General features: G+C 65.5%; 48 protein-coding genes (2 of these 48 cut by a window edge). 20 read left to right on the forward strand and 28 right to left on the reverse strand.

Annotation, left to right across the window (positions count from 1 at the left end; translation table 11 throughout):
- The 7 genes from argE to BAMB_RS28315 all read right to left on the reverse strand — a co-directional run.
- Nucleotides 1-316, reverse strand: partial view of an acetylornithine deacetylase gene (argE, locus tag BAMB_RS28285; protein WP_011660573.1) — the 5' portion only. Its footprint begins 848 nt before the window's first position; only the first 316 of its 1,164 coding nucleotides appear in the window; it begins with the start codon at nucleotides 314-316; its stop codon lies beyond the left edge, outside the window.
- On the reverse strand, nucleotides 309-986 hold the full coding sequence (locus BAMB_RS28290; protein WP_011660574.1) for a DUF1028 domain-containing protein: 678 nt from the start codon (nucleotides 984-986) through the stop codon (nucleotides 309-311). Before BAMB_RS28290 ends, argE begins: the two co-directional genes overlap by 8 nt.
- A gap of 8 nt (nucleotides 987-994) precedes the next feature.
- Nucleotides 995-1,432: a RidA family protein gene (locus tag BAMB_RS28295; protein ID WP_011660575.1), complete on the reverse strand. Its 438-nt coding sequence runs from the start codon at nucleotides 1,430-1,432 to the stop codon at nucleotides 995-997.
- A 119-nt stretch (nucleotides 1,433-1,551) separates the two neighbouring features.
- A complete protein-coding gene (locus BAMB_RS28300; RefSeq protein WP_041491748.1) occupies nucleotides 1,552-2,898 on the reverse strand; it encodes a flavin-containing monooxygenase in 1,347 nt (448 codons plus the stop codon).
- Nucleotides 2,899-3,126: 228 nt separating this feature from the next.
- The gene (locus BAMB_RS28305) at nucleotides 3,127-3,525 is read right to left on the reverse strand and encodes a PIN domain-containing protein (protein ID WP_006753130.1); all 399 of its coding nucleotides are present in this window, start codon (nucleotides 3,523-3,525) and stop codon (nucleotides 3,127-3,129) included.
- Nucleotides 3,522-3,767 (reverse strand): AbrB/MazE/SpoVT family DNA-binding domain-containing protein, encoded by a 246-nt coding sequence (locus tag BAMB_RS28310; protein ID WP_006753129.1) that lies wholly within the window; start codon nucleotides 3,765-3,767, stop codon nucleotides 3,522-3,524. The genes BAMB_RS28305 and BAMB_RS28310 overlap by 4 nt, the downstream gene beginning before the upstream one ends.
- A gap of 150 nt (nucleotides 3,768-3,917) precedes the next feature.
- Nucleotides 3,918-5,177, reverse strand: coding sequence for an SEL1-like repeat protein (locus BAMB_RS28315; protein WP_227739214.1), 1,260 nt, complete (start codon nucleotides 5,175-5,177; stop codon nucleotides 3,918-3,920).
- A 312-nt stretch (nucleotides 5,178-5,489) separates the two neighbouring features.
- On the opposite strand from BAMB_RS28315, the gene BAMB_RS35625 reads away from it, so the two are divergent.
- The 4 genes from BAMB_RS35625 (at nucleotide 5,490) to BAMB_RS28330 (ending at nucleotide 7,996) form a co-directional block, all read left to right on the forward strand.
- Entirely contained in the window at nucleotides 5,490-5,645 is a 156-nt protein-coding gene (locus tag BAMB_RS35625; RefSeq protein ID WP_006753127.1) for a hypothetical protein, read from the forward strand.
- A gap of 209 nt (nucleotides 5,646-5,854) precedes the next feature.
- Nucleotides 5,855-6,868 carry a tryptophan--tRNA ligase gene (gene trpS, locus BAMB_RS28320; RefSeq protein WP_011660578.1) on the forward strand — a complete coding sequence of 338 codons (1,014 nt, stop codon included), beginning with the start codon at nucleotides 5,855-5,857 and terminating at the stop codon, nucleotides 6,866-6,868.
- A gap of 349 nt (nucleotides 6,869-7,217) precedes the next feature.
- On the forward strand, nucleotides 7,218-7,646 hold the full coding sequence (locus tag BAMB_RS28325) for an STM2901 family protein (protein ID WP_041491749.1): 429 nt from the start codon (nucleotides 7,218-7,220) through the stop codon (nucleotides 7,644-7,646).
- The gene (locus BAMB_RS28330) at nucleotides 7,646-7,996 is read left to right on the forward strand and encodes a DUF1493 family protein (RefSeq protein ID WP_011660580.1); all 351 of its coding nucleotides are present in this window, start codon (nucleotides 7,646-7,648) and stop codon (nucleotides 7,994-7,996) included. Before BAMB_RS28325 ends, BAMB_RS28330 begins: the two co-directional genes overlap by 1 nt.
- 57 nt (nucleotides 7,997-8,053) lie before the next feature.
- On the opposite strand, the gene BAMB_RS28335 is transcribed toward BAMB_RS28330, so the two are convergent.
- From BAMB_RS28335 to BAMB_RS28345, 3 genes are all read right to left on the reverse strand, one after another.
- On the reverse strand, nucleotides 8,054-8,974 hold the full coding sequence (locus BAMB_RS28335) for a bestrophin family protein (protein WP_011660581.1): 921 nt from the start codon (nucleotides 8,972-8,974) through the stop codon (nucleotides 8,054-8,056).
- A gap of 100 nt (nucleotides 8,975-9,074) precedes the next feature.
- Nucleotides 9,075-10,082 (reverse strand): cytochrome d ubiquinol oxidase subunit II, encoded by a 1,008-nt coding sequence (cydB, locus tag BAMB_RS28340; RefSeq protein ID WP_011660582.1) that lies wholly within the window; start codon nucleotides 10,080-10,082, stop codon nucleotides 9,075-9,077.
- A 3-nt stretch (nucleotides 10,083-10,085) separates the two neighbouring features.
- Nucleotides 10,086-11,486 (reverse strand): cytochrome ubiquinol oxidase subunit I, encoded by a 1,401-nt coding sequence (locus BAMB_RS28345; protein ID WP_011660583.1) that lies wholly within the window; start codon nucleotides 11,484-11,486, stop codon nucleotides 10,086-10,088.
- Nucleotides 11,487-11,904: 418 nt separating this feature from the next.
- On the opposite strand from BAMB_RS28345, the gene fdhD reads away from it, so the two are divergent.
- The 5 genes from fdhD to moaD all read left to right on the forward strand — a co-directional run bounded on the left by fdhD (nucleotide 11,905) and on the right by moaD (nucleotide 16,242).
- Nucleotides 11,905-12,777, forward strand: a complete 873-nt coding sequence (fdhD, locus tag BAMB_RS28350; protein WP_011660584.1) for a formate dehydrogenase accessory sulfurtransferase FdhD — start codon at nucleotides 11,905-11,907, stop codon at nucleotides 12,775-12,777.
- Complete coding sequence (locus tag BAMB_RS28355) at nucleotides 12,774-13,988, forward strand: molybdopterin molybdotransferase MoeA (RefSeq protein WP_011660585.1); 1,215 nt, start codon at nucleotides 12,774-12,776, stop codon at nucleotides 13,986-13,988. Before fdhD ends, BAMB_RS28355 begins: the two co-directional genes overlap by 4 nt.
- A gap of 196 nt (nucleotides 13,989-14,184) precedes the next feature.
- Nucleotides 14,185-15,303, forward strand: coding sequence for a GTP 3',8-cyclase MoaA (gene moaA / locus BAMB_RS28360; RefSeq protein ID WP_011660586.1), 1,119 nt, complete (start codon nucleotides 14,185-14,187; stop codon nucleotides 15,301-15,303).
- A gap of 47 nt (nucleotides 15,304-15,350) precedes the next feature.
- Nucleotides 15,351-15,914, forward strand: coding sequence for a molybdenum cofactor biosynthesis protein MoaE (locus BAMB_RS28365; protein ID WP_011660587.1), 564 nt, complete (start codon nucleotides 15,351-15,353; stop codon nucleotides 15,912-15,914).
- Nucleotides 15,915-15,984: 70 nt separating this feature from the next.
- Nucleotides 15,985-16,242: a molybdopterin converting factor subunit 1 gene (moaD, locus tag BAMB_RS28370; RefSeq protein ID WP_011660588.1), complete on the forward strand. Its 258-nt coding sequence runs from the start codon at nucleotides 15,985-15,987 to the stop codon at nucleotides 16,240-16,242.
- 64 nt (nucleotides 16,243-16,306) lie between these two features.
- Here moaD and BAMB_RS28375 read toward each other — a convergent pair whose 3' ends face one another.
- Entirely contained in the window at nucleotides 16,307-16,969 is a 663-nt protein-coding gene (locus BAMB_RS28375) for a glutathione S-transferase family protein (protein ID WP_011660589.1), read from the reverse strand.
- A 597-nt stretch (nucleotides 16,970-17,566) separates the two neighbouring features.
- On the opposite strand from BAMB_RS28375, the gene acnB reads away from it, so the two are divergent.
- Nucleotides 17,567-20,152 (forward strand): bifunctional aconitate hydratase 2/2-methylisocitrate dehydratase, encoded by a 2,586-nt coding sequence (acnB, locus tag BAMB_RS28380; RefSeq protein WP_011660590.1) that lies wholly within the window; start codon nucleotides 17,567-17,569, stop codon nucleotides 20,150-20,152.
- 125 nt (nucleotides 20,153-20,277) lie between these two features.
- Here the strand turns inward: acnB and BAMB_RS28385 are convergent, their stop codons facing one another.
- Complete coding sequence (locus BAMB_RS28385; RefSeq protein WP_011660591.1) at nucleotides 20,278-21,201, reverse strand: LysR family transcriptional regulator; 924 nt, start codon at nucleotides 21,199-21,201, stop codon at nucleotides 20,278-20,280.
- Between the two features lie 67 nt (nucleotides 21,202-21,268).
- Here BAMB_RS28385 and BAMB_RS28390 point away from each other — a divergent pair, with 67 nt between their 5' ends.
- Together BAMB_RS28390 and BAMB_RS28395 are read left to right on the forward strand one after the other, a co-directional pair.
- Nucleotides 21,269-21,886: a LysE family translocator gene (locus BAMB_RS28390; protein ID WP_011660592.1), complete on the forward strand. Its 618-nt coding sequence runs from the start codon at nucleotides 21,269-21,271 to the stop codon at nucleotides 21,884-21,886.
- 151 nt (nucleotides 21,887-22,037) lie between these two features.
- Complete coding sequence (locus tag BAMB_RS28395) at nucleotides 22,038-23,162, forward strand: aminotransferase (RefSeq protein ID WP_011660593.1); 1,125 nt, start codon at nucleotides 22,038-22,040, stop codon at nucleotides 23,160-23,162.
- Between the two features lie 37 nt (nucleotides 23,163-23,199).
- Here the strand turns inward: BAMB_RS28395 and BAMB_RS28400 are convergent, their stop codons facing one another.
- Nucleotides 23,200-24,627 (reverse strand): aminotransferase-like domain-containing protein, encoded by a 1,428-nt coding sequence (locus tag BAMB_RS28400; RefSeq protein ID WP_011660594.1) that lies wholly within the window; start codon nucleotides 24,625-24,627, stop codon nucleotides 23,200-23,202.
- A 551-nt stretch (nucleotides 24,628-25,178) separates the two neighbouring features.
- Between BAMB_RS28400 and BAMB_RS28405 the strand changes: the two genes are divergently transcribed.
- The 5 genes from BAMB_RS28405 to BAMB_RS28425 all read left to right on the forward strand — a co-directional run bounded on the left by BAMB_RS28405 (nucleotide 25,179) and on the right by BAMB_RS28425 (nucleotide 37,650).
- Nucleotides 25,179-27,353, forward strand: coding sequence for a DUF4132 domain-containing protein (locus BAMB_RS28405; RefSeq protein WP_041491750.1), 2,175 nt, complete (start codon nucleotides 25,179-25,181; stop codon nucleotides 27,351-27,353).
- A 150-nt stretch (nucleotides 27,354-27,503) separates the two neighbouring features.
- Nucleotides 27,504-29,327, forward strand: coding sequence for an AAA family ATPase (locus BAMB_RS28410; protein ID WP_011660596.1), 1,824 nt, complete (start codon nucleotides 27,504-27,506; stop codon nucleotides 29,325-29,327).
- A gap of 3 nt (nucleotides 29,328-29,330) precedes the next feature.
- On the forward strand, nucleotides 29,331-29,975 hold the full coding sequence (locus BAMB_RS28415; RefSeq protein WP_011660597.1) for a 4Fe-4S single cluster domain-containing protein: 645 nt from the start codon (nucleotides 29,331-29,333) through the stop codon (nucleotides 29,973-29,975).
- Between the two features lie 17 nt (nucleotides 29,976-29,992).
- Nucleotides 29,993-36,307 carry an AAA domain-containing protein gene (locus BAMB_RS28420; RefSeq protein ID WP_011660598.1) on the forward strand — a complete coding sequence of 2,105 codons (6,315 nt, stop codon included), beginning with the start codon at nucleotides 29,993-29,995 and terminating at the stop codon, nucleotides 36,305-36,307.
- Nucleotides 36,304-37,650, forward strand: a complete 1,347-nt coding sequence (locus BAMB_RS28425; protein ID WP_011660599.1) for a hypothetical protein — start codon at nucleotides 36,304-36,306, stop codon at nucleotides 37,648-37,650. Before BAMB_RS28420 ends, BAMB_RS28425 begins: the two co-directional genes overlap by 4 nt.
- Nucleotides 37,651-37,720: 70 nt before the next feature.
- On the opposite strand, the gene BAMB_RS34610 is transcribed toward BAMB_RS28425, so the two are convergent.
- From BAMB_RS34610 to BAMB_RS28470, 10 genes are all read right to left on the reverse strand, one after another.
- On the reverse strand, nucleotides 37,721-38,455 hold the full coding sequence (locus BAMB_RS34610) for a lysozyme inhibitor LprI family protein (RefSeq protein WP_082089707.1): 735 nt from the start codon (nucleotides 38,453-38,455) through the stop codon (nucleotides 37,721-37,723).
- Between the two features lie 426 nt (nucleotides 38,456-38,881).
- Nucleotides 38,882-39,793: a hypothetical protein gene (locus BAMB_RS28430; RefSeq protein WP_011660601.1), complete on the reverse strand. Its 912-nt coding sequence runs from the start codon at nucleotides 39,791-39,793 to the stop codon at nucleotides 38,882-38,884.
- Between the two features lie 59 nt (nucleotides 39,794-39,852).
- A complete protein-coding gene (locus BAMB_RS28435) occupies nucleotides 39,853-40,176 on the reverse strand; it encodes a TfoX/Sxy family protein (RefSeq protein ID WP_041491751.1) in 324 nt (107 codons plus the stop codon).
- Nucleotides 40,177-40,254: 78 nt separating this feature from the next.
- Nucleotides 40,255-41,991, reverse strand: a complete 1,737-nt coding sequence (locus tag BAMB_RS28440; protein ID WP_011660603.1) for a site-specific integrase — start codon at nucleotides 41,989-41,991, stop codon at nucleotides 40,255-40,257.
- A 99-nt stretch (nucleotides 41,992-42,090) separates the two neighbouring features.
- On the reverse strand, nucleotides 42,091-43,356 hold the full coding sequence (locus BAMB_RS28445) for an MFS transporter (RefSeq protein WP_011660604.1): 1,266 nt from the start codon (nucleotides 43,354-43,356) through the stop codon (nucleotides 42,091-42,093).
- 15 nt (nucleotides 43,357-43,371) lie between these two features.
- The gene (locus BAMB_RS28450; protein WP_011660605.1) at nucleotides 43,372-44,160 is read right to left on the reverse strand and encodes a peptidylprolyl isomerase; all 789 of its coding nucleotides are present in this window, start codon (nucleotides 44,158-44,160) and stop codon (nucleotides 43,372-43,374) included.
- A 9-nt stretch (nucleotides 44,161-44,169) separates the two neighbouring features.
- A complete protein-coding gene (gene narI, locus BAMB_RS28455; protein ID WP_011660606.1) occupies nucleotides 44,170-44,853 on the reverse strand; it encodes a respiratory nitrate reductase subunit gamma in 684 nt (227 codons plus the stop codon).
- 24 nt (nucleotides 44,854-44,877) lie between these two features.
- Nucleotides 44,878-45,579 carry a nitrate reductase molybdenum cofactor assembly chaperone gene (gene narJ / locus BAMB_RS28460; protein WP_011660607.1) on the reverse strand — a complete coding sequence of 234 codons (702 nt, stop codon included), beginning with the start codon at nucleotides 45,577-45,579 and terminating at the stop codon, nucleotides 44,878-44,880.
- Nucleotides 45,576-47,111, reverse strand: coding sequence for a nitrate reductase subunit beta (gene narH, locus BAMB_RS28465; RefSeq protein ID WP_011660608.1), 1,536 nt, complete (start codon nucleotides 47,109-47,111; stop codon nucleotides 45,576-45,578). The genes narJ and narH overlap by 4 nt, the downstream gene beginning before the upstream one ends.
- On the reverse strand, nucleotides 47,108-50,878 hold the full coding sequence (locus tag BAMB_RS28470) for a nitrate reductase subunit alpha (protein ID WP_041491752.1): 3,771 nt from the start codon (nucleotides 50,876-50,878) through the stop codon (nucleotides 47,108-47,110). Before BAMB_RS28470 ends, narH begins: the two co-directional genes overlap by 4 nt.
- Before the next feature lie 427 nt (nucleotides 50,879-51,305).
- On the opposite strand from BAMB_RS28470, the gene BAMB_RS28475 reads away from it, so the two are divergent.
- Nucleotides 51,306-52,496, forward strand: a complete 1,191-nt coding sequence (locus BAMB_RS28475; protein ID WP_011660610.1) for a tetratricopeptide repeat protein — start codon at nucleotides 51,306-51,308, stop codon at nucleotides 52,494-52,496.
- Nucleotides 52,497-52,602: 106 nt separating this feature from the next.
- On the opposite strand, the gene BAMB_RS28480 is transcribed toward BAMB_RS28475, so the two are convergent.
- Together BAMB_RS28480 and BAMB_RS28485 are read right to left on the reverse strand one after the other, a co-directional pair.
- Entirely contained in the window at nucleotides 52,603-52,794 is a 192-nt protein-coding gene (locus BAMB_RS28480) for a DUF2964 family protein (protein ID WP_011660611.1), read from the reverse strand.
- Nucleotides 52,795-52,808: 14 nt separating this feature from the next.
- On the reverse strand, nucleotides 52,809-53,288 hold the full coding sequence (locus BAMB_RS28485) for a universal stress protein (protein WP_011660612.1): 480 nt from the start codon (nucleotides 53,286-53,288) through the stop codon (nucleotides 52,809-52,811).
- Nucleotides 53,289-53,552: 264 nt separating this feature from the next.
- Here BAMB_RS28485 and BAMB_RS28490 point away from each other — a divergent pair, with 264 nt between their 5' ends.
- Together BAMB_RS28490 and BAMB_RS28495 are read left to right on the forward strand one after the other, a co-directional pair.
- Nucleotides 53,553-54,314, forward strand: a complete 762-nt coding sequence (locus BAMB_RS28490) for a 2-keto-4-pentenoate hydratase (protein WP_011660613.1) — start codon at nucleotides 53,553-53,555, stop codon at nucleotides 54,312-54,314.
- 281 nt (nucleotides 54,315-54,595) lie between these two features.
- The gene (locus BAMB_RS28495; RefSeq protein WP_011660615.1) at nucleotides 54,596-56,008 is read left to right on the forward strand and encodes a hypothetical protein; all 1,413 of its coding nucleotides are present in this window, start codon (nucleotides 54,596-54,598) and stop codon (nucleotides 56,006-56,008) included.
- 45 nt (nucleotides 56,009-56,053) lie between these two features.
- On the opposite strand, the gene BAMB_RS28500 is transcribed toward BAMB_RS28495, so the two are convergent.
- The 3 genes from BAMB_RS28500 to BAMB_RS28510 all read right to left on the reverse strand — a co-directional run.
- Entirely contained in the window at nucleotides 56,054-57,106 is a 1,053-nt protein-coding gene (locus tag BAMB_RS28500) for a helix-turn-helix transcriptional regulator (RefSeq protein ID WP_011660616.1), read from the reverse strand.
- Nucleotides 57,107-57,253: 147 nt separating this feature from the next.
- Nucleotides 57,254-57,580, reverse strand: a complete 327-nt coding sequence (locus BAMB_RS28505; protein WP_011660617.1) for a hypothetical protein — start codon at nucleotides 57,578-57,580, stop codon at nucleotides 57,254-57,256.
- 31 nt (nucleotides 57,581-57,611) lie between these two features.
- A protein-coding gene (locus tag BAMB_RS28510; protein ID WP_011660618.1) for a hypothetical protein crosses the window boundary here: on the reverse strand, nucleotides 57,612-57,671 show its end. 1,446 nt of this gene lie beyond the right edge of the window; only the last 60 of its 1,506 coding nucleotides appear in the window; its start codon lies off the right edge, out of view; it ends in the stop codon at nucleotides 57,612-57,614.

Genomic DNA, 57,671 nt, shown 5'->3' on the forward strand with positions numbered 1-57,671 from the left:
TCATGTCGGCCGTGCCGCGCCCGTACAGCCGGCCGTCGCGCTCGGTCAGCCGGAATGGCTCGACCGTCCACGCCTGTCCGTCGACCGGCACCACGTCGGTATGGCCCGACAGCGCGATGCCGCCGCGATCGCGCGGCCCGATCGTCGCGTACAGGCTCGCCTTCGTGCGCTCCGCGTTGTAGAACAGCTCGCTCGAAACACCGAAGCCGTCGAGGTAGTCGCGGATGAAATCGATCATCGCGAGGTTCGAATCGCGGCTGACCGTCGCGAAGCCGATCAGCCGCGCGAGCAATGCGCGGCTCGACGTGTCACTCATCGCCGGGCACTCCGTAGCTCGGCGCGGCGGTCGGGTTCAGCGCGCGCGTCTGGTAATCCTGCATCTGCGGGCGATAGGCCTGCCACAGTGTGTCCAGCTGCCCGATCGGATCGGCGTCGGCCCAGTCGACGCGCAGGTCGACGATCGGCCAGGTCACGTCGCCGGCCACCTTCAGCGCGGCCGAATGCACCGGCCCCGCCTCGCCGCCCGCCGCCATCGCCGCGTGCATCGCGGCCAGCAGGCGATCGGCCAGCAGCCCGGGCGCCTGCTCGAACGCGCGCGCCATCGCCTCGATCACGGCCGGCGCGGACAGCAGATTGCCGGCTGCCACGCATTGCTCGCCCCGCACCGCATGGTGCGTGCCGAGCGCCTCCTTTCCGGTGAAGCACGCCGTCTGCCCTTGCCCGTCGATCACCGTGACCTGCCGGTACTGGCTCCAGCCGTTCGCGCTGAGCGCGCGGTCGAGCGCGGCGGCGGGCGCGAGCTGCTGGTGCTCGATCAGGTCGAGAATCTGCGGGCCGAGCGCCGGCAGCGTGATGTTCTGCGTCGCGACCGCGCCGACGCCCGCCCGCACCCACGGGCAGCGCGCCCCCACCGCGATGCTCGACGAGCTGATCGCGATTCCGAGCTGGCCCGTTTCCGGGCAGCGCCCGACGATGGAGAAAGTCATGTCGCCTCCTATGCGCGGTTCGGCTGCCAGTTGTCCGGGATCACCGCGATCACGTCGATCTCCATCAGCCACTGCGGCTGGCCGAGCGCCGAGACGACGAGCCCCGTCGAGATCGGATAGACGCCCTTCAGCCACTTACCGACTTCCTGGTACACCGGCTCGCGATAGCGCGGGTCGATCAGGTAGGTCGTCGTCTTCACGATATGCGTGATGTCGCTGCCGGCTTCCTCGAGCAGTTGCTTCACGTTCTTCATCGCCTGCTCGGCCTGGGCGCGCGGATCGCCGAGGCCGACCAGGTTGCCGTCAAAATCGGTGCCGACCTGGCCGCGCACGTAGACGGTGTTGCCGGCGCGCACAGCCTGGCACAGGTCGTTGTCGAGCGTCTGATTCGGGTAGGTATCCTTCGTATTGAACATGCGGATACGGGTATGGGTAGGCTGGCTCATCGAGGTCCTTCGAAGGTCGGTGTGTGCACCCGTCGCGCGGGAAACGGTCACGATCGCGGTGCGGCGGGTGCTGATGGGTGTTCGTGGGTGCGGGTCGCAGCGAGGATGCCGAATCCGTATCAGCCGATCGCGTCGACCAGCGGGCGGGCATCGGCCTGCGCGGTGCGTGCCGTGTCGCCGTGCCCGGTGCGCGTTTGCGCGCGGCGTTGCGACGCGTCGTGATAGTCGAGGTACTTGCGCTGCGTGACGATGTGGTCGGCGATGTGTTTCGCGTCGTGCCACACGCCCCAGATGAAGCTGGAGCCGCGTCGCGACAGCCACGGCAGGCCGAGGAAATAGATGCCCGGCTCCTTCGACACGCCGCGCTGGTGCTGCGGCTTGCCGTTCGCGGCGAACGCGTCGACGTTCAGCCAGCTGTAGTCGAGCGCGTAGCCCGTCGCCCAGACGATCGACGTGACGCCTGCGGCGGCCAGGTCGAGTGCGAGGATCGGCTGCGTGACGCAGTCCGGATTCGGCAGGATGCGGCGTGCTTCCGGTTCCTCGGGCAGGTCGAGGCCGTTGCGCGCCGCATAGGCGTCGGCCGCGTCGAGCAGCGACAGGTAGTTCTCGTCACCGCGAGCGAGATTGCTCGCGAGATCGCTTTCGAACGTCGCGACGCCGCCGTCGAATGCCTTCGTCAGCCCCACGAGCGTCACGCCCTGGTGCGCGAGGGCGCGGAAATCGACCGTGTGGCCGCCGCGCGCGCCGCTCACCGCGATCGTCACGTGTTCGCGGCCGGGCGTCGCGACTTCCTTGTCCCATTCGCCGAGCACGCCGAGCCACCAGCAGAAGTCGCGGCCGCGATAGGCGCGCGGCGGACGATCGTGCGGGCCGACCGACAGGTAGACCTGCCGGCCCGCGCGCTGCAGTTCGTCGGCGATCTGCACGCCCGACGAACCCGCGCCGACCACCAGCACCGCGCCGTCCGGCAATTGCGCCGGGTTGCGATAGTCGGCGGAATGGATCTGCACGAGGCCGGCATCGTCCGGCGCGATCGGCGGAATGACAGGACGCTGGAACGGCCCCGTCGCGACGACCACGCGGTTCGCCTCGATCGTGCCGTCCGACGTTTCGACGATGAAGCCCGGCTTGCCTGTGTTGCGCACGACGTTTTTCACTTCGACGCCGGTGCGGATCGGCGCGCTGAACTTGCGCGCGTAGGCTTCGAAGTAGTCGGCGACCTGGTCTTTCGTTGCGAACGCATCGGGATCGAGGCCATCGAATTCGAGCCCCGGAAAGCGGTCGTGCCACGCGGGGCCGTTCGCGACCAGCGAATCCCAGCGCCCGGTGCGCCAGCGCTCGGCGATGCGGTCGCGCTCCAGCACGAGATGCGGCACGCCGAGCTTGCCCAGGTGCTCGCTCATGGCCACGCCGGCCTGGCCGGCACCGACGACCAGCGTATCGATTGAGGTTGTTTCCACTGCCACGGCTGTCTCCTTGAAGTGCGGCTCGCTGCGATGCTCGGGTCGTCGCGCGAGGGGGAATGGAGACATTCTGCTGACAGGCTGCCTAAGGCGAAACGATCATTTTTGTCGTTGTTGACGAGAAAAAAGCTGGGGGTGGTGAGGCGGGGTTGGAATGACGAGCGAACAGCCTCCGGGGGCGCGTGTGTCCGAAGTGGCCTCGCGCCTCTATGATCTTGTGCTTTTGCATGATTACTTGATCAACTGCATCCCTGCGACCTTCGACGCTGTCACATCGAAAGTAGCCGTGTACTCGCTGCCGGCTACATGCCCTGAACGCTCGATCAGGCAGTCCGCGAAATCCGCCTTCGCGGATGCAGCGAAAACGCGAAGTGCCTTTCGCACCGTGTCCGCGCCTTCAACCATCAACTCCTTGGTGCCGATCATCGAGTCGATGATGTCCTTCATCTGCTCTCGCTCAACGCCGTAGCAGCGCCCGAGCACCCAAACGACCTCGACCAATGCGACCTGCGAAACGTACCCCGGCGATTCGGCCGACAGGGACTCCATCAATGCCGTCGCCTTCTTCGACTGAACGACGTCGTCCTGGGCAAAGTAGCGGACCAGCACGTTCGTATCCAGTCCGATCATCGCGCGGATGCTCCCTGCTCGGCGATGGCCCGATTCATGTCTTCGATCGACACCGGTTTGGCGGGCTTCTTCACGATGCCCTTGAGCGACGCGAGCGAACGCGTGGCCGGGTAGATCTCATACCGGCCGGTCGTCTCGTTGAAACTGAATTCAATCCGGTCTCCCGACGCAAGGCCAAGCTGATTGCGGACGTCCACAGGGATCGTGACCTGGCCCTTGGAAGTGATAGTTGCTGCTGTCATGGTGATTCCTCCGATATTCCTTACTTTAAGGTAAGGCGAACCGAAAAGCAAGGATGGTGCATGTCCCGCGGATGGGGAAGGCATCACGCTGTGCGACATTGGCGTGGCTGTACCACTGATTGAACGTCGCGGCCCGAGGATGGTTCTCTGTCATGCTGGCCTGCCAGATGCCCCGTCACCGGGCACGCGCGTGTGCCCCGGAGGCACTGTGACGTGCGGCTTCTCCGGCAACATGTAGCCATCGGGCACATGCGCACGACCGGTACGCAGCGAGACCGGATGCATGGCGGGTTTGGAAGGCGGCACGGGCACCGATATCACAGCCTTAGCCGCATCGATCAACGTCTTCTTGTCGCCATTCCACTTCGGCAGTCTGGCCGGCGGCAGCGGCAATACCTTGTCCAGGTTCGGCAGACGAAGGTCCGGATCGCGCTCGAGACGGTCGGCGAGAATGATGTAGCGCTCGGCACGGGCGCGATCCTTTGCGTTACCGGCCACCGGATCACCATCATCGAACGCGCCGAACAAATACGCTGCACTCCTAGCGCTGCCGTACTTCACCCCGTCATGCAGAATTCTGAGGGCGCGTTCGCTGTCTTCGCCTAGCGACTTGTCGGACCCAACGAGTGTTGTCCCGAGCGCATACGCTGCATCTCCATTCCCCTGCGCAAATCCACACTCGAGCATCTGAAGCGCAATCTTGCGATTACCCCAGAATCCCGCTTTGGGATCGTCATACACGGCATCCATCTTGCCGCCCAGATATGCCATCGCATTCGGGTTGCCCATATCGGCAGCAAGTTGCCGGAACCCATACGCGCGGCTCGCGTCCTGCTTCACGCCCGTCCCGTTCATGTAATACGTGCCCATCAGGTCATAGGCCGCAGGTACGCCGAGTTTCATTGCCTGCTCGACAATCTGCACGGCACGTTCCGAATCTCGATCCACGCCATCGCCCTGAGCGTACGCATTCGCCAGATTCAACATCGCCTTCCAGTGCTTGCGCTCGGCGGCCTTCGTCCATAGATCGACAGCGCCCTTGTAGTCGCGCTGGTTCGGCCACAGCAGCGAACTGGTGAGCGCCATCGCTTGCCGGTTCCATCGATCCGCGTCCTGATCGGTCGGCGGAACGACGTCGGCTTCATGCTTGCACTCGAATGCGGCGCGATGAGGGTTGAAGGCAGTCAGCGACATGTTGCGGGGCAGCGCATCGTTGCGCGAGCAGGCCGCACACCCGACGAGCAGAAAAACGCAAGCCCATCGGATCAAGCCGATACGGTCGCCGGCGATCGGATGCAATTGAGTTCGCACGATATCGAATACCTGAAAAATGAACGGACTGCTGGCGTGCGCACCAGGGATGCGGATACAAAAGCCCGGACGGCAAGCCCTTGTTCCGGGTAATTTCACCGCCCCTCGGCAATGGCGCCGAACCGAAAAAGCACCTCGCCAACGCTGCGCCGATTTTAGGCGATGACCCTTGATCCGACCATCACGCGACAATTGTTGACTGTCCTCCCGCGCCCGAACTGGTACGATGCGCGTCGCGTCTGCGATGCGCCCAGGGACGCCTGATCGTTCCCTTTTTCGATCCCCCGCGCGCGCCTCTTGCCGCGCCGAATCGCAGGCCCGGCCTCTCGTTGAACCCCGTAGCATCTCGGCGCCGCCCCACCCGGCGCCGTTGCAGCAACCGTTGGAGTGGCGCACGTCGCGCCTGCAAGCATGAAGAAACTGAAGCAGCACATCATGACCCTGAGCGGCAAAGACCGAACGCCGATGGTACGCGCAGGCGCGCTGCTGTTGATGGCCGGCCTGCTGTACCTGCTGTGGCCATCCGCCGAAACCGCCTACCTCGCGATGGAGTCGGTGATCCGCTGACGCGCACGGCGACCCGGGCCCTGCGCTATACTCGCGCCATGGAAATCAAACCTGCCTCGCCGAACGTGCATCGCTGGTGGCGCGCCTGACCCAGGCGGCCCGTTTCCTTTTGCATGTCCCGAACGTGATGCCGCCAGCCATGGCGGCATTGTCGTTTCTGCGCCTACGTCATGGCTGGTGGCTTCGATAACCCGGAGCCAACCCGTACCATGACGCACCCGACCCGTCCGACCATCCTCACCGGCGACCGCACGACCGGCCCGCTGCATCTCGGCCACTACATCGGCTCGCTGCGCGCGCGCGTGCAGATGCAGCACGAGGCGACGCAGTTCCTGCTGCTCGCCGACACGCAGGCGCTGACCGACAACATGGGCCGCCGCCAGCGCGTCACCGAGAACGTGATCGAGGTCGCGCTCGACTACCTGGCCGTCGGCATCGACCCGGCGATCTCGACGATCGTCGTCCAGTCGCAGGTGCCCGAGCTCGCCGAGCTGTCGCAATACCTGCTGAACCTCGTCACGGTCGCGCGCCTCGAGCGCAACCCGACCATCAAGGAAGAGATCCGCCTGCGCGGCTTCGAGCGCGACATCCCGGCCGGCTTCCTGACCTACCCCGTCAGCCAGGCCGCCGACATCACCGCGTTCAAGGCGACGCACGTGCCCGTCGGCGACGACCAGTTGCCGATGATCGAGCAAACCAACGAACTCGTGCGCCGCTTCAACGCAACGGTCGACAAGCCGGTGCTGGTCGAATGCGAGGCCGTGCTCTCGGCGGTCACGCGGCTGCCCGGCATCGACGGCAAGGCGAAGATGAGCAAGTCGCTCGGCAACGCGATCACGCTCGGCTCGACGCCCGACGAGATCGCGCAGGCCGTGAAGGACATGTACACCGACCCGAACCACCTGCGCGTCAGCGACCCCGGCCAGGTCGAGGGCAACGTCGTGTTCACGTTCCTCGACGCATTCGAACCCGACGTGTCGAAGGTCGACGAACTGAAGGCGCACTATCGCCGCGGCGGCCTCGGCGACAGCGTCGTGAAGCGCGTGCTGAACGAGCGGCTGCAGGCGCTGATCGAGCCGATCCGTGCGCGTCGCCGCGAATTCGAGGCGGACAAGGCCGAGGTGATGGCGATCCTGAAGCGCGGCACGCTGCATGCGCGCGAGGTGGCCGGCGCGACGCTGGCGGAGGTGAAAGGCGCGATGGGGCTCACGTATTTCGATTGAGCGGTGACGGCGGCGGGCATCGCCGTCGTGCGACATGTGCTTCCAAAACGAGCGCCGGCACGGGACGCGACCGGCGACAATTTGAAACATTTTGCGCCGGCCGTCCTTTCAACGAGAATGGCCGATTTCGCTGGCACCACAGTGCCGTTCGCGCGCCACCATGCAGCACGCGTCAGCGATCCTGTCGCTCTCGGGCGGCTCGTGTCCCGGCGCCCACGCCACAGGGAGCGTTCCTGCGAAATTGACCCGCAAAGAGGACTTCATTAACTTGAGCCGCCATCGATAACTACGGCGAACGGGGGCGTTACAGCACGTGCGGTTCGCTTCGCCGGCATTCCGAGGGCGCCAAATGAATACCTATCGCTACCAGGACCAGCACAACCTGAGTCCGATCGAACTGTTCTTCCTGATTGCCGTAGATGAAACCAGCAAACAAGCAGGTATAGACGATCTGGAAGCAATTATCCTGATTCTGTCTGGTCTACCGATTCTTCCCACCCGAGCCAAGCCGCTCGGCGCGACTCAAGGTACATCCGTTGCATCAGTCATGTCCCGGTCGATATTTCGGTATGAATTCAGGCACAAGGTATTACCGACCGTCACATTGAATAGCATCAAGCGGTTGCGGATAATTCTGACACACCGACTTGCGGTGTTTGTGGGACGGACAATACCTGGAGTCGGTTGGGTGCTGCTTGCCAAGGACACCTTCCATATTGTCCGGAACACCGTTTACCAGTACAACCAGATCGCGAAACCGGAGGACAGGATTCTGTAATGGACGACCGCCACATTTGGGAAGCGCTGGAAGCATTCGTGCGCCAGGAAGCTGCGGTATCGAGCAAGCGCCAGATTACCGTGGACACGTCGCTCACCGACGATCTCGGACAAACCGGAGACGACGCCGACATCTTCATGGAGCGATTCTTCGCCCGTTTCGAGGTCGAACGTGGCGACTACGATTTCGGGCGTTACTTCCTGATGGAAGGCGAGGGGTTCCTGTATCACGTGGTCCGCAAGTTCATCCTCAGGAAACCCCATACGTTCAAACGTGACGCATTGACCGTCGGCATGCTGTGCAAGGCGGTATCGCTAGGCGTGTGGGACTCGGCGGCGATCAAAAGCTGATACGCCCGCACCGTCATCGACAAATGCACGACCGATCTCGATTCGTTCGCGCGCCGCTTACGTAATCTGGTACGTCGACGCCGGCACGAATTCCTCCGGCATCGCGCGATCCCCAAGCTCCAGCACCGACCGTTCGATCGTGCGCGCCATCGCGTCGAGCGCCAGCGCGTTCGGCGCGAGCCCGAACGGCTCGGCCACCTCGTTCGCGATCGCTTCGAGCGCGATCAGCGTGTACGAAATGAATACGCAGATCAGCGGCGTGAAGAACTCCGTCGAATCGACGAGACCGAACGGCAGCAGCACACAGTAAGCATAGACAGTGCGATGCAGCAGCACGCTGTATGAAAACGGAATCGGCGTGGTGAGGATCCGCTCGCAGCCGCCCACCGCCCGGCCCAGCTCGACCAGTTGCGCATCGAACATCCAGCACGTCGTGTCGCCGCCAGGCGCGCGGCCCAGCGCCCGGACGATCCCGCCGCGCAGTTCATCGAGAATCGCGACGGGCTGGTAGCACTTGTGCGCGAACGCGGCGGCACGCTCGGCGCCGAGGATGCGTTGCAGGTCCTGCGTCGCATCGGTATGACGCAGCTGATGTTTCAGCGCATACGTGAACGCGATCAGCAGATCGGCGAGCCGGTTGCGCTCCGCGTCGCCGACGCTGTCGGGCAGGTAGCGGTGCAATTGCGACGTGACGGTGCGCGCCGCGATCAGCAGGTTGCCCCACAGAAGCCGCGCCTCCTTGAAGCGCTCGAAGCTCGCGTTGTTGCGAAACGCGAGGAAGATCGCGAGCGCGAGCCCGAACAGCGTGAACGGCGCGGTGTTCAGCGGAATCTTCTCGCCGAAGATGCGCCCGTTCGTGAAGACCGCCAGCGTGCTGACGATTGCCATGAACACGAGTTGCGGAATGATCGACTGCAGCACGGAGCCGTTCCATACGAACAGCATCCTGAGCCAGTTTTGTCGTGGTCTGACGATCATGGTGTGGTCTCGACTGCCAGGGAAATACGTGATGCCGGCGCCCGATGTGCGACGGCCCGCGCGTGGCGGGCCGCTATCGGAGCGATACCGGGTGCATCGCTCAGTGATAGCCGATGTCGCCCTCGCGCACCTTGCCGCGGAACACGCGGTACTGCAGCGCGTTGTACACGAGAATGACCGGCAGCACGATCACCGTGCCGATGAGCGCGAACAGCTGGCTCGAATGGCTCGACGACGCCTCCCAGATCGTCAGCGACGGCGGCACGATGTTCGGCCAGATGCTGATCACGAGCCCGGTGTAGCCGAGGAACACGAGCGCGAGCGTCAGCAGGAACGGCGTCGCCTCGTGCTGGCGCTTCACTGTATGAAAGATGCCCCACACGCACGCGGCGACGAGGATCGGCACCGGCAGGAACCAGCCGAGGTAGCCGCTGCCGAACCAGCGGTGCGCGACCGCCGGCAGCCCGATCACGGTCCACAGGCTGACCACGCCCATCACGGCGAGCAGCACGCCCGCGAGCGGCTTCATCAGCACACGCATCTTGCGCTGCAGTTCGCCATCGACTTTCAGGATCAGCCAGCCGCAGCCGAGCGTCGCATAGGTGACGAGCACGCCGATCCCGCAGAACAGGCTGAACGGCGACAGCCAGTCGAACGGCCCGCCTGCGAACTGGTGGTCCACGATCCGGATGCCCTGCAGCAGCGAACCGAGCACGATCCCCTGGCAGAACGCGGCAAGCGCGGAACCGCCGATGAACGCGAGATCCCACAGGTGCTGCGTGCGGTTCGCCTTCGCGCGCAACTCGAACGCGGCGCCGCGGAAGATCAGCCCGACCACCATCAGGATCAGCGGCAGGTAGTTCGCCGGCAGCAACGTCGAGTAGACGACCGGGAACGCGCCGTACAGGCCCGCGCCGCCGAGCACGAGAAAGGTCTCGTTGCCGTCCCACACCGGCGCGACGGTGTCGAGCATCACCTGCCGCTCGGCCTTCGCATCGAAGAACGGAAACAGCAGCCCGATGCCGAGATCGAAGCCGTCCAGCATCACGTAGATGAACACGCCGAGGCCGATGATCGCGGCCCACACGACAGGAAGATCGATCTGCATGGCTTACTCCGCTTCGTTGACGTTCAGCGGCGTGGACAGCGCGCTCTTGCGCAGCCCCGGATGCCGGTGCAGCTCGATATACCCGGCGTGTGCGGCCGGCCCGCGCTTCATCAGGTTCAACATGTAATAGATCCCCGTTCCGAATACCAGGAAATACACGACCACGAAGACCAGCAGCGACACGCCGACCTGCTGCGCGGTAAGCGGGGAGACCGAATCGACGGTGCGCAGCACGCCGTACACGGTCCACGGCTGCCGCCCGACCTCGGTCGTGATCCAGCCGGCCAGCAGCGCGATGATGCCCGACGGCCCCATGCACACGACGAACCACTGGAACCAGCGGGTTTCATACAGGCGCCCGCCCTTTCTCAGCAGCAGCCCGAGCAGCGCGGTGAGCAGCATCAGCATCCCGAGGCCGGCCATGATCCGGAACGTCCAGAAAATGATCGGCGAATACGGGCGGTCCTGCGGCGCGAATTCCTTCAGCCCGCGGATCTCGCCGTCCCAGCTGTGCGTGAGGATCAGGCTGCCGAGGTGCGGCACCTGGATCGCATAGCGCGTCGTTTCTGCCTGCATGTCGGGCAGGCCGACAAGATTCAGCGCGGTGCCGCCCTTCTCCGTTTCCCACAGCCCCTCGATCGCCGCGATCTTCGCCGGCTGGTATTCGCGCGTGTTCAGCCCGTGCGCGTCGCCGACGACGATCTGAATCGGCGCGAGCAGCAGCAGCATCCATAGCGCCATCGAGAAGCTGCGCTTCACGGGCTCGTCGCGACGCCCCTTGAGCAGATGCCACGCGCCGCACGCGGCAACGATGAAGCCCGCGACGATGAACGCCGCGATCGTCATGTGCACGAGGCGATACGGGAACGACGGGTTGAAGATGATCTTGAACCAGTCGACCGGCACGACGAGGCCGTTCTCGATCTTGTAGCCCTGCGGCGTCTGCATGAAGCTGTTCGACGCGAGAATCCAGAACGTCGAGATCAGCGTGCCGACCGCGACCATCAGCGTCGCGAAGAAGTGCGCGCGCGGGCTGACGCGCTGCCAGCCGAACAGCATCACGCCGAGGAAGCCGGCTTCGAGGAAGAAGGCCGTCAGGACTTCGTAAGTGAGCAGCGGGCCGGTGATGTTGCCCGCGACGCGCGAGAAGCCCGCCCAGTTCGTGCCGAACTCGTAGGCCATCACGACGCCGGAGACGACGCCCATCCCGAAGCCGATCGCGAAGATCTTCGACCAGAACTGGAACATCGATTTATAGGCGGCGTCGCCGGTGACGAGATAGCGCCATTCCAGCACCGCCAGAAAGCTCGCCATGCCGATGCTGATCGCCGGAAACACAATGTGGAACGACACCGTGAACGCGAATTGCAATCGTGCGAGATGGAACGCATCGAAGATTTCCATGACCGTAATTTGCTCGTGGTTGTGAGGACGTCAGCTCGAAGCAGGAAATCGCGCGACGGCTTCGCGACGGCACGCGCCAACCTGGAACGGATCGCGGTGCACGGCAACGAAGCGTGAATGACGATATCGCGTTTCGGACGATACTCGCAATCGCGCGAACGTGCGCTGAAACTGTGCTTTCCCCCGGTCCAAAGATGTGTGTACGGAAAACCCGTTTCGGGGCCGGGCGGCCGTCAGCTGTACTGCTTTGCGCACCGCGACGCTGTGCATTCGCGCCCGGGCCGAACGCCCGTACCATCGGCTGGAAGCCTGCCCGTGGCGAGCCGGCGCGACGCCGTGCACCGCCCTTTGCAGAATCCGTTTCCGTCGCCCGGCGCCCGCGCCGGCCGATTCCCGATTCCCCCCTGGAGAAACCCGCATGGAGCCCAGCGACCGCCCCGACGATCCGGCCGGCAGCCGCGCGTGTCATGTGACGCGTCACCGTGCCGGCGACGCGCTGGGCGCCGTCGATCGCGTCGTCGACGAGACGCCGGTTGCCCTCGTGTTCAACGGCATCGCGCACACGGTGATGATGGCGACGCCGATCGACCTCGACGCGTTCGGCCTCGGCTTCGCGCTGAGTGAAGGGATCGTCGAGCGCGCGTCCGATGTCTTCGACATCGAAACCGAATGCCGGCCCGGCAGCGCCGAAGTGCGGCTCACCGTGTCGCAGCAGGCGTTCATGGCGCTGAAGGTGCACCGGCGCGCGCTGGCCGGCCGCACCGGCTGCGGCATCTGCGGGATCGAAAGCATCGCGCAGCTCGACCTGCATCCGCCCCGCATCGCGGCCGCGGGCGCGGCGGCCGGCATCGGCGCCGACGCCGTCGCTCGCGCCGCCCGCGCGTTGCCGACGCGGCAGCCGCTGATGCGCGCGACCGGCGGCATCCATGCGGCCGCGTGGTGCGAGCGCGACGGCACCGTGCTGGAAGTCTTCGAGGACGTCGGCCGCCACAATGCGCTCGACAAGCTGATCGGCCGGCTCGCGCGGCGCCGCGCCGACCTGCGTGCGGGCTTCGTGTTCCTGTCGAGCCGCGCAAGCTACGAGCTCGTGCGCAAGGCGGCACGCGTCGGCATCCCGATGATCGCGACGATCTCCGCGCCGACGTCGCTCGCGATCGACGTCGCCCGCGAGGCCGGCGTGCGGCTGCTCGGCTTCTGCCGCAACGACGGCTTCGTCGAATACGTGTCGCCCGACGCGCTCCCGTTACCCGAACCCACGCGTGCGCAACCGCATGCGCTCACCGCTCGATGACACCCCTGACCGATTTCGATACCGCCCAACGGCATTTCGCCGGCGCGTTCGCACCGCCGCCTGCGGCCGTCTCCATTCCGGTCGCGCAAGCGGCCGGCCACGTGCTCGCCACGCCGCTCGCCGCCGTGCTCGACCAGCCGCCCGCCGACCAGAGCGCGATGGACGGCTACGCGCTCCGGCACGCGGACCTCGCGCACGGCGAGCCGTTGCGCGTCGCGCAGCGCTGCTATGCGGGCGACGCGCCGTCGCCGCTGGCCCCGCGCACGGCCGCGCGGATCTTCACCGGCAGCCTGATTCCGCCCGGCGCCGACACCGTCGTGATGCAGGAGCACGCGCACGAGCAGGACGGCTGGGTCGCGTTCGACGCGCCGCAGCGCGCCGGATCGCATATCCGCCGCCGCGGCGAGGAAGTGCGCGCGGGCGACCTGCTGATGCCGGCCGGCGTCCGGCTCGGCGCGATGCACGTCGGCGTCGCGGCCGCGCAGGGTTGCGCGCACATCGATGTGCGGCCGCCGCTGCGGGTCGGCATCCTCACGACCGGCGACGAGCTCGTCCCGTGCGGCCAGCCACGCGCGCCGCAGCAGATCTACAACAGCAACGCGCCGATGCTCGCCGCGCTGGTGGCGGGAACCGGTGCCATCGTCGCGGCGAGCGAGCATGCCGCCGACACCGCGGCCGCCGTCGATCAGGCGCTGCGCACGATGGCCGCGCGCTGCGATGTGGTCGTCTGCGTCGGCGGCGCATCGGTCGGCGACAAGGACCTGCTGCGCCCCGCGCTGACCGCGCTCGGCGCGGCGTTCGTGGTCTCCGGCGTGCGGATGAAACCCGGCAAGCCCGTCGCGCTCGCGCGCCTCGACGAACGGCCCGTCGTGCTGCTGCCGGGCAATCCGGGCGCCGCGATGACCGCGTTCGCGCTGTTCGTCGCGCCGCTGATCCGGCGCCTGGAGGGGCGCGACGATTGCGTGCCGGCCGTGCCGTCGCTGCCGATCGATATCGACGTCGAGCCGGATGCGCAGCGCGAACGCTTCGTGCGCGTGCGCCGCACCATCGACGCCCACGGCGCACCCGTGCTCGACACGCTGCGGCAGCAAGGCGCCGGCACGCTGCAATCGCTCGTGCAGGCGACGGGACTCGCGCGGCTGCCTGCCGGTCGACGCATCGCGCGCGGCGACGCGGTGCCGTATTACGATTTCGCACACTGGCTCGCGTGAACATGAGCATGAGCATGCATGCGATGCCCGCCTTTCGTGCATGCAGGATCGCGAACTGTATTCCTGCATTTCGGGCGGGATTGTGCCTCTGCCGGAAAAGTCCGGCGGACTATCCTCACGATGACGCTCGTCACGACCTGTGCGCCGATACGTCGGCGCATACGCGGCCGCTCGGCGACGCCGTTCCGCTCACTTCATGCAGGCCGACGAACCGATCGTGAATGCCATCGTTTCCGCGCCGGCCGCCGCCGCCTCCGGCGGCGCATCGCCCGGCGCCTTCTCCCGCCCGCTCGACACGCTCGCGCGGCCGCTGCGCGATCTGCGGCTGTCCGTCATCGACCAGTGCAATTTCCGCTGCGGCTACTGCATGCCGCGCGACAGCTTCGGGCCCGACTATGCGTTCATGCCGTCGTCCGAGCGGCTGTCGTTCGCGCAACTCGAGAAGATCGCCCGCGCGTTCATCTCGCTCGGCGTCGAAAAGATCCGACTCACCGGCGGCGAGCCGCTGCTGCGCCGCAACCTCGAGGCGCTGATCGAACGGCTCGCGACCCTGACCACTCTCGACGGCAAACCCGTCGAAATCGCGCTGACGACCAACGGTTCGCTGCTCGCCGCCAAGGCACGCTCGCTGCGCGATGCGGGCCTGTCGCGCGTGACGGTGAGCCTCGACGCGATCGACGATGCCGTGTTCCGCCGGATGAGCGATGCCGATGTGCCCGTCGCGCGCGTGCTGGCCGGCATCGAGGCCGCGCAGGCGGCCGGGCTCGCGCCGGTGAAGGTCAACGCGGTGATCGAGCGCGGCGTGAACGACGACCAGATCCTGCCGCTCGTGCGTCACTTCCGGCATAGCGGCGTGGCCGTGCGCTTCATCGAATACATGGACGTCGGCGGCGCGAGCGCGTGGTCCGGCGACAAGGTCGTGCCGGCCACGCGGATGCGCGAGCTGATCGAAGCAAGCTATCCGCTCGTGCTCGTCGGCGAACCCGGGCACGACGCCACCGCGATCCGCTGCCGGCACATCGACGGCGCGGGCGAGGTCGGCTTCATCGCGAGCGTGTCGCATCCGTTCTGCGGCACGTGCTCGCGCGCCCGCGTGTCGGCCGACGGCCAGCTCTATACGTGCCTGTTCGCCACGCAGGGCACCGACCTGCGGCCGTGGCTCGACGACAACGCATCGACCGGCCAGCTCGCCGACGCCGTGCGCGCGCGCTGGATGCAGCGCGACGATCGCTATTCCGAGCGGCGCGCGACGCTTGCGGCGCGGCCGTCGGGCAAGACCTATCCGACCGTGCGCATGTCGCTCGTCGGCGGCTGACGGCTGCCGCGCGAAGCGGCGCGCACCGCTTACAGGAGAACCCCGTCATGACGAGTTTCACCGAATCCCGTGGCGCGCCACCCGACGATCCGTCGCGTGACGACAGCCATCCCGAGCCAGCCGCGCTGCACACCGAACCGCCGCCGGCGATTGCCGCCGGCTTCGAGGTGCGGGTGCAATACGCGGCGATCGACGCCGGCGCAGAGATCGCGCCGATCATTCGCAATCCGAATGTTGGCGCGGTCGTGAATTTCCTCGGCGTCGTGCGCAACGAAGGCGACGTCGACGACGTGATCGCGCTCGAAGTCGAGCACTATCCGACGATGACCGAGCAGGCGCTATGGAGCATCGTCGAGGAAGCCGGCGCACGCTGGCAGCTCGAAGCGGTCAGGATCGTGCATCGCGTCGGGCGGATTCCGCTCGGCCAGCCGGTCGTGATCGTCGTGGTCGCCGCCGCGCATCGCGCATCGGCGTTCGATGCGTGCGAGTTCATCATGGACTTCGTGAAGACGCACGCGCCGTTCTGGAAGAAGGAGATCCGGCACGACGGCGTGTCCGGCTGGGTCGAGCCGAAGGCGCATGACGACCAGGCGATGCGGCGATGGGGATGAACGTGCCGGCCATGCCTTTTCCGATTTCGACGATTTCGCCGATTTCACTGATTTCGCCCGGGACATCGCCATGAAACTGACGATCAAATACTTTGCGAGCATTCGCGAACAGTTGCATACCGACGAGGAAGTCGTCGAGATCGATGCGGACGAGCTCACCGTCGACGCGCTGCGCCGCACGCTCGCCGCACGCGACGCGCGTAGCGGAGAAGCGCTGCGAATGGATCGGCCGGTGCGGGCGGCCGTGAATCTCGAGATGGTGACGGGCGGGTTCGTCGTGCGCGAGGATAGCGAGGTGGCGTTCTTTCCGCCGGTGACGGGCGGATGATCCGTTCGCATCGAGCGGCGATCGTCGCTCGGCCGATCGTCACCGCGCGATGCGAAACCGATCGCTAATCGAGTCCGCGAAGAAAGTCCGGAACCGGATGATCGATCGAAGCGAGATAACCCGCCATCGCGCCGGCCACTTTCCGCACAGCTGGACGCGCGGTCATCCGTTCGCGCCACGCGAGCAGGTTCGGCGTCTCGGCCGTCATCGGCGCGCCCTTGCGCGCACCGAACAACTGCGCCATATAGAACGCGATGTCCGCATAGGAATAGGTTTCAGCCAGATATTCCCGGTCCGCCAGCACGCTTTCCATGCGCCGATAGTATTGCCGCGCTGCGTCGCGCGCGGCCTGCGCGTCGGGATGCTCAGGCGTTGCTTCGAGACCCATCAGCCGGATGACGTGCGGAAAATAGATCTCGTCGCTGCAATGCTCCAGCTGACGCGCAACGGCGCGCGCCTTCGGCTGCACCGGCCATAACGCGGGATCGGGCTTCAGGTCCTCGAGATATTCGAAGATCTGCGTGGAATCGAAAATCTCCAGCTCGCCGTCGATCAGCACCGGCACCTGACGCTTCGGGTTGGTGCGCAGGACGTCCGGATGCTTCGGGTCGTAGCCGCGCTGCTGGCTGAACGGCGCCAGCACACGCTCGAACGCGATGCCCTTCTCGTGCGCCGCGATCTCGACCTTCGCGCCGAACATGCTCAGCGGACCGGTGATGATTTTCATCTGTCGCTCCTCCATGGGTTTTCACGTCGTGACGGTCACGGTGATGCTTCCTGCGGGTCGGCGCCATTCATTCGGCGAGACGCCAGCGCATCTTCGGTGAGACTCACGCCGAAGCGTCGCGTAAGAGCCTTCGTCAACGCGTCGGCGCTGCCGTGACCATGCCGGCGGCTGATATCGTGCATCGATTTTTCATCCAGCGCGAGCGATCGGCGAACGGTCGGGGAGATCGTATTCGCATCTTCGAGCGACCGCTACCGATCTGACACGACGCCCAGCACCGGTTCAGTGCACTGAACGATGCGCCAAACGTGGAAGCCGCAGCCTTGCGCAGATGCAAGTGGGGACCGACTCCGCGTCTGCCCCGGAATGAATGCCTTCGCGGTTCGCGGCCCGCTCGGCTTCCGCTCAACCGCCGCTCGCCGCGACCCGCCAACGGGAAGCCTCAAACCCCAACTCTTATATAAGACATAAGACATTTGACGCCTGACCCGATTGCGATTAGAATCCCGTCGAAAGCAGTGAAGCAGTGTCCGGAACAGCAGCCTCGGCGTGCCTGGAAAGCCCTTCCCCTGAAACGCAATCTCAGCAGGTCCCCCCATGCTTGAAAACTTTCGTGCTCACGTGGCCGCCCGCGCCGCGCTCGGTATCCCCCCTCTGCCGCTGACGGCCCAGCAAACCGCCGAGCTGGTGGAACTGCTGGCGAACCCGCCCGCAGGCGAAGAGCAGACGCTGCTCGACCTGATCACCTACCGCGTCCCCGCCGGCGTCGACGAAGCCGCCCGCGTGAAGGCCGGCTTCCTGGCCGCCGTCGCGAAGGGCGAGACGGCCTGCCCGCTGATCTCGCGCGAGCGCGCGACCGAACTGCTCGGCACGATGCTCGGCGGCTACAACATCCAGCCGCTGATCGAGCTGCTGTCGGACGACGCCGTCGCGGCCGTCGCGGCCGACGCGCTGAAGAAAACCCTGCTGATGTTCGACCAGTTCCATGACGTGAAGGAACTCGCCGACAAGGGCAACGCCCACGCGAAGGCCGTGCTGCAGAGCTGGGCCGACGCCGAATGGTTCACGAGCCGTCCGGAAGTGCCGGAAAGCCTGACCATCACCGTGTTCAAGGTCACGGGCGAAACCAACACCGACGACCTGTCGCCGGCGCCGGACGCCACCACCCGCCCGGACATCCCGATGCACGCGCTCGCGATGCTGAAGAACGCGCGCCCCGGCATCACGCCGGAAGAAGACGGCAAGCGCGGCCCGGTCAAGTTCATCGAATCGCTGAAGGAAAAGGGTCATCTGGTCGCCTACGTCGGCGACGTGGTCGGCACCGGCTCCTCGCGCAAGTCGGCCACCAACTCGGTGCTGTGGTTCACCGGCGAAGACATCCCGTTCGTCCCGAACAAGCGTTTCGGCGGCGTGTGCCTCGGCGGCAAGATCGCCCCGATCTTCTACAACACGATGGAAGACGCCGGCGCGCTGCCGATCGAACTCGACGTGTCGCAGATGGAAATGGGCGACGTGGTCGAACTGCGCCCGTACGAAGGCAAGGCGCTGAAGGACGGCAACGTGATCGCCGAATTCCAGGTCAAGTCCGACGTGCTGTTCGACGAAGTGCGCGCCGGCGGCCGCATTCCGCTGATCATCGGCCGCGGCCTGACCGCGAAGGCGCGTGAAGCGCTGGGCCTCGCGCCGTCGACGCTGTTCCGCCTGCCGCACCAGCCGGCCGACAGCGGCAAGGGCTTCTCGCTCGCGCAGAAGATGGTCGGCCGCGCATGCGGTCTGCCGGAAGGCCAGGGCGTGCGTCCGGGAACGTACTGCGAACCGAAGATGACCTCGGTCGGCTCGCAGGACACCACGGGCCCGATGACCCGCGACGAACTGAAGGATCTGGCGTGCCTCGGCTTCTCGGCCGACCTCGTGATGCAGTCGTTCTGCCACACCGCCGCCTATCCGAAGCCGGTGGACGTGAAGACGCACCAGACGCTGCCGAACTTCATCAGCACGCGTGGCGGCATCGCGCTGCGCCCGGGCGACGGCGTGATCCACTCGTGGCTGAACCGCATGCTGCTGCCCGACACCGTCGGCACCGGCGGCGACTCGCACACGCGCTTCCCGATCGGCATCAGCTTCCCGGCAGGCTCGGGCCTGGTCGCGTTCGCGGCCGCCACCGGCACGATGCCGCTGGACATGCCGGAATCGGTGCTGGTCCGCTTCAAGGGCAAGATGCAGCCGGGCGTCACGCTGCGTGACCTGGTCAACGCGATTCCGCTGTACGCGATCAAGCAGGGCATGCTGACGGTCGCCAAGCAAGGCAAGAAGAACATCTTCTCGGGCCGCATTCTCGAGATCGAAGGCCTGCCCGACCTGAAGGTCGAGCAAGCGTTCGAGCTGTCGGATGCGTCGGCCGAGCGTTCGGCGGCCGGTTGCTCGGTGCACCTGAACAAGGAACCGATCATCGAATACCTGAACAGCAACATCACGCTGCTCAAGTGGATGATCGCGCAGGGCTATCAGGATCCGCGCAGCCTGCAGCGCCGTATCGCGGCGATGGAGCAGTGGCTGGCCGACCCGCAACTGCTGTCGCCGGATGCCGACGCCGAATACGCGGCCGTCATCGAGATCGACCTGGCCGACATCCACGAGCCGATCGTTGCGTGCCCGAACGACCCGGACGACGTGAAGACGCTGTCCGACGTCGCAGGCGCCAAGATCGACGAAGTGTTCATCGGCTCGTGCATGACCAACATCGGTCACTTCCGTGCCGCGTCGAAGCTGCTGGAAGGCAAGCGCGACATCCCGGTCAAGCTGTGGGTCGCCCCGCCGACCAAGATGGACCAGAAGCAGTTGACGGAAGAAGGTCACTACGGCGTGTTCGGCACGGCCGGCGCCCGCACCGAAATGCCGGGCTGCTCGCTGTGCATGGGCAACCAGGCACAGGTGCGCGAAGGCGCGACGGTGATGTCGACGTCGACCCGCAACTTCCCGAACCGCCTGGGCAAGAACACGAACGTGTACCTCGGCTCGGCGGAACTGGCGGCGATCTGTTCGCGTCTGGGCCGGATCCCGACCAAGGAAGAGTACATGGCCGACATGGGCGTGCTCACCGCGGACGGCGACAAGATCTACAAGTACATGAACTTCGACCAGATCGAAGACTTCAAGGAAGTCGCCGACACCGTGCAGATCTAAGCATGCGGTCGAGCTGCGGCGGGTTGTGCCCGCCGTAGCGACACGCAATGGCGCCGCGGGCTGAATGCCTGCGGCGCCATTTTTTTTGAAGGTCGCCGACGTCGTGCAGCGACTCGGCTCACGCGTCAGGCCATCGTCCTCAGCCAGTCGAGCAGCGCCGACTGCGCACTTCCGTCCTTCACCGGCTCCGGCGTCAGCAGGCAATAGTGCGAGCCGTCTTGGACGAAACCCATCGGCGCGACCAGCACCTCGCTTTCGAGATCGTCGCGAACGAGATGCCACGGACCGATCGCAACACCCAGCCCCGCGACGGCCGCCTGAAGGCTGAAATAGAAATGGTCGAACATCTGGCCGCGCCCGCTGCCCGCCGGTTGATGCGCGGCCGCCGCCCATTCCTTCCATGCGTCCGGCCGCGTGCGCGTATGCAGTCGCGGCGCGCCCCGCTTCAACGCGCGGTCATCGCGTCCGCCGGAAAACCACGTATCGACGCGATCCGGCCGGCACACCGGCCCCACCCTTTCCGTAAACAGTCGCTCGGCGTGATACCCCGCAGGCCACGCAAAATCGTTGCGGCGGATCGCGATATCGATGCCGTGATCGAACGAGAACGGGCCGCCCGCCGCGGCGAGATGGATATCGACGCGCGGGTAGGTCGCCTGGAAGTCCGGCCAGCGCGGAATCAGCCAGCGCATCAGCAGCGTGGGTTCGCACGACAGCACCCAACGCTGCGCACGGGCCGCGTCGGTCCGTAACTCATGCGCGGCCTGCCTCATCAGATGCAGGCCGTCATGGACGGCCTGCGCCAGCTTGCGGCCCGCGTCGGTCAGGAACACGCGACGACTGCGCCGCTCGAACAACGCCACACCCAGGTCGTCTTCGAGCAGACGCACCGCGCGACTGACGGCGCCGTGCGTCAAATGCAGTTCGTCGGCGGCACGGCTGAAATGCTCGTGGCGCGCCGCCGCCTCGAAGCAGCGCAGCGCCATCAGCGACGGCAGCGCGGCACGGACGTTCTGTGATCCAAACTCACCATCGTGGTCAGAAATCATCGCTTTTCCCGGCGAATCGTGATCCCTAATATTGGCGCATCACGAAGAAAACCGAAAGGACGATGCAATGACGGAATGGATAGTCGTAGTCACTATCACTGTGCTGGCCGTGATCAGCCCGGGGCCGGATTTCGCGATGGTCACGCGCAACAGCCTGATGCTGTCGCGCCGTTCGGGCTTGCTCACCGCATGGGGGATCGCGCTCGGCGTGACGGTTCATGTGAGCTATACGCTGCTCGGCGTGGGCCTGCTGGTCCGCCAATCGCTGTGGCTCTTCAACGCCGTCAAGCTCGTCGGCGCGATCTATCTGATCTACCTCGGCGTGAGGATGCTCGCGGCGAAGCCCGCCGACGGTCGGCCCACGACGCAGGTCGCGCCGCTGTCCGATCGGGCGGCGCTGCGCACCGGCTTCCTGACCAACGCGCTGAATCCGAAAACCACCGTGTTCATCGTCAGCCTGTTCATGCAGGCCGTCCGGCCCGACACGCCGTTGCACGTGCAGATCGGCTATGGGCTGTTCGTCGCGCTGGCGCACGCGGGCTGGTTCAGTCTGGTCGCGGTCTGCTTCTCCGCCGATGCTGTCCGCGATCGTTTGTTGTCGTTACGTCACTGGATCGACCGCACCTTCGGTGTTCTGCTCGTCGGCTTCGGGATCATGCTGGCCGTTGCGCGCGGCGGACGTTGAGCGGCACGCAATCGACTTGATCGATGCGCGCGGCTGCCTCGGGTCATGCCTTCCATAAAATGTGGATTTTTAGTCTACTCTGGACATTCTGTTTTGAAAGGCAGATACTTGGCAGGATCGCTTTCCAGGCCAACCGGACAAAGGAACGACCATGAAGATCAAGGAATTCGGCGTCGAACGCTGGATGGATCTGTACGAGAACCGCTGTACGTACAACCTCGCGGAAACGTGCGTCGAATCGCTGACCGTCGATCAGCTGCTGACGATGACCGGCAGGCAGGACACGCTGCTCGACGCGCTGCGGCCGATGAAGCTCACGTATGGCGCGATCGAAGGCACGCTGCGCCTGCGCGAAGCGATCGCGTCGACCTACGCGCGCCAGTCGGCCGCGAACGTGATCGTCACGCACGGCGCGATCGGCGGCAACGCACTCATCTACGAAACGCTGGTCGAGCCGGGCGATACGGTCGTGTCGGTGTTGCCGACCTACCAGCAGCACTACTCGATTCCGGAAAGCTACGGCGCGAACGTGAAGGTGCTGAAGCTGCGCGAGGAAAACGCGTTCCTGCCCGATCTCGACGCACTCGCATCCCTCGTCGACGACAAGACGCGCCTGATCGCGATCAACAACCCGAACAATCCGACCGGCTCGCTGATGGACGAAGCGCTGCTCGGCAAGATCGTCGAGATCGCGAAACGCTGCGGCGCGTACGTGCTGTGCGACGAGGTCTATCGCGGCACCGACCAGGCCGGCAGCGGCTACAGCGCATCGATCGCCGACCTGTACGAACGCGGAATCAGCACGGCGAGCATGTCGAAGACGTACTCGCTCGCCGGGCTGCGTCTCGGCTGGATCGCCGGGCCGGTCGAGCTGATCCACGCGGTGAGCGTCCATCGCGACTACAACACGATCAGCGTCGGGATGATCGACGACTATCTCGCGACGCTCGCGCTCGAGCACCGCGACGTGATCCTGAAGCGCAGTCACGACATCGTGCGCACCAACCTCGCGATTCTCGATGCATGGGTCGAACGCGAGCCGGCGATTTCCTGGGTCAAGCCGAAGTCGGGCACGACGGCGCTGCTCAAGTATGCGTTCGACATGCCGTCGCGCGCGTTCTGCACGGAGCTGATCGAGGCAACCGGCGTGATGTTCACGCCGGGCAGCGCGCTCGACATGGAAGGCTATGTGCGGATCGGTTACGCCAACAGCCGGACGGTGCTCGAGCAAGGGCTCGCGCGCGTGTCGGAGTATTTACGCGCGAAAGCCGGCTGAGCGAAGGCGGTGCGTGCGACGCGCACCGCCCTTCGCTTCACGACTGCATGCACGATACCGCGAGCTTCCCGACCGCGATCACCGCCTGCTCGATCTCCGGCGACCACGGGCTGCTGTAGTTCAGCCGGATGAAGTTCCGGTAGTTGTCCGTGATCGAGAACATGTAGCCGGGCCCGATCGTGATGCCCTGCTCCAGCGCGAGCTGGTACAGGCGCATCGCGTCGACCTGTGCCGGCAGCTCGACCCACAGCACATATCCACCCGCCGGGCTCGAAATACGCGAGCCTTCCGGGAAGAACCGCGACACCATCGCGCGCATCAGGTTCGCCTGCTGCGCATACGCCTTGCGCAAGCGCCGCAGATGATGCTCGTAGCCGTCGCGCTCGAGAAACTCGGCGATCGCGAGCTGCGGCAGCGACGGCGTCGCCAGCGTGTTCAGGAACTTCAGCTTCTCGACCTGATCCCGATAGCGCCCCGGCAACGCCCAGCCGATCCGGTAGGCGGCCGTCAGGCTCTTCGAGAACGATGAGCAGTGCAACACGATCCCGGTGCGGTCGTAGGACTTCAGCGCGCTCGGATGCGACTCGCCGAAATACAGTTCGTTGTACACACCATTCTCGATGATCGGCATGTCGGCTTTCGTTGCGAATTCAACCAGTTCGCGCTTGCGCTCGTCGGGCATCTGGAAGCCGAGCGGGTTCTGGAAATTCGGCATCACCATGCACGCGGCGATCGGCTGCGACTTTGCAATGGCCGCCAGCGCCGCGATGTCGATCCCGTACTCCGGGTGCGTCGCGACCTCGATCGCCTTCATCCCCATCCGCTCGATCGCGTGCAGCATCGCGTAGAACGTCGGCGACTCCACAGCGATCGTGTCGCCCGGTTTCGCAACCGCCTGCAGGCACAGATTGATCGCCTCAGTCGCGCCGACCGTCACGATGATCTCGTTCGGATCGACCGACATCCCGTTTTCCAGATAGCGTCGCGCGATCTGCCGGATCAGGCGCGGATGGCCGGGCGGCAGCCCGTCCGTCACGCCCCACAGCGACTTGTCGCGGCCGGCTGCATACGCATAGCGGTTCAGTTTCTCGAACGGAAACAGGCTCGGGTCCGGATACGGCGAGCCGAGCGGGACGGCGTCGTCGGTGCCGATCGAGCGCAGTGTCGACAGCACGAGCCGGCTCATGTCGACCGACGACGAGATCGCGATCGGCTTCGACGGCCGCAGCTCACGCACCGGCGCGTGGTTGTCGTCACGACGCAGGTTCACGAAATAGCCCGACTGCGGCCGGCTTTCCAGCAGCCCGCGGCTTTCGAGCAGCAGATATGCATGCAGCACGGTCGTGATGCTGATCCGGTGCTGCTGGCTCGCCTGCCGTACCGACGGAATCCGGTCGCCGTGCCGGTACACGCCCTGGCGAATCAGGCGCTCGATGTCGTCCGCGAGTTTTTCGTAGAGCTTCATCGCGCGCTCCCCGCCGGCCTGCGCATGCGCGCCGCCGTCCCGTGCGCGTCCGATACGCGCGTGTTCTGCCCGCCGACCGGGCTGTCGTTCTGCCTGATTGCTCCCTCCGGTTTTGCCTTTTCCATCGCAGTGGCTCGCTTTTGAAAATGCGCCGGGAGGTTCCGTTACAACGGGATCCGCGGCACTGTGCACTTGATGGATGAATCTTAAGAGCAGAACAGTTGGTGGCGGGTACACACATCGAACACGGGAACAAGAGTACAGTTCGGGGCGCATCGCGCAGCGCGGGGCAACTGTACGTCTTATGAAATGGCCGAATGGCCGGAGAACTCGCGCGGGGCGCGGCCGGATTGCCCGGCACGCCCGCCGCGCGGGCGTTCGTCGGCTATCGCAATTGGGGTGCAATACTGTGCGCCCGCTCGGTTTCATTGCCGGAGTCAGACCATGCACTATCCAATCGACCAGACAGCCAGGCCGGGCGACGGAGCCCGCGCCGCCGGGCAAGTACCGAAATGGCGCCAGAACGAAACGACCGACCCATCGGAAAACGCATGACTGATCGCCCCCTCGTTGCGCTGCTGGTCGCACGGCTGACCGGCTCGGCCGACCATCCGCGCTTCACCGGCACGCCGATCGACCTGTCGGCGCTCGATGCGCGGGCGCTCGGCGCGATCTGGCCGGCATTGCGTCGCGTCGAGCACGAGCTCATGCAGCGCGAGCACGCGTACGACGACCCGCGCGCCGAATTCGCGCGCTGGCTGTGCCGGCAGATCGATGCGCTCGGCCTCGCGCCGCTCGTCGACGCCGATGCGGCGCTCGAGCTGTTCCGCGACATTCAGGCCGGTGAATGGAAGCGTGCGCTGGAGGATCTGCCCTGCCTGGACGCGCTGCCGTCGCCCGCGCTGCAGGCCGAACTCGCCCGCATCGTCGCCGAACCGGAGGAAGGCAGGCTGCGCGCGGTGTCCGCGTACGGCGCGTATGCGCTCGACTGGTTCGCCGGCCGCCGCGACTTCTCCGCGCGACGCGACGCGTATGCGCAAGCGCTGGCGGACTCGCCGTTTCGCGTGCGCGAACTGGACGTGCTGCCCGAGCTCGGCCCGGCCGCGCTGCTCGCGCTGGCCGCGACGAACGACGGCTATTTCGCGCCGAAGCGGCTGTGGATCGACTACAGCGATCCGGCCGTCACACTCGCGCAAGACGCCGCGTATGTCGCATTCGCGCGCGACGCGCTGACCGACGCCGCGGGGCAGGTCGCGGCGCTTCATGCCGGCGCCGTGCCGTACGAGGCCGACCGCGCATTCACGACCGACGACGCGCAGGTCGTCGCGCGCGCCGCGCGCGTGGCCGCGTATCGCGACGAAGCCTGGCTGCGCCCGCTGATCGGGCCGCTGCTGACCGGCGTGTGCGTCGCGCCGACCGCCGCGAGGACCGCGCCGTCGCAATCGCTCGCGATCGCCCTCGGCCATGCGGTCGAGACGATCCCGACGCCCGAGAGCGTGCGCGCGCTGCGCGACGCGCTGGCCGTCGTGCGTCATGCGGGCGTGCAGAAGAAGCTTGCGCGCAACCTGAAACCGGCCGAACGCGCGCTCGGCGAGCGGCCGCACACCGCGCTGCGGATGACGCTCGACGCGAAGCCCGACAAGAAGCAGCTCGCGATGCTCGCCGCATGCATGGAAGCCGGCTTCTGGCAGCCGATGTCGCTCGGCCACGCCGAATGGCGCGAGCGGCTTGTCGATGCGCCGGCCGGCGCCGCGTTCTCCGCGCGGATGATCTGGCAGGCACGCAGCCGCGATGGCGCGACGCAGTCGTTCATGCCCGATATCGCGGCGGGCAAGGTCGTGCCGCGCGACGCGGCCGGCCACGCATGCGACATCGCGGCCGACAGCGACATCCGGCTCTGGCACCCGCTGCTGGCCGACGCGGACGAGCGGCTCGCGTGGCAGCGCGCGATCGTCGGCCGCGCGCTGCGGCAACCGATTCGGCAAGCTTTCCGCGAGTATTACGTGCCGGCCGATGACGACGCGTCGGCCAGCGACTGCGCGATGTTCGAAGGTCACGTGCTGTCGAGCCGGCCGCTGCTCGGCGTCGCGCGCCGCGAAGGCTGGTCGATCCGCGCGTACGACGACGGGCTCGCGCGCGAATTCGGCGACGTGCGCGCCACCTTTATCGTCGATGCGCGGCTCTATCCCGGTTCGGAAGGCCACGGCACGTCGCGCCGGCTGTACGTCGAGCGCCGGCACGAACGGCGCTGGGCGCCGGTGCCGATCGGCGAGATCGACCGCGTCGTCTTCTCCGAAATTGCGCGCGCGGTCGATCTGCTCGTCAGCGTGGCCGCGTTCGCGCTCGACGACGACGCAACGCGCGCGGCTGCCGCGGCGCTCACGACGGACCCGGTCCGCCAGCACGCGCTCGACACGGAACGCCGGCACCGCCTGAACCGGTTGTCGGATCTTCCATTGGGCGTGATGGCGCGCCATCGCCGGCACGTGCTGTCGCTCGTGTTCGCCGAACCGGTTGCGCAAGGGAGGATCACGATCGACGAACGCCATGTGCGCGTCGGCGCGTGGGCGGTGCATTGCGCGACCGGACGTGTGACGCGTGACGGCGAGCCCGTCGAACCCGCGATCGAGCCGCCGCCGGCGCCGCTGCGCGCGGTGCCGTGGCTGCCTTACGACGAAGCGCTGTTGCAGCGGATCGTCGACGTCGTCGCGGGGTTGTTGGGCTGAACCGGAAAATGAGCATGACCGTCGATATTCACTTCTCTACGCGTGGAGACACGTCGACTCATTTCCGGCACCTCTCTATTCATTCGGCATATACCGGTCGGAAGGCTATGATAATGTTTTGCTTTGATTTTCTTCGCGCGCCGTCACGATATGCCTGCCTATATCAAACCAAGATGGTTACGGGATCTGCTACGTTTCCTCCCGCTGAAAAGCCAGTTCGTGCTATCGGGAAATGTGCGCGATTTACAGGCCGGTGAGGTTGCCCCTGAAGTTGTGACGGCGCAGTCGCTGGTAAGTACGCTCGGCGACAATCTCCGGGAAACGGGCTATGCGCAGTTGGTCGTCTGGAATCCGATTTCAGGCTTCACGGTGCCCGATAGCCGGGTGCCGCCAGCGGAGCCTGCCGATGAAACCCTACGACGTCTCGGCCTGACGCCTATGGATGGCACGGCGCCGGGCGGCATCGATGCGCTCACTGCATGCCTTGAACGCCTGTCTACACTACCCGGTCCGCCGATTGCCCTCGTCGTCGATTTTGCTTCTCGGTTGGCAATTCGCGCGGAATCGCTGAACCCGGCCGAACACACACTTTTCACGCGTGCATTGGTACTGGCGCATATGGCTGCGCCACGCCCCGCGGGAGAATTGCGACGTCCGTTTTTTAATACCGTGATCTGGATCGTCGACAAGGAAGGCGACCTGCCAGACTGGTTGCTGATCGACAATCCGCGCATACGGCATATTCCCGTGTCGAAACCCGATAGTGCCGCACGTCGGGCGTTGGCCGGCGCGTTGCTGCGTGGCGTACCCGGTGCGCATGCCGCCACACCGGACAGTCTTGCCAAGGCGGAATCCGCATTCGTCGACGGTTCCGAGGGATTGCTGCTCGCCGACATGAATGCGATCGCCACGCTCGCCCGCGTCGAGCAGGTTCCTATTGAGAAAATTGCCGATGCCGTGCGGCGTTATAAGGTCGGCGTCACCGAGGATCCTTGGCAGCAGATCGACCGCGACAAGATCCGTTACGCCGACGCTTTCATTCGCCGGCGCGTCAAAGGGCAAGCGCACGCAGTCACGCACATGCTCGACCTCGTCAAGCGCGCCATGACAGGCGTAGGTTCTCAGCGGAAAGGAAACCGGCCGCGTGGTGTCGCATTTCTCGCCGGCCCGACCGGTGTCGGAAAAACCGAACTTGCCAAGACAATCACGAGCCTGTTGTTCGGTGACGAAAGTGCCTACATCCGCTTCGACATGTCGGAATTCAGCGCGGAACACGCCGACCAGCGGCTCATCGGCGCGCCGCCCGGCTACGTTGGCTACGACGTCGGCGGAGAATTGACGAATGCAATTCGCGAACGCCCGTTCAGCGTAGTGCTCTTCGACGAAATCGAAAAAGCGCATCCGCGCATTCTCGACAAGTTTCTGCAAATTCTGGATGACGGCGTGCTGACGTCGGGGCGCGGCGACCGCGTGTACTTTTCCGAAGCGTTGATCGTTTTCACGTCGAACCTCGGCATTTACCGCCAGGACGAATCGGGTCAGCGGGTGGCGAATATCCAGCCAGGAAACGACTTTGCGGAAATCCAGAAAAAAGTACTCGGGGAAATCCAGCGGCATTTCAAGCTGGTTCTGAACCGACCCGAAATCCTGAACCGCATCGGCGAGAATATCATCGTCTTTGACTTCATCCGCGAGGATGTCGCGACGGATATCTTCGAGCAGATGGTCAATGCCGTGCTCGAAGACGTCGCCTCCCAGGGCATCGCCGTCGACCTGGACACCGGTTCCAAGGCAGCGCTTCAGGCGAGATGTCTCGGCGATCTATCCAATGGTGGCCGCGGCATCCGAAACCAGATCGAAGCGCATCTGCTCAACCCATTGGCACGCGGCCTGTTCGATCAAGATGCGAACGCCGGCGATCAATTCGTCATCTCGGGCATCGACTCGGATGCGTTCCATTTGCAAAAGCGCTAGGCCATGGACATCCGCATTTCACGCCTGCACTTTCCCGTGACGACGCTCGGGCCGGGGCAGCGGATCGGCATCTGGTTTCAGGGTTGCACAATCCGATGCCAGGGCTGCATATCGATGGATACTTGGGCAAACGCCGGAGGCGAAACCACCGTAGACGCCATATTGGCGCAGGTCCGGACCTGGTTGCCTGAATCCACCGGCATTACGATCTCGGGTGGAGAGCCGTTCGATCAGTCCGATGCGCTCATTGCGCTCCTGCATGGCCTGCGGCCGCTACCGACAGGCGACATCCTCGTCTACAGCGGCTACACGATCGAATCCTTGTCCAATACCCTGGCCCGAGCCGAGGGCCTGATCGATGCGCTGATCTCCGATCCGCTCGACATCGACGCCCCGCAGACACTCCCGCTGCGCGGCAGCGACAATCAGCGATTGCACTGCCTTACGGCACTCGGCCACGCGCGTTTTGCACAGTACGAACACCAGCCCCGGAACGACGGCAAGGCACTGGACGTAATGTTCGACGAGGATGGTAGCGTCTGGTTCGCGGGGATACCGGGCCGTGACGACTTTCAACGATTGAGAGACCTATTGACCGATCAGGGCCATCACGTCCGGATCAGTGCCGACAAGGCAAGAAATAGATAAGACAGGAAATGTCAGCCATGATGCGTTTTTGTCCGAATTGTCGAACCGAGCGGTCGGTCGACGAGTGGTTCTGTGCTGGCACGGTCGGCGATGCTATTTGCAACTGGGACTTGTCCGGCGTACTGATCCGGGCGACCGGCTGGCGCCCCCAGGATGTGATTACGGTCGAGACCGTCAATCAGCAAGCGGATTCAGGCGCATCGGGAGTCAGTGGGCAGACCTCATTGTCGTGCGCGAACGGCCACCCGATGAACGACGGCGACCTCATGTGCCTCGAATGTGGCGCGGATCCGGCCGTGCCAGCCGACGCGCAGCAGCTCGGCGTCGGCGGTGAGGCTTCCGCAGATCACTCGACGGAGGACTCGTCGCGGGTGCCTCTCGAAGAAACGCGGATCGACGGCTGGCGACTATTGCGCCAGATTTCCAGCACGGACGGCGTGCGCGAACGCTACGTGGCCCAGCAGGACGAGAACGGCAGGCAGGCAATCCTGACGCTTTATCGACCAGGCGCCGAACCTGACCCGGCTGTCTACGATGTGGTTCGCCGCCTACCTCGCGAGCACGTGCCGGACATCATCGCTACCGGACGGTGGGATCAACGTGCTTACGAAGTCGCCGAGGAGATGAGCGGCGGGACGCTGGCGGATCTCGGCATAGCCGTACGCGATATCGCGACGATCCGCCATGTGATCGATGAACTTGGTCAGGCCCTGCAGGCGTTTTCGGACGTGGGTCTTCGGCATCGGGACCTGCGGCCCGGAACGCTGCTTGTGCGCAGTCGCGACCCCCTGGACCTCGTCATCAGCGGTTTCGGTTCGGCACGACTGTCCGAATTCGATCTCGATATCGTCTCACCGCTCGAAACGACGCGCTATATGGCGCCCGAGGCCATTGCAGGCGGTGTTGCCGCGGCGTCCGACTGGTGGAGCCTCGGTATGATCCTGCTCGAGCAGCTGACCGACGGCCGCTGCTTCGAGGGCATCAACCCGCGCGCGTTTCTGATTCACGTGCTGGCCAACGGCGTCACGCTGCCGGACGATCTGGATCCGTCGCTTCACCTCCTGCTGCGCGGCCTGCTGGCGCGTGATCGGCATCAACGCTGGCAATGGCCACAAGTCAGAGCCTGGCTGGACGGCAAACCGGTAGATGCACCTTCGGTAGCGCCTGTAGATTCCGATAACGACGAAGGTGCCAGCATCGCATTGGGCGCTCGGCTATATCGCAAGCCGGCGGTCTTCGCGCTGGCCGCTGCCGAGCGCGAGAATTGGGAAGCGGCACGCGACCATCTGAATCGCGGCGTTGTCTTGACATGGGCTGAACAAGCCGGTGTCGGTGCGAAAGCGCTGGCTGGCCTGCGTCAGGTTGCTCAACTCGACGGCGTTGATGACGATTGCCGCCTGATGATCGCGCTCAAGCTGTTGAATCCCGACATGCCGCTTATTCTGCGCGGCGATATTGTCACGCCCGGTTGGTTGCTGCAAAACCCGTTGGAGGGTTACGACCTGGTGACCGGGCCGGTGCCAACATTTCTGGAGCGACTGGGCACCGAAAGCTGGCTGTCCAGGCTACGCTCTCGAGCCGATGAAGTGCGACACCGGGCCGCGCATCTTGGCATCGAACTGGACGAGGACATGGTGCGCGTCGCGCTGCTTTCCACCTCGCGCGCCCAATTGGCCGCGCAATGGGAAGAGCGACGCCTTTTGTTGCCGGATTCCGATCATCACGGCCTGCTGTCGCTGTCGGAACGCCGAGTCCTGAGCGAAGAAGACCTTATCGTTCTGTTGAGCGCGGCAATTTCACAGTTTCGTTCGGTCGACGAGATCCTCGAACAAGCGGCAGTCATCGCAGAGCGAGAACAAATTTTGGTCTTTGACCGCGAGGCGGCCCGGTCCGCGCTTGCGCTTCCGCGCGTCGAGCTGTTCCACTCTGTCGATGACCGAATCGCAGGATTCGCGCGTACTGGAAATCAGGCGGTCGATGAATGGGCAGAGCAGTTCCGATTAGAACGTCGCTTGCCGCTGCACGAAGTGGTCGTTCTGTTGTCCGTTCCCGTCGAGCAGTGGCTGGAACCGCAGAAGCAGCAATACGTGTCGCAGATTCTCGACTTCTTCGAGAAAAAAGTCGCCACAACCGTGTTGCGTGGTCCGTTGGTACGGATGACCATCGGCAAAACCACGGGACGGGTCGATCTTCACGAACTGAACGGCGAGCGATTCGCCAGCACCGCGCTGCTCGACCATCTGCTCCAACGCAATGTACAGACGGTATCGGTGGACCCAGCCGTGTTCGGTACAAGCGGAACGCTAGAAGGCCGCTTGAACACGCTGTACCGGCAGACTTCGCTCTACAAGCGGGATACCGGCATCGACGGCCTCTATCTGGGCTTCCCGTTCCTGCTTTACAAGGATCATCGCGGCACGACGCGCCCTCGCATCGCCCCCGTCCTTTTGTGGCCCGTCAAATTGCTGATGGAGCTCGGCACGCGAGGCCAGGTCGCGATGGCTTTTGACGGCGAGCGCGAGGAGGTTCGCCTGAATCCGGCGCTCGAGGGCTTGCTGGGGCGCGAGGCCGCCAAGGCATGGCGTGTCGCAGCCGACGAGGTGCTCGGACGTTCCGCGTTGAAAGCGGCCGACGTGGTCGATGCCTTCGGCCTGCTGGCCGACGTGGAAAGTCGGAAACTCGGCGCACTGCCGTCGCCGACTCTCGACATGCCCGTCGGCGCGACGCGCCTCGCCTGCGCCGGTGTGCTCTTTCACGTCGACTTCGCCGGCCAGGCCATTGGCGAGGATCTGCGTCAGCTCAAGCAATTGTCGCCTTCCGGCACGGCGCTCGAATCGATGCTTCGGCTCAAGGACAAATCCGCCTACGATGCATCCGACGCAGTCTCGACCGAACTCGACCGATTCCTCACGGTGGCAAGCGATCCATCGCAAGAAGCCGCCATCCTGCAGGCGCGTCAGGGGCCCGGACTGCTGGTCGAAGGGCCGCCCGGTACCGGCAAGAGCCAGACAATTGTCAACATGGTCGCCGACGCAATCGGGCAAGGCCGAAGCTTGCTGATAGTCTGCCAGAAGCATGCCGCGCTGGACGTCGTTCGTAAGCGGCTGGTCGCCGAAGGGCTGGGCGATCGCATCGTGATGCTCAACGACGTCAACAAGGACCGCGAGCCAACGATCCGCGCCGTCCGCGAGCAACTGGATGCGATCTTCCGCGGCACCGTGTTCGATCAAGGATTGATACGCCAGCGTGAACGCATGGCCGCGAGAATCGAGGCCCTTGAGGGCGAACTTGATCGTCAGCATGCGGCGCTGCATCGCATCGACGAATCAACCGGCCTTAGCTATCGGGCGCTGCTCGGCGAACTGATCCGGCTCGAAGCCGGTACACCGCCTATCAGCGTGCCGCAATTGCGTACACGGCTTGCCACGCTGGATATTTCGACACTGACAACACTAGAAGAACACTGTGCTCCGCTAGCACGATACTGGTTACCGTCGAAGTTCGAAGGCAGTGCACTCGCGCAATTGAAACCGTTTGCGACGGATACCGCCACGCTCGAAGCGTTCAATGCGATCTTCGCGGATTTCCGCGAGGCGGAGCGCCTGCGAATCGAGACGCTCACTGCGCATCCCGCGCGATTCGATGTCGACGATCCCGCCCCATATCGGGCCTGGCTCGATGCCAACGCCAGCCGCCTTGTCGCGCTGGACGATACACAACGCAAACGGCTTGCGCAATGGTTGTCGCTATTTCGTCCGGCCGACCATGCCGACGCGCAAGGCCATCGGTATTACACGGCGCTCGGCGGCCTGCATCGCGATCTGTTGGCCGTTGAGACCAGCGGCTTCGATGCCGTGCTATCGGCAGCCGTCGCGCGCTTGCCCGATCCAGAGCTCCGCAAGCTCGAGGCCCAGGCGACGTTGGCGACTCGCGCCCCGTCTCTGATGCGCCGCCTTAACCCGATCACTTATCTGCGGCGTGGTCGCTTGATGAAGTTCGTCACCCACTGCGGCGCGCCCGCGACAGACGAGACGCTCCGGAAGCTGCTCGCTGCTGCCCGGCTCGAAAAGGCCTGGAGGCCGATGCGCGACACATTGAACACGATCAGCCGGGCATTGAATCTCGAGACGGTCGAGCCCACCTGTGGGCGGGCACTCGCCGATGCCTGCCTGACCCGCCTGCGCCAGTTCGAGGAAATTCGCGAACTCGCGCAGCATCTTGCGATCGCGCCACGCGGCGACGAGTTCGACTCGGCCGTGATGACCGGAGATCGAGCACCCGTCAAACAGTTACTCGACGGTTTCGAGACCGCGTTTGTACGGCACAACGCGCGCCAGCACAGTCTTCGGGCGCTGAGCCCCCTCGATGAGTGGCTTTCGGCAGAACTCTTCACCGCCTGTCGGCAGGCAATTGCCGACAACATCAATCATCAGGCGCCGCTGAACCGGATCGGCGATGCGCTGCCGACCTTGGCCGCCTATCAGCAATTCCGAACCCGAGCACGGCACCTTACCGCCGAGGCGCTCGACGTGTTTGCCACCGTGCGCGACCACGAAGACTCGCTGATGCGCGTGCCGCCTGAACACCTCGACGACGCGGTGCGGCGCATGATCAACCGCGAGGCGCGGCTCGGATGGAAGCGTCGCATGGAGCAGGACAATCCTGAGTTGTTGCTCGACCATAGCGAAACGACCGCAAAGATCGACGCACTCGCGGCTGCCGACGAGGAAATGCGTCGTCTGAACCGCGAGATGCTTCGCAACGGTATAGACCACGGCAGACTGGGTTCAGCGCGTGATTGGGAAGACGTGACGCGTTTGACCGGTCGCCGCTCCCGGCGTCTGCGCGAATTCATCGAACTCGGTACGGAGCTTGGCCTGATGGCGCTGCGGCCGGTCTGGTTGATGAATCCCGATGTCGCCAGCCGCGTACTGCCGCTGAAATCAGGGTTGTTCGATTCCGTCGTCTATGACGAAGCGTCTCAGATGCCAGTGGAATACGCGATTCCGACGCTGTTCCGCGGCAACTTGTCGATCGTCAGCGGCGACGAGAAACAAATGCCGCCGACGGCGTTCTTTTCGAGCCGAACGGATAGCGACGAAACGGAAATCTTCGACGGCGAGCAACCCGACGAGGCGGCGACGGAAGACGAACGCGAGCGCTTCGAGGACACCTGGAACCGACGTGAAATCAAGGACTGCCCCGACCTGCTGCAACTGGCACGGAGCGCGCTGCCCGTGTCGACGCTGCAGATTCACTATCGTTCGGCATATCGAGAGCTGATCGGCTATTCAAACGCAGCGTTCTACGAGAACAACCTCAGCGTGCCCGTCCGTCATCCGGATGCCACGGTGCGCGAGGTGAAGCCGCTCGAACTCGTCCAGGTGAATGGTCTTTACGAACAGCAGACCAACAGCGAAGAAGCGGATCGCGTGGTCGCGCATCTGGCGCAACTATGGCAGCAGCCCTACGCACAGCGCCCCTCCGTCGGCGTGGTCACATTCAACCGCAAGCAAGCTGACCTCATCCTGGAGCGCCTGGAGCAGCGCGCGGAAGTGGATGAGGCATTCCGCGATGCCTACCGTGAGGAACTCGACCGAACCGATCGTGGCGAGGATATGGCCGTATTCGTGAAGAACGTCGAGAATGTCCAAGGAGACGAACGCGACATCATCATCTTTTCCACGACCTTCGGGCGAAACGGCCAGGGAACCTTTCGACGCATGTTTGGCGTGCTTGGCCAGAGCGGAGGCGAGCGTCGTCTCAATGTGGCAGTGACGCGTGCCCGCCATAAAGTCGTGCTCATCACGTCGATGCCCATCCGCGAGATCTCCGACATGCTCACGACGCAGCGCAAGCCGGCGATTCCGCGCGATTACCTTCAGGGTTATATGGAATACGCACGTGCGATGTCGAACGGTGAACTGCCCGCCGGCCGTGCATTGCTTGGCCGCATGAGTAGCGAACGGGCGCATGCGAAGTTGCGGCAGACGGGTGTCGTCGACGGATTCGCGGAAGATGTGCTTGCTTATCTGCAGGATCTCGGTCTGTCACCGGTGCCAGCACAGGAAGGCGATGCTTTCGGGCTTGATTTTGCGATTGCAAACCCGGAAACCGGTCTTTACGCGATCGGCATCGAGTGCGATGCGCCGCGTCACCCCTTGCTCGAACATGCGCGAGCCCGGGAAATCTGGCGGCCGTCCGTGCTGGGACGAGCCATTCCAAAACTGCATCGCGTTTCGTCACAAGCCTGGTTCCACGAACCGGAGACAGAGAAGGCACGCTTGAAAGCGGCCGTAGAACTGGCCCTGAGTCAGGAGGTGACGGCATGAGTGGCCCGAAAGTGGTCCGGATCGTGACGCGCGAAGAAATCGTCGCGATCTGCGAGGGACATCTGCAGCGCCTTGACCAAGCCATCGCCACATGGATTGCAGAAGGCCGACGTACCGGCAAGCTGTCGGACGAAGAGATCGCGGCGACCCGGGCTCGCCGTGAAGTGTTGGCCGCCTTGATCGCCACCGACGCGTTCATGGATTTGCAGAAGAAAGTACCCGACGAGATTGCTTTCCTGAAGGCGGATGTCGCCCGGCGTCAACAGGCGGCGGTAGACCAGGCCGAGCAGGCAGCGAAACGCCGACGGCAAGGACGGCACAGCGCGACGGCATTGCTCGGCGCATTGGTAGCGAAAGGCATCGAGATACCGGCTGAACTCCATAGGCAACTTGATCGCCTGCGCTCGGGTGACATACTCGAAAATGCTGATGTCTTGCTAGCGCAAGGGTTCGCCCTTCTAACGCCCGCTGTGGGACGAACACTCAATGATGCGCAACAGGCGCTAGCGAATCGCCTGATGCCGGCTGAAGCGTCGGCAGACTTCCAGACCTGGAAAGCAGCGCAACTGGTTGCGTCCCGTGATCCGTCGATCGACCGTCTCGATCGACGGATTGGAGAAGCCCGTGTATTCCTGGAACCACAAGAAGTTGCCGGGTTCTCGTCGAGATTGGATGCGCTTGAAGACGAAGTGAGCGACGCGCGAAAAAACCTGCTGCTCGACAGCCTGATCCTCGACCTGTCGAGTGCAATCGAGGCAGCCCGCGCACGTCGCGCGGCAATCGCTGCACTGGAAGAGCTGACGGCAGAGATTCAGGCGTGCGACACGGCAGATACGGCGATTTTTGTCGAACGCGCTCGACAATGCGAGATTGCCACCTCGCCTGACGTCGTGACCGAGCTGATCCAAACTGGGCAGAACCTGATCGCGCGGGTGCGGCAGCAACAAGCAGCGGAGGCTCGGCGCAACGCAGTCCTGAGCGGCTTGGCTCGACTCGGCTATGAGGTGCATGAGGGCATGACGACCGCCTGGGCGAAGGACGGCCGCGTCGTTGTCAAGAAAGCGTCCCTGCCGGGTTATGGTGTCGAAGTCGGCGGTCAGGCTCAAGCCGGCCGCCTGCAGGTCCGGGCCGTATCCCTCGTCGCAAATCGCGATGTCGCCCGCGACAAGGATGTCGAAACGCTCTGGTGTGGCGAGTTCGGCCGGTTGCAGGCGTTGTTGGCACAACATGGCGACGACTTGCTGATAGAGCGTGCGATGGGTGTTGGTGAGGTACCGCTGAAGGTTGTTTCCGAAATGGACCATGCTTCCGGCACTGAAGCAGCCAAACGCACACTGGGGTAAGCCGGTGATGGAGAAAGTCTTCCGAACGCGGCGTATGCCGCGCGCGGGTGTTGTCGGTGACGGAGTGAATCTATTTGCCGTCCCCAGGAAGCAAAGGCTTCGAACCTAGCGAACCCACGAACTGGCCGATTCTCTCGCCGTATGCGCGACGCAAGCAATCAAGGTTCTGGCCACATTGATGCCGAGTAGCGAACCAGTCTGACTCGGATTGCCGGAGAGACTCTGGATCCGAGACGGTTTGCAATGCAGCCACATACAACTGAGCCAACCTCCGGTCCATTGCTGCCAAACCTGGGTCATGACAGATCGCCGCTTCATCAGCGTGTGATGCTTGCGAGCAGTCGAAACTGGTCGCGAAAGTATGCGTTTGCAAGACATGATCAGCCGGCGCTTCGGAGGCTCCGCCGCTTTGTTCAGATATTTCGAATGCCGAGCGCTCGGAATCGGACATACCGGATGCTGATTGGACCGCTGCATGCGCCGCCGACAGAGAATTGTCGTTCGCCGGTCGAACGGTATCGACAGAGGGAAGATCCGCGGCTGCCCGAGCTTCGTGAGTCACTTCGTTTCGAGTCGGTTGCGTATCTGAATCCGATATGCGGTTAATCAATAACCCAAATGAAAATAAACCGATACCACACAACAAAATCTTACCTGACCGGACAAAATTCCTAGCATCCGGCTCATTATTCTTATAGCCAGTCTTGAATCTCCGATCGACCTTACGGGTATCTATAAAGCCGCCGATCCCGATCAGTGATGCAAGCACCCCCATACCAACCAGGCCATTACCTATTATTGCCATATTGTTTCCCCGATGCGAATTTCGTGATGTATTTTCTCAACGTGACCTTCCGGGCGCATCCAGAGCAATTTGATCAGAACCGTACTGGCCCTCTCAAGTATTACCGACCATTGCTGTACGTCGCCCTTTAGCTACCCTTCGTTCGATCACGATGGAATTTTATTCCACATTCATTCGGAAATTAGCAAGGCGAACTTCCGTCGAATCCTCAGATTCTACGTAGTCACACCAAAAAACGGGCAGCGCGCGGGCTATCTGGTGATATCCGGATAGTGCGAATAATCGCCCCCCGTCAGGCCGTCGGAAAAAATTGTTTTGAATTGTGTCTGCAACTCACGCCCGAGCAGCCTTCCACTCACTCCAGCTGCGTGGGTGCCGTCCACAAAGCTGTCCGCTCGCTGCGCTCCATCGCGCATTCGCGCCGCCCTACCGCGCCGCCTGCTGCCGCTGCACCTCCTGCGCTTTCATCCGCAGATACGCGGCCCGCTCGACTTCGTGCAGTTGCTGCGGATACTGCTCGGTGGCGTCGAACCAGCGCGCGAGGCGCTGGTCGAGCGGTTTGTCGAGCGTCGCCAGATACGTGTCGATCGCGAGGTAGTAGCGCATCGTGTTGCGCTCCAGCAATCCGCGCACGCCGCCGATATATTGCGGCTGCGCGGCCGATGCGCCGCTCGCGAGCGTGAAGCCGACCTTGTCGCTGCCGGCCGTCGCGAGGTAGGTCTTCATCGCCATGCGGCCGACCGTGCCGAAGCCGTACGAATACGTGAGGTGCAGGAACGTGCGCGACGCGCCGATCGGCACGGCCTCCAGCGCGATCCGGTAGTCCTTCGTGCCCATCGGGCCGCTGTCGGCGGTCAGGTCGACCTGAAAGTAGTCGGGCGTCGCGGCGGCCACGCCGTAGCGGAACTGCACGCGATAGGTATCCGACAGCTTCTGCTCGATCTTGCGGCCGAGGTTCACGTCGAGCACCGGGCCGTTGCTGCCGGTCGATGCATGGCAATACTTCGTGTTCAGATGCAGGATCAGCACCGCGCACCAGTTGGCGGGGCCCTGCGCGGGATCGTTGAGCTTGCCGTTCACGACGGAAAACGGATAGTCGACGACCGCGTAGATATCACCCTTCAGCGTCGACGATGCCTCGGACGATTCGAGGTACAGCGGGCGGTGGAACGGGTTGTTCTTCAGTTGCTCACCGAGGCTGTGATAGCGGTCGAGCAACGCCGCCGCGCCGTCCGCGCCGAACGACAGCGCACTCCAGCCCACGCATAGCGCCGCGACGAGCGCGTGCCAGGCGCGGCGAGCGTATCGCGGGGCTTGCGGGTGTGGGGTTGTCTCCATTGTTGTGCTCCAGTGCGGCGTGCGGGTTGGCGCGCCAGTTTCACGGAAGATGCCGACCGCTATCGGCTTCGCTTCATCGGGACCGGCAATTGCGCGGCGGTGATCCGGATCAGCGTCGACAGCCATTCGCGGTCGTCCCAGCGATCGCCTCCAATGACGAGATGCGGTTTTGCTGCCGGATACGGTGGAGCTTCGTCACAGGCACCGACAAACGCACGCCCGTCGTACGTCGGCTTGACGAACAACCGGTCGTCGCACACCAGCGCGACCATCTTGCCGTCACAGTAGATTCCGTATTCGCCGAACATCTTGCGGGCCGACACCGTGCCGGCCAAGGCCATCTGCTCGACGATGAAATCGACGGTTCCCTGACTCGATGCCATCCACCCACTCCGTGACCGAATAACCGTTCTGACCGTCATCGATGCCGTGTCGTTCCGTTCGATCCGCTCGCGCCCCGCTTATTTGTCGGCCGAAAACGCACTCGACATCTGCCGTGCCCGCTTCACGTCATCCCCGTGCAGATAGATCGACGTCGTCGAGATCGACGCATGCCGCAGGTTGTCGCGCACCGTCGTCAACTCGGCGCCCCGCGCGAGCGCGTGCGTCGCATGCGTATGCCGCATCCAGTGCGGGCTCGCCTGCCGCAGCTTCTGCGCGAGCGCGGGGTTGTCGGCATCGACGAGCGCGGCCGTCTGCGCGAAGAAACGCTGCATCACCTTCCACAGCCGCATGCTCGTGATCGCGGCCGCGCCGTCTTCCGCGAGGCTCGGAATCAGCGGCGTATCGGGCCGCCAGCGCACCGGCGTGACCGGCAGCCGGCGTGCGACCAGATAGCGATCGAGTGCCGTGCGCGCGAGCGGCGGCAGCGCGACGCGCGCGGCCTTGCTGCCTTTGCCGATCACCTTCAGCCACGCGTCGCCGTGCGCGTCCGTGTCGATGTCGCCGAGCGTCGCGCCGACCAGCTCGCTCGCGCGCAGTCCGGTCGCATAGCCGAAATCGAGGATGAAGCGCAGCCGTTGCGCGGCGGCCGGCGTCCAGCCGGACCCCGGCGCGCCGGACGGCCTGTCCTTGCGAAACTCGAGCCCGTCCGCGATCGTGCGCACGAGCAGCCATTCGCCTTCGGTGAACGCATGCGACGTGTCGAGCGCATTCGCGCCGCGCGTGTCGCGCACCTTGACACCCGCGAACGGATTCGCGAGCAGGTAGCGCTGCTCGATCAGCCAGCGGAACAGCGCGCCGAGGACCGACAGCGTGTACGCGGCCGAGCGCGCGGACAATCCGCCCGAAAACGGCCGCCAGTCCGGCGCGCCGCGCGGCCGCACGGGGCCGACCCAGCGCTCGTGCGGCGTCGGGCGCCGGATGAACGCGCGATACGCGACCGCATCCTCGGTCGTCAGCGACGACAGCGCACGGCCGCGCTCGACGATCGCCCACAGGATCAGCCGCTCGGCCTCCTTCCGGTACGCGCGTCGCGTCGCGGCCGATTCGTGCAGCGACAACCACGCGTGCACGGCCGCGTAGTCGTTGTCCGCATCGAGCGTGCTGGTGGCGCGCGGCGCGCGGAACGTGCCGGCCGATCCGTCGACCTCGTGCGGCAGTTTCAGTTGCTCCCACGGCACGATGCTGCCGCGCGGCGTCGCGGCGATCAGCGCGCGCGCCCGCTCGGTCAGGTCCGGATGCGCGGAAAAGAACGCCTCGATATGCCGCGCGCTCGCCACGCCGAGCCCCGCGATCGCGCGCCACCACTGACGCCGCCGCGGAATCCGCACGGTCAGGTCGGCGAGCGTCGCGATCCCGTGCGCACGCAGCGCGGCGACCGCACGCGCCGGCAGCCACAGGCCGACGTCGTCGCTGATCTGCGGCACCGGCGCGCGCGCATGGCGTAGCACGCCGATCGCATCGGTCGCGGCCTTCGCCATCTGCACGCGCTCGCGGTCGGCATGGCCGAGCTGCTCGGCGAGATCGGGCCGTCCGGCCTGCCGCGCGAACCGCACGAGGCGACGCCGAATGGCACCGATCACGCCGCGAGCCGAGCGCCCTTCGCCGAGCCGCCCGGGCAGGTAGCGCTCGACGGCCTGGCGCACGGTCATGCCCGCGTACCACGCACGCAGCGCGGCGAGTTCGTCGGCGTCGGGAAAGCCCGCGAGCGCGGGCGCGGAATCGGAGGAAGGCGGCAGGGTGAGGCGCGGTGTCATGGGCGCAAGTTTGACAGAACTGCGCACGGTCGCAAACGGCCGAAGCGCGGTACGACTACCTGGGCGAGGCCGGACGCTACCGGGCTCGCGCAACCGCGCTCAACCCGCCACGGGCGTGCGCCGCACTTCCGACAGATAGATGAGGATCAGCGATACCCACACGATTCCGTACAGAAACATGAAGCAGGTCGTGCGCACGCGCAGCAGGTCGAGCAGCATGCCGAACAGGATCGGCAGCAGGAAGCCGCCGAGCCCGCCCGCAAGGCCGACGATGCCCGTGACGACGCCCATGTTGTCCGCGAAATCGTCGGCGACGTATTTGAAGGTCGACGCCATCCCGAACGCGAACACCGCGCCCAGCACGAAGGTCAGCGCGACGAAGCCGGCCACCGGCATCGCCAGGTTCAGCGACGCGGTCCCGTCGATCGTGTGGATCACGAAGTCGGTCGCCGGATACGACAGCAGGAACAGCGCGATCCATGCGACCCACAGCCCCCACCACGTGACCGCATGCGCGCCGAAGCGATCGGACAGCGCGCCGCCGAGCGCGCGCAGCACCGAGCCCGGCAGCGAGAAACCGGCCGCGAACGCGGACGCCATCACGAGCGACATCCCGTATTCGCTCTTCAGGTACTGCGGGATCCACAGCGACAGCGCGGTGAAGCCGCCGAACGTGATCGAGTAGTACTGGCACAGCCGCCACACGCGCGGGTCGCGCAGCACCTTGAACGAATCGAGCATCGAGCCGCCGCGCTTGCCGGCGCCGGGATCGGGCGCCGACGCGAACCAGAAGATCACGGCCGTGACGAGCAGCGCGATCGCATACACGCGCGGCACGAAGCGCCAGCCGTACGCGGCGAGCAGCAGCGGCGTGACGAACAGGTTGACCGCCGCGCCGCAGGTGCCCGCGCCGAACACGCCCATCGCGAGCCCGCGCCGCTTCGGCGGGAAAAAGCGCGCGACATACGGCGTGCCGACCGCGAACGACGCGCCGACGCAGCCGAGGAACAGCCCGATCACGAGGAACTGCCAGAGCTGCGTCGCGTAGCTGACGATGTAGACCGGCACCGCGCACACGACGAGCAGCACCGTCATCACGATACGGCCACCGAAGCGGTCGGTCCACGTGCCGAGCGGCAAGCGCATCAGCGCGCCGGTCAGCACGGGCGTCGCCGTGAGCAGCCCGAACTCGGTGCTGTTCAGGCCGAGATCGGCGCGCAACTGCACGCCGAGCACGCCGAACATCATCCACACGACGAAACACACCATGAACGCGAGCGTGCTCGCGGCCAGCACCGACCACGCGCGCAGCGGAATGGCCTGCGGATCCGCAGCCACGCCGACGTTACCTTGTTGAGTTGCCATATCCAAAACCCCGCTTCATTGGACGAGCGGCCCGTTCGCGCCGTCGAAGGTCACGCCTTCGACGCGCGCGCCGGCCGCGAGTATCGCCACGTATTGCCGCATCGCCCGTTGCCGCACGCGTTCCGACAGGTACGCGGCGATCTGGCCGGCGGCTTCGTCGAACGGCACGACGTCGCCCGGTATGCGGCGCTCGATGCGCACGATGTGAAAGCCGAAGCGCGTGTCGACGAGTTTCGGCAGCACGCCGAGCCCGTCTGTATCGAACAGCGCGGCCTCGAATTCCGGCACGGTGTCGCCGCGCAGCAGTTGCCCGAGGCTGCCGCCGACTTGCGCCGACGGACAGTTCGACGATTCGCGCGCCACTGCTTCGAACGTATCGGGCGCGGCGACCACGTCGGCGAGCGCACGTTCCGCGCGCTGCCGCAGCGGCGCGAGCGGCACGCGGTCGGTCACCGCGAACAGCACGTGGCTTGCATAAACGATGTCGTTGCGGCGAAAGCGCGCCGGATGCTGCGCGTAGTAGCGCTCGCAATCCGCTCGATCGGGTTCAGGCACGTGCGTCAGCTCGCATTCGAGCAGCGCGTCGACCGTCGCGTCGTCGAGCGGCGCGCGTTCGTCGATCAGCGCGAGCGCCACCGCGCGCTGACGCAACAGCTCGCGCACCGCAAGCGCATGCCGTGCCGCGTCGAGCGGATCGCGCGCATCGCCGTGATGCGCGGCTTCGGCCGCGATGGCCGCGTCGTCGATCGCAATGCCGTTGATCGTCAGCGGCAGCGTCGCGACTTCGGAGAGAACGTCGTTCATGTGGCCTCCTCAGCGCTTGCGCACGAGCTGGTACGGGCGGATCAGGTACGCGACCGATGCGATGCCGCTCCAGATATGCACCATCCGCGTGAATGGCGACACGAGGAAGATCGTGAAGCCGAGCAGGATATGAAGCCGGTAAGTCAGCGGCACGCCGACGAGCAGGCTCGCGATGTCCGGCCGGAACGTGACGACGCCCTTCACGTAGTCGGTGAGCTGCTCGAACATCACGCCGTCCATGTGACGCGTCGACAGCACGACGGTGCCAAGCCCGAGCGCGAGCTGCACCCACAGCATCAGCACGATCAGGATGTCCGACGTGCGGCTGTTCTTGCGGATGCGTGCGTCGCCCAGGCGGCGCCAGATCAGGATCGTCAATCCGATGATCGCCGCGACACCGGCCGCGCCGCCCGCCACCATCGCGACGAGTTGGTGCCCGGACGCCGACAGGAACGGCGACACGAGCCAGTGCGGCGCGAGGAAACCGCCGAAGTGCCCGAGCACGACGACCAGCACACCCCAGTGGAACAGGTTGCTGCCGAGCCGCAGCATGCCGTGGCGCAACAGCTGCGACGAATCGCTTTTCCACGTGTATTGCTCGCGGTCGAAGCGGATCAGGCTGCCGACCAGCAGCACCGCGAGACAGATGTACGGGTAGATCCCGAACAGGAACTGATGCAAGTAAGCGTTCATGTCTTTCCCCAGTTGGGCCCGCGCTCATGCGCCGCGGGCCGGCCGCTTGTCGTGGAACCGCACGGTCTGCTCCGTCGACGCCGGCGTTGCCGCGCCGACGAAGCGCACGGCTTCGTCCGCATACGACGCATCGAGCGCGCGGTAGTCGTCCGCAGTCGCCCGCGCGGCGGCGACGTCGTCGTCCGCGTCGGCCGGTGCATCGACCGGCGCGAGGCCGGCCATCGGCAGCAGCGCGCCGACGACGAAGCTGTAATGGCTGCCGCGCTGCGCGAGCTGGTCGGCCAGCGCGCGCAGGATCTCGCCGGTTTCGGCGAGCAGGTTGCGCGCATCGGGCGCCGGCAGCCGCGACAGGTATTCGAGGAATACGGGCAGGTAGTCCGGCAGCTCGCCCGGGTTCAGTGCGAGCCCGTGCCGCTCGTACATCTGCAGCAGGTCGACCATCGCCTGCCCGCGGTCGCGCGATTCGCCGTGCACGTGCTCGAACAGGTGCAGCGACGTCGCGCGGCCGCGATCGAACAGCGCGACGTAGTTCTCCTGCAGCGTCAGCAGGTCGCGCTCGCGCACGTACGCGAAGAACCTGTCGAGGCCCGCACGCACCGCCTGCGGCACGCGCATGCGCTCGCGCAGGTGGGCTTCGATCGAGTCGAGCACGTCGACGAGCGCGTCGTCCGGATAGTCGAGCAGCGTCGCGAACGCCGCGTAGGTCGGATCGGGTGCGGTGCTCATCGCGATACCTCGTGAATCGGAATCGTCCTCGTGCCCTTCTCCTTCTTCGCGCTGAACAGGCTCGCCGACGAACGGCCGTCCGAACAGCCGTTGCCGAACGAGAAGCCGCACGACGCGCGCAGGTCGTACGCGTTCTCCGCATATTCTCGATGCGTGGTCGGGATCACGAAGCGATCCTCGTAGTTCGCGATCGCGAGATAGCGGTACATCTCCTCGACCTGCGCGAGCGACAGGCCAACCTGGTCGAGCACGCCGCGCGCGTCGATGCCGTCGACGTGGCGCGCGCGCATGAACGCGCGCATCGCGAGCAGCCGTTCGAGCGCGAGCTTCACCGGCGCCTCGTCGCCGGCGGTCAGCAGGTTCGCCAGATAGCGCAGCGGAATGCGCAGCGATTCGACGTCGGGCAGGTAGCCGTTCATCCCGAGCGCGCCGCTGTTTGCGGCCGAGTTGATCGGTGACAGCGGCGGCACGTACCAGACCATCGGCAGCGTCCGGTATTCCGGATGCAGCGGGAACGCGATCTTCCAGTCGATCGCCATCTTGTAGGTCGGCGAGCGCCGTGCGGCGTCGATCCACGCGGCCGGCACGCCGTCGCGCTCGGCCTGCGCGATCACGGCCGGATCCTCCGGATCGAGGAACAGCGACAGCTGTGCCTCGTACAGGTCCTGCTCATTCTCCGCGCTCGCGGCTTCGCTGATCCGGTCGGCGTCGTACAGCAGCACGCCGAGGTAGCGGATGCGGCCCACGCAGGTCTCCGAACACACGGTCGGCTGGCCGGCCTCGATGCGCGGATAGCAGAAGATGCACTTCTCGGCCTTGCCGCTCTGCCAGTTGTAGTAGATCTTCTTGTACGGGCATCCCGACACGCACATGCGCCAGCCGCGGCACTTGTCCTGGTCGATCAGCACGATGCCGTCTTCCTCGCGCTTGTAGATCGAGCCCGACGGGCACGCCGCGACGCACGCCGGATTCAGGCAGTGCTCGCAAAGGCGCGGCAGGTACATCATGAAGGTGTTCTCGAACTGCCCGTAGATGTCCTTCTGCACGTTCTCGAAGTTGTAGTCCTTCGCGCGCTTCTCGAACTCGCCGCCGAGGATTTCCTCCCAGTTCGGGCCCCACTCGATCTTCTCGAGCCGCTGGCCGCTGATCAGCGAGCGCGGCCGCGCAACCGGCATCGCGCGCGTGTTGCCCGCTTCCTGCAGATGCGCGTAGTCGAACGTGAACGGCTCGTAGTAGTCGTCGATCTCGGGCAGGTGCGGGTTCGCGAAAATCTGCGCGAGCAGCCGCCACTTGCCGCCGAGGCGCGGCTCGATCCTGCCGTCCGCACGCCGCTGCCAGCCGCCGCGCCAGCGGTCCTGGTTTTCCCAGTCCTTCGGATAGCCGATGCCCGGTTTCGTCTCGACGTTGTTGAACCACGCGTATTCCATCCCTTCGCGGCTGGTCCACACGTTCTTGCAGGTCACCGAGCAGGTATGGCACCCGATGCACTTGTCGAGGTTCAGCACCATCGCGATCTGTGCACGTATTTTCATGACGTTTCTCCCGCCCGCACCGCTTGCGTTGCCGGTTCGACTACGGCCTCTTCTCCGTCGAGCCAGTCGATCCTGCTCATCTTGCGCACGATCAGAAACTCGTCGCGATTCGAGCCGACCGTGCCGTAGTAGTTGAAGCCATACGACAGCTGCGCATAGCCGCCGATCATGTGCGTGGGCTTGAGCGCGATGCGCGTGACCGAGTTGTGAATGCCGCCGCGCGTGCCGGTGATTTCGGAGCCCGGCGTGTTCACGATCTTCTCCTGCGCGTGGTACATCATCACCATCCCCGATGGAATCCGCTGGCTCACGACCGCCCGCGCGCACAACGCGCCGTTCGAGTTGTAGCACTCGATCCAGTCGTTATCGACCGCGCCGATCGCCTTCGCGTCGTCCTCCGACATCCACACGATCGGGCCGCCGCGCGACAGCGTGAGCATCAGCAGGTTGTCCGTGTAGGTGCTGTGGATGCCCCACTTCTGGTGCGGCGTCAGAAAGTTCAGCACGCGCTCGGGGTTGCCGTTCGAGCGCTTGCCGACCATGTGTTCGTAGCTGCCCGTGTCGATCGGCGGCTTGTATGCGCACAGCGACTCGCCGAACGCGCGCATCCACGCGTGATCCTGGTACAGCTGCTGACGGCCCGTCAGCGTGCGCCATGGCACCAGTTCGTGCACGTTCACGTAGCCGGCGTTGTACGACACGTGCTCGGATTCGATCCCGCTCCACGTCGGCGACGAGATGATCTTGCGCGGCTGCGCCTGGATGTCGCGGAAGCGGATCTTCTCGTCCGCGCGCGCGACGGCCAGATGCGTGTGATCGATGCCGGTGAGGCCGGACAGCGCACGCCACGCCTTCACCGCGACTTCGCCGTTGGTCTCCGGTGCGAGCGCGAGGATCACCTCGGCCGCGTCGAGCGCGGTGTCGATGCGCGGGCGCCCCTGCGCGGCGCCGTCGGCGACCGTGTAGTTGAGCTCGCCGAGCAGCTTCACCTCGTCCTTCGTATCCCAGCCGATGCCCTTGCCCGCGTTGCCGAGCTTGTCCATCAGCGGCCCGAGCGACGTGAAGCGCGCATAGGTGTTCGGGTAGTCGCGCTCGACGGCGATCACCGCCGGCATCGTGCGGCCCGGCACCGGCTCGCACTCGCCGCGCTTCCAGTCGTGCACGTCGAACGGCTGCGCGAGCTCGCCCGGCGTGTCGTGCGCGATCGGTGCGAGCACGACGTCGCGTTCGACGCCGAGATGCCCGTCGCACAGCTCGGAGAAGCGCTTCGCGATTCCCTTGAAGATCTCCCAGTCGCTCTTCGATTCCCATGCGGGATCGACCGCCGCCGACAGCGGATGGATGAACGGATGCATGTCGGACGTGTTCATGTCGTCCTTCTCGTACCACGTCGCGGTCGGCAGCACGACGTCCGAATACATGCAGGTAGTCGACATCCGGAAGTCGAGCGTGACGAGCAGGTCGAGCTTGCCGCGCGGCGCGTCGTCGTGCCACTTCACTTCCTCGGGGCGCGCGCCGCCCGTCGCTCCGAGGTCCTCGCCCTGCACGCCGTTGGTCGTGCCGAGCAGGTGCTTCAGGAAATACTCGTGCCCCTTGCCCGACGAGCCGAGCAGGTTCGAGCGCCACACGAACAGGTTGCGCGGGAAGTTGTCCGGTGCGTCCGGATCCTCGCACGCCATCCGCAGCGTGCCGGCCTTCAGCTGCCGGGCGACGTCGGCGCCGGCTTCAACTGCATCGCCCAGACTCGCGCCGACCTTCAGCGGATTCACCGCGAGCTGCGGCGCGGACGGGAGCCAGCCCATCCGTTCCGCGCGCACGTTGTAGTCGATCGGCGAGCCGTGGAACTGCGTCCTGTCGGCGAGCGGCGACAGCAGCGCGCTCGGGTCCATCGTGTCGTAGCGCCACTGGTCGGTGTGCGCGTAGAAGAACGACGTCGCGTTCATGTGCCGCGGCGGGCGGTTCCAGTCGAGCGCGAACGCGAGCGCGGTCCAGCCCGTCTGCGGGCGCAGCTTCTCCTGACCCACGTAATGCGACCATCCGCCGCCCGGCTTGCCGATGCAGCCGCACATGATCAGCATGTTGATGATCGCGCGGTACGACATGTCCATGTGGAACCAGTGGTTGATCCCCGCGCCGATGATCACCATCGACTTGCCTTGCGTCTTGTGCGCGTTCTCCGCGAACTGCCGCGCGACCGAGATCACGTCCGCGCGCTTCACGCCGGTGATCGTTTCCTGCCACGCCGGCGTATACGGCAGATCGTCGTCGTAGCTGGCGGCCACGTCGCGCCCGCCCAGCCCCTGGTCGAGCCCGTAGTTCGCGACGAACAGGTCGTAGACGGTCGCGACCAGCATCTCGCCGTCGCGCGTCGCGATGCGCCGCACGCCGATCCGGCGCGACAGCTCGGAGCCGTGGTCGGTCGAGTTGAAGTGCGCGTGCGGCTGGTTGCCGAAGTACGGGAACAGCACGTCGACCACGTCGTCGTGCTCGGCCGTGCAGGACAGCCGCGGCGACAGCGCCGCGCCCTTCGACGTCTCGCCGCGCAGATTCCATTTGCCCTTGTCCGCGTCCGCCTGCTGCCCCCAGCGAAAACCCACCGAGCCGACCGGCACGACGAATTCGCCCGTCGCGTCGTCGATCATCACGGTCTTCCAGTCCGGGTGCGCGGCTTCGTCGAGCGCGTCGTCGAAGTCGGATGCGCGCACGAGACGCTCGGGCACGTAGCCGTCGCCGTGCGGCACGAGACGCACGAGGCACGGCATGTCGGTGTAGCGCTTGCAGTAGTCGATGAAGTAGTCGCTCTTGCCGGCCAGGTGGAACTCTTTCAGGATCACGTGCCCCATCGCGAGCGCGAGCGCCGCGTCGGTGCCCTGCTTCGGATGCAGCCACAGGTCGCCGAACTTCGCGCCCTCCGCGTAATCGGGGAACACCGACACGACCTTGGTGCCGCGATAGCGCGCCTCGACGAGGAAGTGCGCGTCGGGCGTGCGGGTCTGCGGGACATTGGAGCCCCACATCATGATGAACGTCGAGTTGTACCAGTCGGCCGATTCCGGCACGTCGGTCTGCTCGCCCCAGGTCTGCGGCGACGCGGGCGGCAGGTCGCAGTACCAGTCGTAGAAGCTCAGGCACACGCCGCCGATCAGCGACAGGTAGCGCGAGCCGGCCGCATACGACACCATCGACATCGCCGGAATCGGCGAGAAGCCGACCACGCGGTCGGGCCCGTAGCGCTCGACCGTGTAAACGTTTGCGGCCGCAACGATCTCGTTGACCTCGTCCCAGCTCGCACGCACGAAGCCGCCGAGCCCGCGCCGGCTCTGGTACGAACGCCGCGCGTCGTCGTCCTCGACGATCGAGCGCCACGCGTCGACGGCGCCGAGCGTGCGGCGGCGTTCGCGCCACAGCTTCACCAGCGCGCTGCGCACCATCGGATGCTTCAGACGATTTGCGCTATACAAATACCAGGAGTACGAAGCACCGCGCGAGCAGCCGCGCGGTTCGTGGTTCGGCATGTCGGGGCGCGTGCGCGGGTAATCGGTCTGCTGGGTTTCCCAGGTGACGATCCCGCCTTTCACGTAGACCTTCCACGAGCATGAGCCCGTGCAGTTCACCCCGTGAGTCGAACGGACGATCTTGTCGTGCTGCCAGCGCATCCGGTAGCCGTCTTCCCATTTCCGGTCTTCGTCGGTGACGGCGCCGTGTCCGTCGGAGAAGGTTGGCCTCGTGGTGGAGAAATAACGCAATCTGTCCAGGAAATGGCTCATGGGGATCTCGTTTTTCCGGTCTGTTCGCAGACCCTGATTATTTAAGGAGGTGAAATACCGGTTGTAAAGGACCATCGAATTTCGATCGCTGCGTCCTTCTCACCGTGGTCGAACCCATTGTCGGGTGAAGCGACGTATCACGATTTGATACAAATCACGATATCGTTCATCCGCCTGCAACGGTCGCAAACAGGGCGATCGAGCGGCACCACCTGTTATGCTGCGCGCGGGCGCTCCGCTGCGCCTGCCCGTCCGTTTCCCCGTGGATCGGTCGGGCGCAATCCGCCTCGAATGGCATTGAATGAACGGCGATTCCCGTCGGGCGATCGCCGGCCCGCAGCACGTTGTTTATAGAAGACTGCGCAATGCATTCGAAGGTTTATCGGCCGTCGGTCAATAACACCTTTACCTATAAGAACCGCATTTCATGACATCACGCCTTTTCACCGCATGCATTGCCGCCGTGATCGGCTGCGCCACGCTGCCCGCCGCTCACGCCCGCACCTATATCGCGCCGACGACGTCGCTCGGCAAAGGCGCCTACGTCCATCAGTTCGTGCTGCGCGACCCGGTCACGCACCAGCCGCTGCCGAATGCGCGCTACCGGCTGTTCCTGCCGGGGCAGGTCATCGCGGGCCTGCCGGTCAAGCCGGGCCAGCACGACAGCGTGGTCTTCGGCACGACGGACGACGCCGGCCGCACCGTGCGGATCCGGCTGCCGAAATCGCATCCGCAGAAGCAGTGGGTGTTCAACCCGGTCATCGGCGACGGCGACCTGGGCGAATCGTTCCGGCTCGTCAATGCGGGCAGCGACGCGCCGCTGCGCGGCTTCCCTTACCTGCTGGACGTGGAGCACGAATATCTGGCGTGCGGCCACTCGGACGCGAACGGCTACACGTACTACGCGCAATCACGCACGCCGCGCACCGTCAATCTGTACACCGGGATGCTGGGTGATTCGGCCGACACCGACTGGTGCGCGGGCCCAGGAGCGGCGATTGCAAACAGCGCGAACGAACCGGGTGCGCCGGACCTGTACACGCAATACCTCGGCAGCCTGGTCGCCAACGGTGACCGGATCGGCAGCGAGTTGCGCCAGCAGATCGTCATCAAGCTGCTGTCGCTCGCGACCGAAGAACGCGACGCCGGCCGCGTGGCCGCCGTGCTCGACCTCGGCGAGATCCCCGACGACCGCCTGAACGACACCGGCTATCGGCTGGTCGACGCGGGCGTCGCCGTCGATCGCGGGCTCGCGATGATCGACGCGCATCTCGCGAAAGCGCCCGACGATGCGTATGCGCTCGACAGCAAGGGTTGGGCGCTGTATCGGCTCGGCCGCAACGACGAAGCGCTCACGTGGTTCGACCGCGCGATCGCGATCTTCGAGAAGAATGGTGACGGCGACAGCGACACGCGCGAAGCGTGGGCGACGGGCCTGACGCACAAGGGCGAGGTGTTGTGGAAGCTGGGCCGCCAGGAGGAAGCGCGCGATGCGTTCGCGCAGGCGACGAAGATTCAGCCGAAGAACACGGAGCTGGCGGAAACGTTGAAGCGGCTGAATGTGCAGGAGAAGCCTGCCGAGGCCGGTGCGTCGGCGTCGGGTACGACGGGCACGTGACACGTCACCGGCCCGCCACTCGCGGCAGGCAGTGATCGTCGGGGCCCGGCGGTCACGGCCGGGCGCCGGCACGCGCCGTTAAGGGAAGACCGGCGTCTTCCCCGCCTCACCCTTCGCCCTTGGGCCCCGGGTTGAGCATCACGACGAAACCGGCCACGCCGACGATCAACGCGATCGCACCGCCGCGCAACGCGATCGCCTGGTCGAACAGCAGCCCGGTCACGACGGCCATCATCCCCGCGAGCGACAGGAACACGGCGATCGTCGCGACGACGATCCGGGACTGGCGGCGTATCATCGCGCGCCCCCGTGTCAGGCCGCCGCGGCGGACGCCGGCACGTCGCCGTCGTCGCCGCGAACCAGCAGCACCGGGCACGTCGCGCCGCGCACGAAGCGCTCGGCGACGCTGCCGAGCAGCACGCGCCGGATGCCGCGCCGCCCGTGCGTGCCGACCACCGCGAGCTCGATGCCGCACTCCTTCACGTAACGCTGCAGGCGTTCCGCGATGTCCTCGCCGATGCTCTCGGTCTCGACGAGTTCGCCCTCGCCCTTCGCGCCGGCCAGCGCGATGATCTGTTCGGCTTCACGCAGCACCTTGCGCCCGTCGTCGCGGATTTCCTCGATGAGCGAATGCGGATCGAAGCGGCCCGCGTACGTAAACAGCACGGACTTGTCGACCACGTACACGACGCTGACGTGCGTATCGGCCGCCACTGCCATCTTCACGGCCTCGGCAAGCGCCTGTTTCGACGAAGCGCTGCCGTCGACGGCCACCATGATTTTCTTGTACATACGAACCTCGCTGGGGTGAGTTGCCGCGAACGGTCGCGCGCGGCCATGCCCCCATCATCGACGGACGGCGGATTCGAGGGTTGACGGCGATCAAGGTCCGTCCGAAGCCCGTCGTGCGGCAAAGCGCCACGCGGGAAATCGGCGTGCCAGGCCTGCGGCCGCGCCGCGCGACCGAGCAGCCACGCCGCCGAAGGCGCTATCATCAGAGCTGCGATCTTCGTCCGGCCCCTTTTTGCCGGTTCACTTTCAACTCGCTCAACCGACATGACAACGACTACCGAACGCGTGGACGGCGCCGCCCAGCATCTCGTCGCCGCCCGCCATGCCGGCGCGCCCGGCCCGCTGCTGCCCGACGCCTTCCGCCCCGAGAACGTCGACACCGCGCTCGCGATCCAGCATCGCGTCGCCGATCTGCTCGGCGAAACGATCGGCGGATGGAAATGCGCATTGCCGCCGCCCGACCGCGTGATCGTCGCGCCGATCTTCGCGTCGACGATTCGCGAAGCCGATGCGCCGTACCGCGTCGTCGGCGGCCCGATCGTGCGGATCGAGCCGGAAATCGCGTTCGTGCTCGCGCGCGACCTGCCGGCCCGCGCGCAGCCGTACGACGAGAACGACGTGCGCGGCGCGATCCGCGAAGTGCGCATCGTGCTCGAGGTATTGGGCTGCCGCTATGCGGAGCCCGCGCGCGCGTCGAAGTTCGAACTGCTCGCCGACGGGCAGTTCAACCAGGGGCTGTGCGTGGGCCCCGTTGTGCCGGACGGGCTGAACGTGCCGCTCGAGACGCTCGCGCTGTCGTTCGAGGGCGCACTGAATCGCACGATCGACGGCCGCCATCCGGACGGCGATCCGCTCAAGCCGCTCGTATGGCTGGTGAATTTCCTCGCGTCGCGCGGTGACGGCGCACGCGCCGGCCAGATCGTGACGACCGGCTCGTATGCGGGCGCGATCGACGTGCCGCTCGGCGATGCGCTGACCGTGCGCTTCGGCGAGCTCGGCAGCCTGTCGGTGACGCTGACGGCGTAACCTGGCGCGGGCGACGCTGCCCGGGCTGGGGTGAAGCCCACGTCAACGCGGCCCGGCGATCCTGATGAACGTGCAGCACGCTGCGCACGACGTCGACGGCCTCACGAGCTGAAGCCGATCCACGACGGCGGGTTGGCGGCGGGCCACCGCCGGCTGCATGCCCGGCCTCTCGCGTTTCGTGGTCCGCCGGCCGGTTTCGTCCGGTCCGGCGTGATAACGTTGCACATCGTCGCCCGCGGTTCGAACCGCGGGCACGCGAACCGCTTTCACGCCCATACGCCATGTCGCTGACACCGCTGCCCGCCCTGCTCGACGAAATCCTGCTCGCCGTCACGCGCCGCTATCAGTTGCCGCCGTTCGACGGCGCGCCGACGCCGGCCGATGCCGCGAACCCGGCGGCAACCCTCGCGCGCGTGATCGAGGACGCACGCCGGATGCTGGCCGATGGCCGGTCTCCCGGCACGGCGCTGCGGCAGCGCTTCATCGATGCCCTTGCGCACATGATCCGCGCTGCGATGGATCCGCATGCCGGCGATCACGCGTTTCAGGCGTCGGTCCTGCGGCACGACGCGCCGAGCGTGCGCGAATACGCATCGCTGCACGCGCACGCCGAGCAGGACCGGCGCGCGCTGCACTCGGCCGTCAACGCGATCGCGCACCCGGCCAAACTCGAGCGCAGCGCGCAGGCGTGGCAACGCGACGGGCTCGCGCGGTTGCATGCGGCCGCAACGTCCGGATCGTGGAGCGAGCTCCATGCCACGCTGGAGCAGTTGCTCGCGCTGCCCGGCATGGCGACCAACACCGCTTTCGAGCAGGACATCGTGAAGTTGAAGGACGGTGCCGCGCTCGAACGCTTGCTGCGTCTCGACGCGCTGGCAGCGGACGAGCACGTCCGTCGATACCGCGCACTGTGGGTCCGGCAAGGTCCGCTCGAAGGCAGCACGGTGGCCGTCGCGCAGGGCGTCGCGTCCCAGCAGCGCGGCGCGGCCGTCGAAGCGCTGGCCGCGCAGGCGCTCGACGCACTGGCCCGCCGGCTCGACGCGGTGGACCCGCAGCGCACGTACCGCGTGGTCACGTCGATGCGCGTGCCGTCATCGATACCGGGCCGCCACGACCGCGCGAAAACCGAATGGGATGCAATCCTGCTCGAACGCACGCGCGGCGACGAAGCGGCGCCCGTGTGGAACGTGCGCTTCCTCGTCGAGGCGAAGGCGTCGGCGGACGCCGCGACGACCGATTTGCCGCGATTGCTGCGCGGCCTGAACCTGCTCGCGCAGGCCGACGCGGACACGATCTATTCGTTCGAGACGCACCAGGGCACGGTGCGCGTGCACGGCGCGTCGCTGCGCGCATTGACGACCGACGCCGCGGCGCTGCAGCGGGAAGTACTCTATTGCTGCGATGCGTCCGCGGACGCGACGCCGCGCCTGCTGGGCGCCGCGAGCCGGATGCAGTTGCTGTCGGCGCAGGCGAGCCTCGAATACGCGAGCGCGCTCGCGCGGCAGCCCGATGCCGATCCGGCCGGCCTCGGTGTGATCTGGCAGGCGCTGCTGACGCAGCCGCAATGGCATGCGGTGCTGCATCAATACCCGTCGTTGCGGCAGGTGCGCGAACTGATGGTGGCAATCGACGACTTGCGCGCCGCGATCGATGACGCGGACGAAGGCGGCGTCGCGAGCAGCGCGTGCGCGTGATGCTCGACGCGGGCCGCCGCCGCATAACGGCGTCGCGCGGCCCGCTCAGTTGGTGAGCACGCCGAACGGCAGCGTCCATCCCGCCAGCCGGCCGCCATCGCCCCATCGATCGTCGCCCGCACCGCAAGGCAGCAGCACCGGCGCGGCCGCGCACTCGAGCGTTTCCTTCGGCGTATGGCCGAACTCGGCCTTGAACAGCCGGTGGAAATACTTCTCGTCGGGAAAGCCGTGCGCCCACGCGATTTCCGCGATGCGCCGATGCCGGCGCTGCGGATCGCCCAGCACGTGGTATGCGTGCCGCAAGCGCCTGCGCGTGATCTGCCGCATCACGCCGCCCTCTTCCTTGAACAGCTGATAGAGCCGTGCCCGCGACACGCCGATGTCCCGGCAGATCCGCTCGGGCGTCAGGTCGGGTTCCAGCAGGTGGAGATCGATGTAGCGCCGCACGCGCTCGACCAGCGCGTTGTCGATCGGGCCTCGCGCGTCGTCGAGTGCCTGTGCGCTCGGCGCCACCGCCGCCGCCAGCAGCAGCAACAACGATTGCACGACGCTCGGCACGTCGTGCATGCGCAGGTCCGGCAGATTCCGGAACAGCGACAGCATCTGGTCGCCGACCAGGCGGCCCACGCCGCTCGTCAGCGTCTGCCCGTGCGCTTGCGCCGCATGGCTCGGCAGCAGGTATCTGGGGACGACCAGGCTGATCACGTCGCCGGCCTCGACCCGGCAGTCGTTGATCTGCGCGACGTCGTACACGAACACGTCGCCGGCGCGCTTGATCAGCTCGGGGCCGCCGGTATGGCTCGCGAGCCGGCCGCCGAGCAGCAGCGTGAAGCGGATCGAATCCTGCCCGTCGAGCCGGATCCGGCGGGTGGTCCGGTGAACCGTATAGGTCGGCGCGCGCGAGCGCCATTGCCGGCCCGACAGGATCAGCGGGCCGAGCGCCGCACCGCTCGCTTGCGCGTCGAACGGGCCGTGGCCGCCGGGGTCCTCCAGCCGGTAGTCGCACAGCATGTCCTTGACCCAGACGTGGAACCGGTCCGGCTCGGGATAATCGGTCGTGCGAAACTTGAAAACAGGGACGAATGCCGCTTGATCCATGACGGTTTTTTTATCGAGCCGACGGGAAGGAATGAATCGGTTCGTCGATTATCGGACCAAATTGCGCCGGCGCAAGGGCCGGCGCGGCATATCGTCCACAAGCGGTCGACCGACGCCCTGCGGCGGGCGTCGTCGTGATCGCAGCCATCAGCGTTGCGGATGGCACTCCCAGTTGTTGTACGTCGGCCGATCGATCGGCGTGAGCCCTGGAATCATGAACACCGTACAGCCGAAACGCCGGCCCTTGCCCGTCGTCGCGTTGTAACTCACCTTCTGGCCGCCCAGCGCGTCCTTCTTCCCGTACTGCACGTTGGCGATGGTGATCTCGTCGGACGACGCGAGCCCGAGCGTCTTCGCGGTCGACGTCTGCACGTCGACCATGTTCATCTGCGTCGTGCCGCACGCGGACAGCACGAGGCCGGCAACCGCGGCGCCCAGCGCGGTCCGTACGGTGCAATGCAAGGTTTGCTTCATCGTTTCTCCTTCGGTTTGCCGTGCATCGCGATTACGAGCCGGGGGTATAGAAACTGGACTGCAACTGGCTGCCGATACTCGCGACATACGA

It is taken from the genome of Burkholderia ambifaria AMMD (assembly GCF_000203915.1).
Lineage (GTDB): Bacteria > Pseudomonadota > Gammaproteobacteria > Burkholderiales > Burkholderiaceae > Burkholderia > Burkholderia ambifaria.

Bases quoted from the DNA above. Each gene is read 5' to 3' on its own strand.
- BAMB_RS28290 (WP_011660574.1), bottom strand. From the start codon at position 986: ATGACTTTCTCCATCGTCGGGCGCTGCCCGGAAACGGGCCAGCTCGGA.
- BAMB_RS28295 (WP_011660575.1), bottom strand. From the start codon at position 1,432: ATGAGCCAGCCTACCCATACCCGTATCCGCATGTTCAATACGAAGGAT.
- BAMB_RS28305 (WP_006753130.1), bottom strand. From the start codon at position 3,525: ATGATCGGACTGGATACGAACGTGCTGGTCCGCTACTTTGCCCAGGAC.
- BAMB_RS28310 (WP_006753129.1), bottom strand. From the start codon at position 3,767: ATGACAGCAGCAACTATCACTTCCAAGGGCCAGGTCACGATCCCTGTG.
- BAMB_RS35625 (WP_006753127.1), top strand. From the start codon at position 5,490: ATGAAGAAACTGAAGCAGCACATCATGACCCTGAGCGGCAAAGACCGA.
- trpS (WP_011660578.1), top strand. From the start codon at position 5,855: ATGACGCACCCGACCCGTCCGACCATCCTCACCGGCGACCGCACGACC.
- BAMB_RS28325 (WP_041491749.1), top strand. From the start codon at position 7,218: ATGAATACCTATCGCTACCAGGACCAGCACAACCTGAGTCCGATCGAA.
- BAMB_RS28330 (WP_011660580.1), top strand. From the start codon at position 7,646: ATGGACGACCGCCACATTTGGGAAGCGCTGGAAGCATTCGTGCGCCAG.
- BAMB_RS28335 (WP_011660581.1), bottom strand. From the start codon at position 8,974: ATGATCGTCAGACCACGACAAAACTGGCTCAGGATGCTGTTCGTATGG.
- cydB (WP_011660582.1), bottom strand. From the start codon at position 10,082: ATGCAGATCGATCTTCCTGTCGTGTGGGCCGCGATCATCGGCCTCGGC.
- BAMB_RS28345 (WP_011660583.1), bottom strand. From the start codon at position 11,486: ATGGAAATCTTCGATGCGTTCCATCTCGCACGATTGCAATTCGCGTTC.
- fdhD (WP_011660584.1), top strand. From the start codon at position 11,905: ATGGAGCCCAGCGACCGCCCCGACGATCCGGCCGGCAGCCGCGCGTGT.
- BAMB_RS28355 (WP_011660585.1), top strand. From the start codon at position 12,774: ATGACACCCCTGACCGATTTCGATACCGCCCAACGGCATTTCGCCGGC.
- moaA (WP_011660586.1), top strand. From the start codon at position 14,185: ATGCAGGCCGACGAACCGATCGTGAATGCCATCGTTTCCGCGCCGGCC.
- BAMB_RS28365 (WP_011660587.1), top strand. From the start codon at position 15,351: ATGACGAGTTTCACCGAATCCCGTGGCGCGCCACCCGACGATCCGTCG.
- moaD (WP_011660588.1), top strand. From the start codon at position 15,985: ATGAAACTGACGATCAAATACTTTGCGAGCATTCGCGAACAGTTGCAT.
- BAMB_RS28375 (WP_011660589.1), bottom strand. From the start codon at position 16,969: ATGAAAATCATCACCGGTCCGCTGAGCATGTTCGGCGCGAAGGTCGAG.
- acnB (WP_011660590.1), top strand. From the start codon at position 17,567: ATGCTTGAAAACTTTCGTGCTCACGTGGCCGCCCGCGCCGCGCTCGGT.
- BAMB_RS28385 (WP_011660591.1), bottom strand. From the start codon at position 21,201: ATGATTTCTGACCACGATGGTGAGTTTGGATCACAGAACGTCCGTGCC.
- BAMB_RS28390 (WP_011660592.1), top strand. From the start codon at position 21,269: ATGACGGAATGGATAGTCGTAGTCACTATCACTGTGCTGGCCGTGATC.
- BAMB_RS28395 (WP_011660593.1), top strand. From the start codon at position 22,038: ATGAAGATCAAGGAATTCGGCGTCGAACGCTGGATGGATCTGTACGAG.
- BAMB_RS28400 (WP_011660594.1), bottom strand. From the start codon at position 24,627: ATGAAGCTCTACGAAAAACTCGCGGACGACATCGAGCGCCTGATTCGC.
- BAMB_RS28405 (WP_041491750.1), top strand. From the start codon at position 25,179: ATGACTGATCGCCCCCTCGTTGCGCTGCTGGTCGCACGGCTGACCGGC.
- BAMB_RS28410 (WP_011660596.1), top strand. From the start codon at position 27,504: ATGCCTGCCTATATCAAACCAAGATGGTTACGGGATCTGCTACGTTTC.
- BAMB_RS28415 (WP_011660597.1), top strand. From the start codon at position 29,331: ATGGACATCCGCATTTCACGCCTGCACTTTCCCGTGACGACGCTCGGG.
- BAMB_RS28420 (WP_011660598.1), top strand. From the start codon at position 29,993: ATGATGCGTTTTTGTCCGAATTGTCGAACCGAGCGGTCGGTCGACGAG.
- BAMB_RS28425 (WP_011660599.1), top strand. From the start codon at position 36,304: ATGAGTGGCCCGAAAGTGGTCCGGATCGTGACGCGCGAAGAAATCGTC.
- BAMB_RS34610 (WP_082089707.1), bottom strand. From the start codon at position 38,455: ATGGCAATAATAGGTAATGGCCTGGTTGGTATGGGGGTGCTTGCATCA.
- BAMB_RS28430 (WP_011660601.1), bottom strand. From the start codon at position 39,793: ATGGAGACAACCCCACACCCGCAAGCCCCGCGATACGCTCGCCGCGCC.
- BAMB_RS28435 (WP_041491751.1), bottom strand. From the start codon at position 40,176: ATGGCATCGAGTCAGGGAACCGTCGATTTCATCGTCGAGCAGATGGCC.
- BAMB_RS28440 (WP_011660603.1), bottom strand. From the start codon at position 41,991: ATGACACCGCGCCTCACCCTGCCGCCTTCCTCCGATTCCGCGCCCGCG.
- BAMB_RS28445 (WP_011660604.1), bottom strand. From the start codon at position 43,356: ATGGCAACTCAACAAGGTAACGTCGGCGTGGCTGCGGATCCGCAGGCC.
- BAMB_RS28450 (WP_011660605.1), bottom strand. From the start codon at position 44,160: ATGAACGACGTTCTCTCCGAAGTCGCGACGCTGCCGCTGACGATCAAC.
- narI (WP_011660606.1), bottom strand. From the start codon at position 44,853: ATGAACGCTTACTTGCATCAGTTCCTGTTCGGGATCTACCCGTACATC.
- narJ (WP_011660607.1), bottom strand. From the start codon at position 45,579: ATGAGCACCGCACCCGATCCGACCTACGCGGCGTTCGCGACGCTGCTC.
- narH (WP_011660608.1), bottom strand. From the start codon at position 47,111: ATGAAAATACGTGCACAGATCGCGATGGTGCTGAACCTCGACAAGTGC.
- BAMB_RS28470 (WP_041491752.1), bottom strand. From the start codon at position 50,878: ATGAGCCATTTCCTGGACAGATTGCGTTATTTCTCCACCACGAGGCCA.
- BAMB_RS28475 (WP_011660610.1), top strand. From the start codon at position 51,306: ATGACATCACGCCTTTTCACCGCATGCATTGCCGCCGTGATCGGCTGC.
- BAMB_RS28480 (WP_011660611.1), bottom strand. From the start codon at position 52,794: ATGATACGCCGCCAGTCCCGGATCGTCGTCGCGACGATCGCCGTGTTC.
- BAMB_RS28485 (WP_011660612.1), bottom strand. From the start codon at position 53,288: ATGTACAAGAAAATCATGGTGGCCGTCGACGGCAGCGCTTCGTCGAAA.
- BAMB_RS28490 (WP_011660613.1), top strand. From the start codon at position 53,553: ATGACAACGACTACCGAACGCGTGGACGGCGCCGCCCAGCATCTCGTC.
- BAMB_RS28495 (WP_011660615.1), top strand. From the start codon at position 54,596: ATGTCGCTGACACCGCTGCCCGCCCTGCTCGACGAAATCCTGCTCGCC.
- BAMB_RS28500 (WP_011660616.1), bottom strand. From the start codon at position 57,106: ATGGATCAAGCGGCATTCGTCCCTGTTTTCAAGTTTCGCACGACCGAT.
- BAMB_RS28505 (WP_011660617.1), bottom strand. From the start codon at position 57,580: ATGAAGCAAACCTTGCATTGCACCGTACGGACCGCGCTGGGCGCCGCG.